Here is a 57,671-nt window from a genome sequence, read left to right on the forward strand (position 1 = left end):
GGTCCCGAGGTGATGTTTGGCAGCGCGCCCCTGACCCCCGGTGAGTATGGCTGGACCCCGATCGGCGCAGTAGAGACCTCAGCCGGCTATGAGCTGGCGCTGAAGGACGCGGCCACCGGCCAGTACACGGTGTGGAATACCGATGCCGGCGGCAACGTCATCGACAACGCGATCGGCAACGTATCCGCAAGCAGTCCGCTGCTGGAAGTCACCGAATTGAGCTTCGGTCAGGACCTGAACGGCGATGGCGTTATCGGCATTCCCGGTGCCATCGAGTCCTCAGGCGCGACCAGCCTCGTCCAGGTCGGAAATCATTATGTCCTCGACAGCAACAGCACCGGGACCGGTCCCGAGGTGATGTTTGGCGGCGCACCTCTGGCCCCTGGCGAGTTCGGCTGGACGCCGACAGCCGTCGCGCAGACATCGACCGGGTATGAGATCGCCTTGAAGGACACGAGCAACGGTGAATACACCGTGTGGAACACCGACACCAATGGCAACGTCACCTACGACCCGCTCGGCGGCAACGTGTCGGGTAACAGCGTCGCGCTGGAATCGCTGGAGCCGAGCTTCCATCATGATTTGAACGGCGACGGAGTGATCGGTGTTCTAGTCGGGACATCCGCGACGACCAATCTGGTCCAGTTCGGGGACAATTATTTTCTCGACGGCAAAAGCACCGGGACGGGTCCCGAGGTGATGTTTGGCAGCGCGCCCCTGACCCCCGGTGAGTATGGCTGGACCCCGATCGGCGCAGTAGAGACCTCAGCCGGCTATGAGCTGGCGCTGAAGGACGCGGCCACCGGCCAGTACACGGTGTGGAATACCGATGCCGGCGGCAACGTCATCGACAACGCGATCGGCAACGTATCCGCAAGCAGTCCGCTGCTGGAAGTCACCGAATTGAGCTTCGGTCAGGACCTGAACGGCGATGGCGTTATCGGCATTCCCGGTGCCATCGAGTCCTCAGGCGCGACCAGCCTCGTCCAGGTCGGAAATCATTATGTCCTCGACAGCAACAGCACCGGGACCGGTCCTGAGGTGACGTTTGGCGGCGCGCCGCTGACACCCGGCGAGTTCGGCTGGACAGTGATCGGCGCAGAGCAGACATCAACCGGCTACGAGATCGCCTTGAAATATGCGGCCACCGGTCAGTACACGGTCTGGTACACCGACAGCAGCGCGAACGTCACCTACGACCCGCTCGGCGGCGCCGTATCGGGCAACAGCGTCGCGCTGGAATTGTTCGAATCAAGCTTCCACCAGGACTTGAATGGCGACGGAGTGATCGGCCAGGCGGTCCCGGCGGGCGGAGCGCTCGTCGCGCCCGGCTTCGCCAGCCAGTCGGTCGCGGTCACGATCGCGGGCCCGGGCAATGATACGTTTGTGTTCCACCCGGGCATCGGCGCGGACACGATCGTCAGCGCCGGAGCCGCCGATGCATTCGAGCTGGATGGTTTCTCGGTCACAAGCAATTCGGAGCTGGCCACGCTGCTGCATGAGGCGCAAGCCGGCCAGCCGCAATCCTTGTTCCAGTCCGTGAATGGCGGGCACGACACATCGATCGATCTCGGCAATCACGACGTCATCACTCTGACGGACGTCCGATTGGCCGATTTGCACGCCAACGATTTCATCATCCGCTAGACTGTGGTGAAGTCACGCGAACTGCGCGACCAGCAGCCGCCTCACCTCGCCGACCAGCGCAGGCTCGCTCGGCTTCGGCGGCAGCAGGCTGAACTCGGCGTCGGGCATCTCGGGCAATTCATCTGATACGAACCGCCGCGCGCCTGCAGGCACGGCCGATGCGTTGAGGCAGGTGACGCCAAGGCCGGCGGCGACCGCCATGTGAAGGCCGGCGACGCCCGAGGCCGTCAGCACAACGTCGAACTTGACCCTGTGCCGGTTCAGCGTGCGAATGATCGCGCGCTGCAGCGAGCAGGTCTCGGGCAGGGTCACCAGCGGCCAGCGAGTCGCTCCGGCGAATTTGAAGCCGTCATGCGCGATCCACGACACCGGCTCGCGGGCAATCAGGATCCTGCCGTCGTCGGGCGCCTTGCGGCGCCTGGCGCCTTCGACCAGCCGCATCGAGATGCCGATGTCGAAATCGTCGGGGTCCTCCTCGATCAGCGCACTCTTGCGCACCGAGACCTGCAGGCGCAAACGCGGATAGCGCGCACGGATCCGCGCCAGGATGTCGATGATCTGAGCCGGGCGGAAATAGTCGGTCATGGCGAGCCGCAGCGTTCCTGCGATCTCGATGCCCTGGACGTCCTGATAGGCGAGTTCGGACATGCCGAGCAGCTGACGTGCATGCTGCAACAGCCGCTCGCCCGCCGGCGTCGGATGCGCGCCGCCCTTGCCGCGCACCAGCAGCGGACGGCCGCAAGCATCCTCAAGCTTCTGCATCTGCTCGCTCAGCGCAGATTGCGAGCGGTGCACCCGGCGCGCGGCCGCGGTCAGGCTGCCGGTGTCGCAGATGACGACGAAGGTGTGCAGCAGATCAAGATCGAGGCGCATGGTCGTGATCCATCGGAAGTTCCGATGGATTGTACCACATATTCCCGCTTTTCCGAATGATATAAGTGGCTAGCCTCGGCTCAGGTCAACACGACGAATGGAGAGAGCAATGCCCGGACTGAAGCTGACCGTGTCGGGAACGCCCGACGAAGCATTGAGCCGCCGCCTGGCCGCCGAACTCACCACCCTCACCTGCACGACGCTGAAGAAGAAGCCGGAGCGCACCATGGTGCAGGTCCGGTATCTGCCGCACGAGCACTGGTTCATCGCTTCGCGATCGCTCGTCGATCACGGCAAGAACTCGTTCCGGCTCGAGGTGACCATCACAGAGGGAACCAACACGCGGGACGAGAAGTCGGTCTATCAGAAGAAGGCCTTTGCGCTGCTGTCGGAACTGATCGGCAATCTGCACCCGCATTCGAACGTGCATATCATCGACTGCGGCGCGATCTCCTACGGCTATGGCGGCCTGACCCAGGAGTACCGCTATAACCACGAGGCGGCGTGACGCATGATCGTCGAGATCGTGCGCTTCGACCTGCCGCCGGGCACCACGCGCGACGACGCGATGGCGCTTTATGAGCAGAGTGCGCCGGGCTGGCTCGACAACCCGGACCTTGTCGAGAAGTACTACCTGTTCGACGCGCAGCGCTGCGAGGGCGGCGGTATCTACATCTGGCGGTCACGAGCCGCCATCGACCGCTGGCACGGCACCGACTACATCAGGATGGTCGCTGCGCGCTACGGCTCCGCACCCCGGATCGAGATCATGGAGGCCGTGATGCATCTCGACCCGGCGCGCCGGAGCGCGACCCGGCTCGAGATGTCGGGATAGCTCATCGTACAGGCCCGATCCCCGGTCCGCCGCTCCAAGGGCTTGCGGCCGGGATTTCCGGCCATTTGGGATGCCAAACTGCCCGCTTTGTTGCATTGCGGTATGGCGAATGCTGCTATGCAAACAAACGCATTGTTCGTGGTATCTGGTATACCTAAATACGTCCCAGACGTTGGGCGGGCACATTGCCGGCCCCAAGACCGAAAGGGACACAGATGTCCAAGACCACGACCATCGCACTCGCTCCATCAGCCACCCTGTTCGCCCGCCTGCTCGCGACGGTTGACCGCCTTCTGATGAAGAGCGCCGAGATCTCCAACCGCAATGGCGACCTGCCCCGCCCCGGCTTCTGAGCTCGCGACGCGACCGGCACCGATCGTCATCGCGTTGCCGACCCCTTGCCGCTGCGGCTTTGCGACGCACCGCCTGAAACTGTACTTTTGACCAATGGCCCCGATCTTCGGGGCCATCTTTATTGGTGGAGGATTTACTGGCGGCGATATCAAGGGCGTAGGCTCCGCCCTGCAACGCGGTGACAAAAAGCGCCCTGGCGCGTTCGTTTCCCACATCGCGAGAAACCGTGCCTTGGACGCCAGTTTTGCTGCGGCGCAGCGTCGGGACAGGCTTGCTTTCTGGGATATAGTATACCAACATCCGCACAGCGCTTGTGACGATAAGACAGAATAATAGCGACACACGGTCACAAGAAGAAACGCGCGCTCGGGAGGACTTGATGGTTTCCAGCAATAGTGCCGTCACGCAAGCTCAACCTTCGTCCAGCGGCTTCCGCTGGCTGCAACTCGCCATGGGCATCGTCTGCATGGCGATGATCGCCAACCTGCAATATGGCTGGACGCTGTTTGTCGATCCGATCGACGCCGCGCACCACTGGGGCCGCGCGGCGATCCAGCTCGCCTTCACCATCTTCGTGGTGACCGAGACCTGGCTGGTGCCGGTCGAAGCCTGGTTCGTCGACAAATACGGTCCGCGCATCGTCGTCATGTTCGGCGGCGTAATGATCGCACTGTCCTGGCTGCTCAACTCCTACGCCAACAGCCTCACGCTGCTCTACGCGGCCGCCGTGATCGGTGGCATGGGCGCAGGCGCGGTGTACGGCACCTGCGTCGGCAATGCGCTGAAATGGTTTCCCGACCGCCGCGGCCTCGCCGCCGGCGCCACCGCCGCCGGCTTCGGCGCCGGCGCCGCGATCACGGTCGTGCCGATCGCGAGCATGATCGCCTCGAGCGGCTATCAGGCTGCGTTTCTCAACTTCGGCATCGGCCAGGGCGTGATCGTATTCGCGCTCGCTTTCTTCATCCGTCCGCCCACGGTGGCGATGCCGCCGAAGAAGAAGCAGCTCAATCTGCCGCAGACCAGGATTGACTTCACGCCGCCGCAGGTGCTGCGCAGCCCGATCTTCTGGATCATGTATCTGGTGTTCGTGATGGTTGCCGCCGGCGGCCTGATGGCGGCGGCGCAGATCGCGCCGATCGCGCATGACTACAAGATCGCCAGCACGCCGGTCACCCTCGCCGGCTTCCAGATGGCGGCGCTGACGTTCGCGATCTCGCTCGACCGCATCTTCGACGGCTTCGGACGTCCGTTCTTCGGCTGGGTCTCCGACAATATCGGCCGCGAGCACACGATGTTCATCGCCTTTGGCACGGGCGCCCTGATGCTGCTGACGCTTTCGACCTGGGGCCATAATCCGCTGGTATTCGTGCTGGCGACCGCGGTCTATTTCGGCGTGTTCGGCGAAATCTACTCGCTGTTCCCGGCGACCTGCGGCGACACCTTCGGCTCGAAGTTCGCGACCACCAACAACGGGATGCTCTACACCGCGAAAGGCACGGCGTCGCTTCTGGTTCCGGCCGCCAGCATCGTTGCGACCACTTACGGCTGGCACGCGGTGTTCGTGATCGCGGTCGCACTCAATGCCACCGCGGCACTGATGGCGGTGTTCGTGATCAAGCCGCTGCGGCGCGCCTTCATACACGGCAACGAGGTTGCCGCGGAAACCGCTGCCACGACGAGCGCCGAGACAAATGCCAAGATAGCCTGATTCCTTTCCTCCTCTCCCTGACCTGGCTCGAGGCGCACTTCGGTGCGCCTCTTGCTTTGGTGTCGTCAAGGTATGCCAGATACAAGGAATGCCGCCTGCGCTCCATCAGTGTTTGCCATGGGCGTCGCCCGGCAAGGCCGAAAGCGTCAGAATTCCTGCCTTTTCGTGCGATTTTTTATCGTCGATGCTGGCCTCTATCGTGTTGACAATTGGTATTATGTATACCAGACTTCAGGCATCGATAACCCCCAAGGAGGTGGCCATGCAAGTCGGAGATATCCTGCGCAAGAAAACCGCCCGCGTCGCAACGGTCCGCATGAATGAGACGGTCGCGATCGCCGCCCAGCTGATGCGCTCCAGCAATATCAGCGCGCTCGTGGTCAAGGATGTCGTTCGCACCGAGGGCAATACCGCCGTCGGCATGTTCACCGAGCGCGACGTGGTGCGGGCGATCGCCCAGTACGGTGCGGCAGGCGCCGGCATGCAGGTGTCGCAATTCGTGTCCGTGCAGCAGCTGGTGTCCTGCAATTCGACCGACACGCTCGAGCACGTCCGGCACCTCATGAACAGGCACCACATCCGCCACGTGCCTGTGATCGACAATTACAGCCTGATCGGCGTCGTCAGCATGCGCGACATCTCGGCGGCGTTCGACGAAGAGGCAACTGCCGCCGCCACCGTGTTCGCCGCCTGATCCCTAACCGCGCCGGCATCTTCTGGAGCTGCATTTCCAGCGACGACGGCACCGCAACGCTCCATATCAACACCTGTCGCAAGGCAGGCGCTCGCAAACCTGCGCCGGAATCGTGCGCGCCAACATCATCTGGGAGGGCGCATGGCCCGCAACGTTCTGATCCTCGGCGCTTCGTATGGCTCGTTGCTGGCGACGAAGCTTCTGATGGCGGGCCACAACGCGACCCTGGTCTGCCGGAAACAGACGGCGGACCTCATCAATCGCGACGGCACCGAAGTTCGCATCAAGCTTCGTGACGAGGCGACCCACCGGTCGATCGTCTCGCGCGACCTTCCCGGAATCCTGGACGCGGCCGAACCCGCCGACGTCGATCTCTCCCGCTACGATCTGGTTGGCCTTGCGATGCAGGAACCGCAATACGCGAGCCCTGCGATTCAGCTTCTGATGAACAAGATCGCAGAGGCGAAGCTGCCTTGCCTTTCGATCATGAACATGCCGCCCCTCCCCTATCTCAAGCGGATCCCGGCGCTGGCGAAGATGGATCTGGAGCAGGCCTATGCCAATGCTGCGGTCTGGGAGCGGTTCGAGCCGGGCCTGGTGTCGCTCTGCTCCCCTGATCCGCAGGCCTTCCGTCCGCCGGACGAGGCGGCGAATGTTCTTCACGTCGGCCTGCCGACAAACTTCAAGGCTGCGCCATTCGCGGACGAGACCCACAATCTGCTGCTTCGGGAGCTGGAAGCCGACATCGATGCAGTGAGGCTGGATGGTCAGGACGTTCCGGTAAAGCTCAAGGTGTTCGATTCGATGTTCGTCCCGCTGGCCAAATGGTCGATGCTGTTGACGGGCAATTACCGCTGCATCACGCCGCAGGAGCCGCAGTCGATCCGCGACGCGGTGCACGGCGATATCGATCTCTCGCAATCGATCTATCGCCATGTCGATGCCATCGCCCAGCGCTTGGGCGCCGATCCCGCCGATCAGGTGCCGTTCGAGAAATACGCCAAGGCTGCGGAAAGCCTTCTCAAGCCCTCGTCGGCAGCAAGAGCGGTTGCGGGCGGTGCACCTGCCATCGAGCGCGTCGACCTGCTGGTGAAGCTGATCTCGCATCAGCTTGGCGTTCCCAATGCCGAGATCGACCGTACGGTGCAGATCGTCAATCAGAAACTGAAACAGGGCATCACGACAGGCGAAACCGGCGCGCCGCGAGCTGTTCCGGTTGCGGCGACGTAGAGCCTGTCGGCTCCGGATTTGCCCTCCTGCGTTTGCGCATGGGCCCGCCGCCCTTGCAGGATAGACTTTTGCCCGACAGGACGGCATCCTCCCGCTCGAAACTTCCATAACAACCGTGCGCGGCTGTCCGCGCCACGGAAAATTCGAGCGGAAACCGAGGGCAGGATGATCACAACACGTTTCACCGAGATGTTCGGCGTCGACCACCCGATCGTGCAGGGCGGCATGCAATGGGTCGGGCGCGCCGAGCTGGTGGCCGCCGTCGCCAATGCCGGCGCACTCGGCATGATCACCGCACTGACCCAGCCGACACCGGACGATCTGCGCAAGGAAATCGCGCGCTGCCGCGAGCTGACCGACAGGCCGTTCGGCGTCAACCTCACCATCCTGCCCGCGATCAAGCCGCCGCCCTATGCGGAATATCGCCAGGCCATCATCGAGAGCGGCATCAAGATCGTCGAAACCGCCGGCAACAAGCCGCAGGAGCATGTCGACGAATTCAAGAAGCACGGCGTCAAGGTTCTGCACAAATGCACCAGCGTCCGTCATGCACTCTCCGCCGAACGCATGGGGGCCGATGCGATCTCGATCGACGGCTTCGAATGCGCAGGACATCCCGGCGAGGATGACACGCCCGGCCTGATCCTGATCCCGGCCGCCGCCGACAAGGTGAAGATTCCGATGATCGCCTCGGGCGGCTTCGGCGACGCCCGCGGCCTCGTCGCCGCGCTCGCGCTCGGCGCCGAGGGCATCAACATGGGCACGCGCTTCATGTGCACCAAGGAGAGCCCGATCCATCAGCTGGTGAAGGAACGCATCGTCGCCAATGACGAGCGCGAGACCGAGCTGATCTTTCGCACGATGCGCAACACCTCGCGCGTCGCCAGGAACGCGATTTCGACCAAGGTCGTGCAGATGGAGAAGGAAGGCGCCAAGTTCGAGGACGTCCGCGAGCTCGTTGCCGGCGCCCGCGGCAAGATGGTCTACGCCACCGGCGATGCCGACGAGGGCATCTGGTCGGCCGGCCAGGTGCAGGGCCTGATCCACGACATCCCCTCATGCGCCGAGCTGATCTCGCGCATCATGCACGAGGCGGAGGCGATCATCCGCTCGCGGCTCGAGGGCATGATGTCCGGCGGCAAGCGCCAGGCTGCCGAGTAACGACGCGAAAATAGCTGCCCTCGTATTGCCATGGCAGCCGGCTTCATGAGGCCGGCTGTTTTCTGACGGGAGTTTGCATGCGCCTGTTCGCGTCGACCGTTGCGGTCGCCCTCTGCCTGTCGGCATCGCTGGCCAATGCGGCCGGCCTCCGACTGATCAAGGTGGAGACCGACGGCGCCCCGCCGATGCAGGTCGCCGTGTGGTCGCCCTGCGCCGCGCCCGCAGGCGAGGTGAAACTCCGCACCATCACGCTGCCGGGGACGACGGATTGCCCCATCGCTGGCGAGAAGTTGCCGCTGATCGTGGTGTCGCATGGCTATGGCGGCAGCTTTACCGGACACCATGACACCGCCGAGACGCTCGCGGATGCGGGCTTCGTCGTGGTCGCCGTCAATCATCCGGTCGATACCGGGGCCGGCGACAAGACCCGGGCCGACACGCTTGCCGTACTGACCGAGCGCCCCGCCGACATCAAGCGCGCGATCGACTACATGCTCGACACCTGGCCCGAGCGCGCCAGGATCGATCCCGGCGAGATCGGCTTCTTCGGCTTTTCGCGCGGCGGCTACACCGGCCTCGTGGTCGCCGGGGCCGATCCCGATATCCGCAAGGCCACGGCCTTCTGTACGACCGGAATTCTTTTGCCGAGCTGCGCCGAGTTGCAGCGGGGCGAAATCCCGACGCAGCCGCCCGTCCATGACCCGCGGGTCAGGGCCATGGTGGTGGCCGATCCTGCGTTCGGCCCGCTGTTCGATCGCGACGCGTTGAGAGACGTCAAGATACCGGTACAGCTCTGGGCCTCCGAGCTCAGCGGCGAGGACAGGATCACCGAGATCAACCCCGGCTACGTCGCTGCGATCGACGACGAGCTGCCGGTCAAGGCGGACTATCACGTCATCCGCAATGCCGGACATTTCGTCTTCCTGGCGCCCTGCTCTGCGGATCTCGCCGCCCGGCTGCCGAGGATCTGCACGGATCCGCCGGGCTTCGATCGCGTTGCCTTCCACAAGGAATGGAACGCTGACATCCTCGCCTTCTTCCGCAAGCATCTGGTGGAAGCCCGTCAGCCGTAACGAGCAATCGAGCACGCTCGGCCAATCACAGCCGGAGAGAACATCATGAAAGCGTATGTGTACGGGGCCAGCGGCCCGGAGATTACCGACGTTGCCAAGCCCGCGCCGAAGGGCACGCAGGTGCTGGTCAAGGTGCATGCCTGCGGGCTGAACCGCGCCGACCTCGGCATGACCAAGGGCCACGTCCACGGCTCGGCCGGCGGCGCCGGCACCGTGCTCGGCATGGAATGGGCCGGCGAAGTCGCAGAGCTCGGTCCCGATGCGAAGGGGGTGAAGGTCGGCGACAGGATCATGGGCTCGGGTGCCGCTGCGTTTGCCGAGTACACGCTCGCCGATCACGGCCGGCTGTTCCGCGCGCCCTCCAACATGAATTTCGACGAGGCCGCCACGCTCCCCGTCGCGCTGGCGACCATGCACAATGCGGTCGTCACCAACGGCGCGCTGCAACCAGGCGAGAGCGTGCTGATCCAGGGCGCCAGCTCCGGCGTCGGCCTGATGGCGATGCAGATCGCCAAGCTGAAAGGCGCAAGGCTCGTCGTGGGCTCGTCGACCGACGCGACGCGCCGCGGACGGCTGAAGGAGTTCGGCGCCGATCTTGCGATCGACTCCTCCAATCCGGCCTGGGTCGATCAGGTGCTGAAGGCGACCGGCGGCCAGGGCGTCGACCTGATCGTCGACCAGGTCTCGGGCAAGGTCGCCAACCAGAACCTGGCGGCAACCAGGGTCAAGGGCCGCATCGTCAATGTCGGCCGCCTCGGCGGCACCCATGCCGATTTCAACTTCGACCTGCACGCCGCGCGCCGCATCCACTATATCGGCGTCACCTTCCGTACCCGCACCATCGAGGAGATTCGCGAGATCTTCGACGAGGTCAGGAAGGACATCTGGCCCGCGGTCGAAGCGCGCAAGCTGCAGCTGCCGATCGACAAGGTCTACAAATTCGCCGACATCGGCGCGGCGTTTGCGCACATGGAAGCCAACAAGCACCTCGGCAAGATCGTGGTGACGCTGTAGCCGGCTTCCGACTTCGATGAGGATCGAGGCGCGGCGATGCAAACCGATCGCTATCGCACGCCATACCGCGCGAAGTCGTCGGCTATGCCGTCCCGGATCGTCTTTGCGGTTGCGATATCGGCAGTGCCGTGAGCTTCGTCGCCCCGCTTGAGCCTGGCGAGCCCGCGACCATAAAGCGCGCTCGCCAGCTTCGGATTCAACCGAAGCGCGGAATCGTAATCGTCGATCGCCGCTGGAATCCGGCCCATCTTCAGGTAGATCAGGCCGCGCGAGTCATACGCCGCAGCGTTTCGGGAATCCGACTGAAGCGCCTTGTTGCAATCCTCCAGCGCCCCCTGCAAAACGCCGAGCACGGCACGGGTCCAGCAACGCCCGTTCCACACACCTTCCAGGCTGGGCTCGAGACGAATTGCTTCATCATAATCCCGCGCCGCGCGAAAGTATTCGCCCTTCTTCAAGTAGGCCTCGGCGCGGTTGGCGAAGGCCTCGCCGTAACCGCGGTTGAGTCCGATCGCGCGGTCGAACGCCTCGATCGCGAGATCGTATTCGCCTTTCTTCAGGAAAGCTACGCCGCGATTGTTGAGCGGCTTGGTGTAGTTCGGATCGAGCTTGATCGAGCTGTCGAAATCCTGAATGGCGCGGTCATAGTCGCGCTCGGCGGCATAGGCGTTGCCACGGTTGTTATATGCAATCGCCAGGCCGGCCGCCGTCATGTCCTGGCGCGCGTCGATGAGGGCCGTGCAACCATTGATGCGAGCTTCGAACGGCGTGCGATTCACCCCGTTGCACAGCTCGACATTGTGGAGATTGCCGTCCCGTTGCCGATCTTGCGCCAGCGCCGGCGAAGCCAGCAGCAGCACGACCAGAACCGCCGCCAGGCCCTCGATCGCCCCCGTCACTGCGCGAATGTCCATATCCAGGCTTCCCGATGCCCCGCGCTCGACCTCAGCACCCGCGACAGATGTTGGGATTGAATGTGCGGTCGATCTTCTGCTCAGGCTGCTGCGTCGCCGGCGCCCTCGCCCTTTTTACGAGCTTGCTTTTGCCCTCTTCAATCAGCGTGGAAAATCGGACCGTTCCGTCGTCAGATATTTCGATATGCGGCGTGGTGCCGCGAATGCCCATCGTCGCAACGGGAGTGTCGATCTTCATGTCGCCGGTCTTCGCGATGTTGCCGGCAACGAAGGTGAACGTTCCCTTTGTCAGGCTGAGCAAGCTCGAGTTTGACTTTCCGTTGGGGTCGTAGACGAAATCGTTCATCACCATGCGGGCGTTGCTCGACAGGTTGAACGAAGTGCCATCGGCAAAGTTGATCCCGACCCGGCCGCCCGCTCCGGTCACGACCACGTCGTTCAAATAGACGAGATCGCCAACCTTGGTCGCTGCATCCTGACTCGAAGCATTCGCCTGAACGACGACTGCATTCTTGTGTTCGATCGTGACCGAACCGGAGACGGTCACGACCCTGCCGATCGGCTTTGCGGACGCATCCTGAACGGCGGGTTGAGCAGAATTGGTTTGCGCTCGCGCCGGGGGCAACAGACTTGCCATCGCCAGAACGAAGCTTGCCGCCAACGCGCTCATCCAGTGCATACGCATGATCCCCTCCCCCTTCGAGAAGATCTTGTCGTCTGGCTGCCCGATGCAGATTGAATCAGATGGCCATGACGGCAAAAAAAAGCATTGCAGCCAAGCTCGCGCCCGAGCCTCGCCGTTTAATTCACGAGTGGACATTTCGGTCGTTAACTATACTATAATTTTGACGGGATCGCACTCGCGACAGAACGACAGCAATGCTGTCGGATCGGCGAAGGCGGATTTCTATCGCTGCAATTTACGATCGAAATTGAATTCCATCGGGATGTTTCGGCGGGCAAGCGCAAGGCTGCCAGCGCCAAGATGAATGACCTCGTGGCGAGGGCAGGCCAAAGCAAGAAGACTGCGGTAGCGCGCCGAGCCTGAGTTACCTGGCAGGCGAGGTTGAAGCCAATGTTAGTTGTGTCCGGCGTTGAGTCCGGGGACGCGAGCACGGCCGCTTTGGGCCAGCTCCACCCGGCATTGGGCGATGTCATCGGCAACATTCTGACGGCGATCGGTCACGGTACCATCCGGCGTGCGAACGGCACTCCCGTTCAGGTCTTGGCTGGCGATCCTGTTTGCCCGGGCGACATGATCGAGACCGCGGCGGACGGACGGATCGAAATTCGCTTCATCGACGGCACCGCATTCAGCCTGTCCGGCGACACTAGCGTGGTGGTCGGCGGACCCGCGCGGAATTCCACCATTCCCCTGCGTTCGACCCTGATCGAGGTCACCAGGGGTGCCTTCGCTTTCGCCGGCGGCGAATTGGCGAACACCGACCCGCTGACAGTGGAAACGCCTTTTGGCAGCATCCGCAGCCGGACCCAGGCCAGCGGTTTCGCCATGCTGTCGCTCGCGGCACTGACCTTCTCATTCGTGAAGGAAGCCTTGGCCGCGGACCCGGACGTCACATTCCTTGATGACGACACCATCACATACAAGGAGCTGCATCACGGCGTATTCGAGCTCACGACCAAGGAGGCGAACCCGCGACACATCATTGTCGAGGACCCCGGAGAGACCGTCGTCCTGAGCAGAAGAGGGTCCTCGGTCAGCGTGGATACGGTCGCGAACACGCCTGCCCAGATGCAGGCGTTGCAGATGGCCCAACAGGCCGCGCTGGACAACTACGCGAAAGGATGGGGATCAGTCGGCTCGAGCACGCCTCCTTCCCTCAATCCGGGGGACCTGCTGCAGCCCATCAATTTTTTTCAGCCTGACCCCATCCACCCGCTGAATCTGCTTCCTCCGCTGCAAACGGCGATCTTCCAGCCCATCGAGGTGGGTCAACCGACGCTGGCAATCACGAGCATCGGGGGACAGATCGACGTCGCCGGCGACGACATCATCAATGCTGCCAAAGCTGACGCCGGGATCGAGATCGTCGGCGCAACGACCGGTGTGGCGAACGGGCTGATCGTCAAGGTCTTCATCATCGATGGTTCCGACAACATTGAATTCAGCGGCACGGCCATCGTGAGCAACGGCAGCTGGGCGATTGTACTCAGCCCGGAGGAAGCCAAGGCGCTGGTCGACGGCATCTACACGCTGAAAGCGGACGTGACAAACCAGTTCGGCAACACGGCGGAAGCCTCGCAGCCGATCAGGGTGGACGAAACCCCGCCGACCATCGCGATCGACCCCGTTGCGAGGAGCAACGTCGTCAACGCCGAAACTGCCAGCGCCGGGTTCACCATCGTCGGCACGGCGACGGATGCGGAGAACGGGCAGCCGGTAACGGTCAGGATCATTGATAGCTCCGGCAACGTCGTCGATACATTCGTCACCAAGCTGACCGACAACACCTGGTCAATCAACGTCACGTCAGCCGAAGCCAAATTGCTGCATGACGGCAGCTATACGGTGACGGCTGATGTCTCGGACTCGGCCGGCAATCCGGCGCCGGAAGCCACGCAAGTCATCAGGGTCGACGAGACGCTGCCGACGGTGACCTGGTTGCCGCAGGCGGAGAGCGGTGTCGAGGGTGCGGCGATCGCGCTGGGTACGATCGCTGCGAGCGCAAGCAGCCTGCCAGGCAACAGCGTGCAGTCGCTTGTCGTGAGCGGCATTCCCATTGGGGCGGTCCTGACCGACGGCACCAACAGCTTCGTGGCGACGAGTGACGACACTTCGGTCGATGTGAGGGGCTGGACGCTCTCGAATCTGAAGATCACCCCGCCGAACGACACCAATTTCACGCTGACCGTCACCGCGACCGACCAGGATGCCAACACGTCGAGCGCGAGCGAACTGGTGACTGTCACCCCCCTGGCGCCCACCCTCAATCCGGTCGCCGCGCAGGGCAACGAGAACACAGCGATTGCCCTGGACCTTGGCGCGACGGCACAGAGCCTGCTGGGCGACGCGTCGCCGAACCACCTCGCCGCGCTGCTCGTGAGCGACATCCCGGTGGGCGCCACGCTGACTGATGGCAGCGGCCACAGCTTTACGGCAACCGCAGGGAACACCGCGGAGGATGTGGCCGGCTGGAACCTGTCGAGCCTGACGATCACGCCTCCGGCAGAATTCGAGGGCAACTTCACGCTGGCGATTGCGGTGAACGAGCGCGACCCGGAAGGCGATCTCAGCGCCACGGTGACGGCAACCGTGCTTGTGAAAGTCAACCCCGTCGCCGAGCCGCCGACCATTAGCGCACCGCCGACGCTGACGCTCAACGAGAACGCCAATGGCGTGACGATTGCCGGGGTGAGCGTCGGCCCGCTGGCGGAAGACAGCGACGACACGGTGAGCGCGACGCTGGCGGTGTCGCATGGCATTCTGCATGTCGCCGGCCTGGACGGCGTGACCGTGACTGGCGATGACAGCGGGATGCTTACCCTGTCGGGGAGCGCCGCGCTCGTGAATGCGCTGCTGGCGCAACTGACCTATACGCCGACCACGGAGTACGAAGGCTCCGACGCGCTTCGGATCTCGGTGGCGTCGAGCGACGGCTCCAACACCTACCCGGGGCTGGCCACCGCCACGACCGTGATCACGGTGAACCCGGTTGCCGAGCCGCCGACGGCTTGCGCACCGCCGACGCTGACGCTCAACGAGAACGCCAATGGCGTGGCGATTGCCGGGGTGAGCGTCGGACCACTTGCGGAAGACAGCGACGACACGGTGAGCGCAACGCTGGCGGTGTCGCATGGCATTCTGCATGTCGCCGGCCTGGACGGCGTGACCGTGACCGGCGATGACAGCGGAATGCTGACGCTGTCGGGAAGCGCCGCGCTCGTGAACGCGCTGCTGGCGCAACTGACCTATACGCCGACCACGGAGTACGAAGGCTCCGACACGCTTCGGATCTCGGTGTCGTCGAGCGACGGCTCCAACACCTACCCTGCGCTGGCCACCGCCTCGACTGCGATCACGGTGAATCCGGTCGCCGAGCCGCCGACGGTAAGCGCGCCGGCGACGCTGACGCTGAACGAGAACTCAACCGGCGTGGCGATTGCCGGGGTGAGCGTCGGACCGCTGGCGGAAGACAGCGACGACACGGTGAGCGCGACGCTGGCGGTGTCGCATGGCATTCTGCATGTCGCAGGCCTGGACGGCGTGACCGTGACCGGCGATGACAGCGGGATGCTGACGCTGTCGGGAAGCGCCGCGCTCGTGAACGCGCTGCTGGCGCAACTGACCTATACGCCGACCGCGGAGTACGAAGGCTCCGACACGCTTCGGATGTCGGTGACGTCGAGCGACGGCTCCGACACCTACCCGGGGCTGGCCACCGCCTCGACTGCGATCACTGTGAATCCGGTCGCGGAGCCGCCGACGGCAAGCGCGCCGGCGACAATCACGGTCGTCGAGCACGATGACGGGGACTTCGACAATGACGACAAGGTGCGACCGATCCAGATCCAGGGTGTCGTTGCAGGTCCGGCCGCTGAAGATGCCGACGATACGATCAGGGTCCTGCTGACCGTGGCACACGGGACATTGGCGGTGATCGCCGTGGCGGGAGTCACGGAAATCGCGAATGGCTCCGGATATCTGACACTTTCGGGGACGGCGAGCGAAGTCAACGCCGCGCTGGCCAGCCTGGTCTACACGCCCACCGAGGGCTTCTTCGGAAGCGACACGCTGAATGTAACCGTGACGTCCATCGACGGCACAGATATCTACCCGACGCCGGCGACCGCGGTGACCGCAATAACCGTCACCACGGAGTCCGAGTCGTTGATCGTCGGCGGGCCTGCGCCAACGCTCGATTGGAGCGACGCGGCCAACTGGAGCGCTGGCGTCGTTCCTACCCTGACCATCAGCACGTTCATCGGTGCCTCCGCCCTGTACACGGTCATCATTGACGACATCGCTCAGGCGGCGTCGCTGACGATACCGCACGGCTCGGCGATGACGAATATCACCGCCAGTGGAACACTGCAGCTTGCCGGCAATCTCGATGTCAGCGACTCGGGAAAACTCGAGAACGACGGAAGACTGGAGGAAACCGCCAGCGGCACCTTCATCGGGCCTATCATCAACAACGGCACGATCATCGTCGATCAGGCCGTCAACCTCGACGTGACAGGCACCATCACCGGAAACGGGAAGTTCTCGATCGGCAGCGGGGGCACGCTCGAGTTCGCCGCCGGCAGCAAGGTTGCTCCGGGCACGACCGACAGCCAGACCATCTCCTTCGAGCAGGGCGCGGGCAAGCTGATCATCGATGACTGGGGGAAATTCGCAGGCGTCATCACCGGCACCGACATCGGTACACAGCTCACGTCGACCGATTTGATCGATCTTACACAGCTTCCCTTCGTCGGCGGAAGCATGTCCGTGTCGGTGTCGTACAATTCCGGCACCAACGTCAGCACGATGACCTTCAGCGACGGCAACGGTGCGAACGACGTGACGCTGCATTTGTCCGGGAACTACACCGGCACCGCCTGGACGTTCACGAGCATCAACGGAGGTGCCGGCACCGAGATCAGCGACCCGCCGCCGAATTCCGGCACCATCACCGGTCACATCGCGGTTGCCACCGCTGCCGTGACCGCGGCGAGCGCGCTGCCGGCTCCCCAGACCCTCGCGAGTCCGCTGGCCAGGCTCACGGGCGATGGCAGCCCCGCCGCGACGACGACGGCGACCGGTCTCTGGGTCCCCACGCCCGGCAGCGCCGGCACGGCAAGCACGCTCGGTACCGGCAACACCCTGGCCGGCATGATCATCGTCGGACTCGGTGCGAACCTGCCCACTGGCGGGAGCGACACTGTCTTTCATTCGCATGCGGCGAATTCCAGCGCGACCGGGTTCGACACGATCACGAATTTCGTATCGGGGTCCGACAAGATCGATCTGACCTCTTTCGGCTCATTTTCCTCCACTATCCTGACTTTGTCCCCCGGAAGCACGTCAGTGCCGGCGCACACCATCGCCTGGCTCTACGACGGCAATGCCAATCAGGCGCTCGTGTATGCCAATCCGACCGACCACGCCGTAGGCATCGGCGACTCCAGCCTGGTCGCCATCCACCTGCCGGGCGTGGCGAACCTGCACTCGTCGGATTTCGCGCTCGCCACGACGACGGCTGCGCCCGTGGTCGTATCTGGCGATCCGATCGATCACGCCGCCACGACCCACGACGATGCAGTGACCAGCGCAAATCATGCGTCCGGCACGACGAGTACAACCCAGGCTTCGCCCGATACGAAGGTCAGCTACGACGCGCCCCTCGCCGACGGGGATAACACGACGCAAGCAGCCAGCATCCCCACAAGCTTCGGTGCCATCGATGGCCCGGCAATGGCTCTGCCTGGCGGACTGACAGTTGAACTGACTCAGATTGCCATGACGGCGCTGATGCAGCCCGGCTTCACCTTTGATCCGAAGCCGGCGTTCGACAATGCCAATCCGACGCCGGTCGCGTTTACAGCCGTGAACAGCGACTGGTTCGCGCCGTCCTGGAGCGATTGGAATGACAATCCGGACACGAGCCCGAAGAACGGAGGTCATGACGCCTCGCACGCCGGGGACGTGGCGAATGCCGGCAACAGTCACGCCCATGATGCCGATGCAGACGCCGTGCCTGACGCAGCAGCGCCGAAAACGTCTACAAACAGCAACGGCAACGGCAAGAGCGAAGGCCATGGCAACAAGACGCCGGCAGATGACCATGGTGACGGCAATGGCAAAGACGGCAACCATCACGCGATGGCAAGCGACGCCAGCGGAAACACGACGCCGCAGCATCGCGGCGAGGCATCCCCTCCGTGGCAGCATAAGTCCGTGACCACGTCGAACCCCGAAGGGCCGGCGATCAACGACGCTGCAAAGCCCAACGAGCCGCCGACCTCGAAGGGCCACCACGGCGATGCTGCCGTCACTCACGGGTCCCAGGTAAATCCGGAAGGAGGCGAGGCCTCCGGTTCGCCTGACAAAGCCTTTATCTTCAAGGACGCGATTTCCAACTCGAAAGGTTCATCCGTCACCGACCTCGCACAGTTCGATGCAACTCCTGCGCCTTCCTTCGACTACAAAGGAAATGTTCCGATCCTGGCATCGCATACGGAGGATGCCATCGGACTGTCTCCGCACGATCAGCACTCGAACCATGGCGCAAGTGTCCACGTGCCGCACGATCTGATCATATGACCCGGCCGGCGCCGACGCTTCTCGCGGCGGTAGCGGGCATTGTGAGTTGGGCTACTCGTCCGCCGTAGCTCGAAGAGCGATGGCAGACCGCTGTCGCCCCCACCGCCAATCGCCGGCGGCACCGACGGTTACCAATCGTCGTAGAGCCACTCCCTTGGGATGCGAGGCGGCGCTCTCGCATATGGCGGCTGATATGTCCGCTGGGGCTTGCGCAGGATTGGAGAAGGCTGTGCCGGAGGCTGCTGCGTCGGAGGCAATACCGTCTTCTGCTCGGAAACCTTCGCGAGCGCCCGTTTTATCTCTTCCTGGCTCGCCTTGAGGTCCTGGATGGCTTTGGAGCTCTCGCGGGCCGATTGTTGCTGGTCTGCCTTGAGCTGTTCAATGTTTCGCTGCACGTTCGCGAGATCGCGCGCAATGGCTTGCAGCAGCTCGGTTTGATCGGGAAGCGCTGCATTGGCGGTCGGCGCGGCGTTCTGCGTTGCGGTCGGAGCCACGGGCGGCGCCTGCGCTGGTGCGACCTCCGCCGCGGCAACTTGAACGGGAGATGGCGCGGGCTGTGCAGGAAGCGGCGGATCAACTGGCGGCGACGATGGAGTTGAAACGAACTGCGGCACCCAGCGAGCGACAACCAGCTTGGCCCTCCCGCCATAAGACGACTGCGAGGCCAGCGCGGCGCCGACGATGAACGCTGCCAGCGACAGGCCGGCGAGCACTCGTAACATCGGCCTTCGAGACGGTGCGCGTGGTTGAGGTGCGAGGGAAGGAGGGCCGGATTCGACCGGGGGCGGGTCAGATCCGACCGAGGGCGGGCCGGATTCGACCGAGGCCGGGTTAGATCCGGCCGAGGGCGCGCCAGACCCGGTCGAGGCAAGGTTCGGTCCAGCCGAAGGCGGGCGCGCGGCATCGCGCTCCATTTTTGCAAGCTGCTCACTCAAACGCGTGAGCTCTTCATCAGCGCGCGCGATTTGCTTGTAGGCCTCCGCGAGTCGTTCATCGGCGCGCGCGGTCAGGGCATCGCTCGATTCAACCGCGTGCGGAGTGGGTGTGGAGTTCATTGGCCCTTCCCTGTTCCGTCCAATGTCATCCAAGACTGCCGCATCGGCTGTCCGTCACCCCAGCACCCCGTTCAGTCTTGTCCAGAGAAGAGGATGATAGCGCGCCTGATATCTCGTGATAAGCACGATCGTCCTCCCGCTTTGGCGCGGAAGACCGGCCCCCGGCGAGGCGGAGGTCAGGCCCGCAACTCCGCCGAAAGCGGACGTAGAGAGCGCTGGTGAGGCAATCGGCTTCGATGCTCCAACCGCGGTCACGAAATCGGCTCGCCGCTGCCGCCAATATCGTGACCGCAAACGGGGGGCTTACCGACGCACCCCAACGCGATTGACGCCGCCATTCATATTGCCGCCGGCGTTATGGCGGACCGCAGCGCGCGCCACCGGCCGCGGCCTGAGCACGACACCGGCCCGCGCGACGCATCCCGCCGGATAGCCAACATACGTGCAGTAAATCACGGCCTCTGCCGGTGCTGGACAGAGTGTTACGCCTGCAAGCCCAAGCATGAGGCTGGCTGCAATTCCCGCAACTGTCACTGAGCCGGTCGAAAGCTTCTTCGTCGGATGCATGTGGTCCTCCTCAACGTGCGCGAACCGGAAGGTGATGGGACGGCGCTCCAGGCGCGATCAGGTCAACTATCGTCAGCGGCACGGGGTGCGTGATCTTGACGCAGATCAATACAGGGTACGAAGTCCGGTCGGGATTCAAATCCGCGGAGCACTGGGGCTGACGACGAAAAACTGAACCTCGCCAACGCCGCGCGGCACAAACTGCATAGTCCGCACAACAGCGTGCACACGATTACTGAAAAACCAAAACTGTTGCATCCCTGGCACACGTCGTCGGCGCCAAATCGGCTAGGCTCCGTGCTGGAATGGGAATGCAAGCAAGACCTTTGCAACACAGTTAGCGGCCGTCGTCCGGGCAGTCATTGCAACGACGCCGGGAGGGGACAATGCGATGAAGAAACTGTTGATGGGTACTGCAGGTTTGATTGTGCTGGGGATGGCAACTCCCGCATCGGCTGCCGATATGGCCGTCAAGGCGCCGCCACCGGCCCCGCTTCCCGTGATCTACAACTGGAGCGGCTTTTACATTGGCGCCAATGGCGGTTGGGGTGAAAGCCACAACTGCTGGGACTTCATCACCGCAGCCGGAGCAGTGGTCGCTGACGGCTGTCGTGATCGGTCCGGGGGTGTCGCTGGCGGTCAGATCGGATATCGCTGGCAGACCGGCGCCTGGGTGATCGGCCTCGAAGCGCAGGGCGACTGGGCCGACCTCAGCAACATACGCCAAAGCGTGATTGCTCCGGCATTCCTGACCCGCGTCAAGACCGACGGGATCGGACTCTTCACCGGGCAGATCGGGTACGCGTGGGATGCGGCACTGCTCTACTTCAAGGGCGGCGCGGCGGTCACCAGCAACCACCTTGACATCATCTCCAACGTGACCGGAGCGGACGTGGCCTCGGCAAGCGCGACCCGCTGGGGCGGCACCGTCGGCGTCGGGCTGGAATATGGCTTCGCACCGAACTGGTCGATCGGCGGCGAATACGATCATCTCTTCATGGGCAACGCCAACAACTCGTTCTCCGTCGTCAATCCAATCGTCGCCGGAGCAGCCAATCGGATCAACCAGGACGTGGACATGGTCACGATACGCATCAACTACCGCTTTGGCGGATACGCAGCGCCGGTTGCAGCGCGGTACTGATCGACTGGTGACCTACAGCAAACCAGAAAGCCCCGGGGATCCCCCGGGGCTTTCTTTTATCCTGCGATCCGCAGACCGGCGCGCATGCGAAATCACCTGCTTCATCATGCGCCGTTGCGCCGACTTCACTGACAAACGTACTCGTGGCCGTCAGCCATCTTCGTCATCGTACCGGGTTCGCAGCTGATGCCGTTGATCGTCTTGTAGTCGGCCCAGCCGGCATAGCCGTAGTACGGACTGATCCCATGGTAGGCGCGTGCCGGATAGTAGGGCTGGCCGAAGTGCGGATCGGTCTGGGCAGCATAGGCATTGCCCCAACCGCCAGTGCCCCATCCGGTATAGGCGGGCGCGGTTGCGGCGACCGCGGTGGCCGCTGCCGCAGCGGCTACTCCCGCGCCATAGCCGTAGTGGTGATGATGCCCGTAGCCGTATCCGTAAACGGCGCGGCGGTTGTGGCGACGGGCAACGCCCGCGACGCTCATGGGCGTCAGCGGTCGGCCGACGCGTGCCTGGGCGCTTTCGACTGATGCCGAAATGCCGCCCTGCTCAGACCAGCTGATGGAGAGCAGTGCCGCACACGCGAACGTCGAGAGCGCAATCGCAGTATTCCTGACAATCCTCTGCGTCATGTCCAATCTCCAGCGTTAGGTAGTCCATGGGTCCACCCCAATTCAGTGATCCGATATCATGGCCAACGCCATGAGCGCGGCTGAAAGAAACCCGCTGCCCATCGCCATCGCTCTAAAGAAGGCTTCACGCTCCAGTGCGGCGACCAAGCGGCGCTTGGCTGTCGTCACCCAGAGCACAACCGGATGCCTTCGCAAAATTCCGCATGCCGACGTAGCTTTGCCGGAGACGTCAAGCTCCCGTTTAGGTGATGCGGGCTGCCTGCCGTGTTTCAATGCGACATTCTGCGTGCCGGATGCGGGCGGCACGCGGCCGCCAAACTGCGATTGTGCGCCGGCTGGAGGTACGAGGTCGCGCGTAGGGACGACCGGACTGATTCCGGAGGTCCCGTGCAACCGGCACCCAATGTTGGCCCCCGGCGTACGCATGACAATTTTCCTCGCAAGAAGTATGCACCCGCGACAATAATCCTGCCAGCAATTTTCAACTGCGACCCCAATTGGCACAGACTGCATGTCGTCGAGGCAATGGTCCCGACTGATTTGTCACTTGGCATTCAGCCCGCAGGCGGATTTCATAAAGTTGTCGTCGAATGGAGAGGGAGGCGACGATGTTGATACTGACATCTCGTGAAAAGCAGCACCGCGAGATCGCCATGCAAATCGGCGGCACGCTGCAGCACGTCAGTGCCCAGCGCGAAACGACCCCGCTCGTTCGCTTCGATCACGAGAACACTTGATCCATGTCAAAGGCGTTGAGGTTATCGAGTAAGACATTGGTGCTCGACCGTGCGCACCTCAGAGCGATCTTGCCGACTATAGCCGCTTGACGCGATGCCATGAGCCACGCTTCAGCGGGAATCCCCGCCCGAACCATGAAGCCCGGCAATGTGCACAATCGCCAATGGAGCGATCCATGCCAATGGCGCGATATTTCCTCTTTGTCGGCGGAGCGATGCTTGCGCTCCTGCTCCTCTTGGGCGCCTATCTGCCGAGTCCGTCGGTGACAGAGCGATCCAGTTCCGCTCACCCTTCCATCCGCATCCATTCGATGGAGAAGCTGCCCGACCTTGTCGTGTACGATACGAGCCGGCCGATCATGGTTCCCGAGCAAGTCGCGCAGGTTCCTGATCCAGCCGCTGCCCCTGCCCTTGCCCCCGCCGCAGCCCCAGTCGGGATTGCCGACGCGTCGCCGGGAAATCGGACGGCATTCGCCCAGATGCAGCAATCCGTTGCCGAACGGCCAAAGCTGTCGGCCCCCAAGCCGAAGGCGGCCAAGCCGCCCCACGAGCACGCGCATGCAAGGAGACACGCGCCGTCATATTACTGGCTCTATGCAGAGCGGCGACCGCGATTCGGGTGGTTTGACAGCTATGTCTGGTGACCAATTACCTGATGGCGATCGATGGCGGCGGTCTCGTCGCGCGGACCTCGACCGCAACAACAGCCGGGATTTTCCCGTGAATGAAATCGTTGATGCTTAGGACGAAAAAAAGGAGGAGCACCATGATCCGGCTAATCGCTGTTGCAAGTCTCGCCCTGTCCATTGGAGGAGCCGCACAAGCCATGACGCCCGCGCCGCCTCCTCAGATGGACGAAATGGTCACCCAGGTGGCTGTCGGCTGCGGTGCGGGTAGGACGCGCGTCAACGGTGTCTGTGTCGCAAGAACGACCATTCGACACACTCGCCGAGCCGCTCGCCGCTGCGTGCGCTGGCACGGAGGCGCTTGCGCTTTGTACGAATAAGCCGCTTCGGGTCCGAGACCCGGCGTCGGCGCGCGAAGAGCACGCGCAAAGGCAATGGCCCCAACGCCAATCAGACGTCGGGGCCATTCGAGACCGTCGGGCCGGTTACATCCGCCGACCTTCGGATCCAAGCACGCTGATTACAGCACTCGATCTTGAGCAAGATGTGGCGGTCGTGCGGCGTTGAGGTGATCACCTTGCCGGAAACGGCTGGCGGCGAGCTCACGCTTGCCAGCAAAGACGCCATGCAGAAATTCGAATCCATCGTCGCCCTAGGCCACGAAGCGCAGCGAACAGTTCGCTGCCAAGCGTGCGGCATCGACGACCGCCAACAAAAAAGCCTGCCTTAGCGGTCGCTCTCCCCGATGGCCCTCAAGATCAGTTCGCGATGCTCGCGCATGACCTGGAGGTTGGCCTCGTACACCCGCATGGTTTCCTCCGCGAGTTTCGTTTCGTGGCCATCGCGACGCAGGTCTTCAATGATGGCGGTTTGATCCCTGATGATGCGCTCGGCCCTCGCTACGTGTGTATCGGCAACAGACAGATGTTGCCGCTCGATGGATCGCCGCTCGCGGGCTGCCGTCGTTTTCCTCTCGATAGCCAATCGCATCCGGCTATCGTCGGGCTGCGGAGAGGACGGCTTGTTGGTCTCACGATGCGGAATTGTCGAAACATGGGGTTCAGGATTATCCGTGAGCACTTTGCGGCCCAGGGCGACGGCAGCCCGCGCCAGCGCCAAATGTCGAGCCTCCTGCATTTTATCGAGACGGAAAAAGCCGAAAGTTGGCGACAACATCTTGGCGCCCCTGTGTTGCGGGCGGGGCGCAACCCGGTCCCCCAGTGACCGGCGCTGCAGAACCCGGTACCGCCGGTTATGATGACATTTTACCGGGATTTGATCCGCCGAATAGCGGGAATCGGCTCGCAAAACCGGGCGGCCGCTGATTTGACGCGGCCTTCGGGAACCGCCGCCCGCTCACTCAGGTTATCCGAGATGGCGCAAGATCCGGAGACACTTTTCTCGCGTGCCCAAGCCGCTGTGCTGCGTGCCAGGCAGCTGTCGGAGACCATCACTGTATCGCTCAAGCGCGCGAAGCAGCAGCTATCCGCGATGCAGCTGAACCACTTCACGCCGGCGGACCGGAAGATAAGGTACCCTCAGGATTTTCCGGAAACGCGCCCCGTTTATCAGCCGTTTCCAGCGCAAGCTGACGATAGCATAGTTGACGGTTCCCCCTTAGTTGACGGGCCAACCTTTTGACTGCATCACGCATTGATCCCCTGTGATTGCGGAGCTTCTCTCCCTGGTCCGGATTGGGAGCATGTCACCGTCCGAGATGCGGCAACTTGCCGACAGCTATGAAGCGATGGCCGGTTGGGTTCCTGACCAATCCAGGCGGACCGACCTTCATGCGGCTGCCGATAAATGGAGACGGATCGCTCAACAGATCGAGGCGCTTGAAAAAACGCCCGCCTATCGGATCATCCGCCGGGCGTCCTCAACCGAGGCCTACTGTAGCTGGTTCAGAAGGCGCTTCACGTCGTGTTCGTGGATCGCTTGCGTATCTCTCATCGTGTTGAGAATCTTTTCCGCGTCTGCCGTCGGGTGGCCGTGCGCTTGAAGCTCGTCAATCAACTCTTCCTGCCGGGCGACGATCCGCCTTCCTTCGGCAGCGTGCCGTTCAGCGATAGCGAGATGCTCTTGAGCAAGGGTGCGGTCCATTGCGCATTCTCCTGAGCCCCCTTTTGAGTGGCAGTGAGGAAGCGCACCCCGCCCACTAAAGCTTCTGCATCCAGCTCACGACCGTAGCTCTCGTAGTAGCTGACGATCAACTAGCAGGGAGCTCGTGAGTTCCCTGTTCATTCATCTTCATCTCACTTGCGCGGAGCGAAGCCGTCCGGGCATTCGGGCGGCTTTGCCGTATGGCAATTGGGGGGGGGTGGGGCCACCATGCGGCCCTACATGAGCGCAGCAAATGCGACGATGGCGATTGGTGCCAGACCCAGAACGGCGATCATCGCGTCATAGAGCGCTTCCGAGCGCTCGAACATCGCCGCTGCATGGCGCCAGGCAATGATAAGGGTAACGCGCTTGCTGCGTTTGTGGCGCTCGCGGCCGTCCGCCCGAGAGAATTCCAAATGACCATAAGTCATGGAAGCACCCTGCTCGGCGCCTATCCTAGGCCCGGAACCCTCCCGCTCAAAGTGCAGTTTGTGCCTGAACAACCAACAAAAATGAAGCGGCCCGGCAACTGAGGCGGCCCTGTTACCTCAGCAAGCCGATTTCCCGGATCGTTATCTCGGACAGCGCCAGGGCGTTGGTGACGCCGCGCGTGAGCACTTGGGTCATCGTTTTGGCCACGAGGTCGCATAGCGGATCACTGCGATCGACCAGGTCGAGCTTGCGCAAAGCGGTGCTGAACGCCAGTTCGATGACGTGCTGCTGGTCAGGCGTGAGATTGATGTCCGAGAATTGACGCGCGACCGACATAGCCGTGCTCCCTTTCCTTGGCAGGCGGGAGCTCTATCGGTCTCTCAGCCACCGACGCCTACGGGCAGAGCCTTGGCCGGTGATGGAACTACAACACTCCAGACCATTGTTTGGTTCCCAAGGAACTCCGTTCACCCACGGAGAACGCCGGTAATACTTCTATCCTGTGGATGAAGAACAGTCGGCGGACCATAAGAATTGCTATGGGGAGAACTCCTGCGACGACTCAGTCGTCGTACAGAGAGCGCCGGTCTAACCAATTGGGGCCACTCCAAAAATCAAACCGGGCCGGTCCCCGACAGTGGGGTGCCGTCCAGGGCACCCGACAGAACAAATCAGGACACCGACTGAGTGATCCGTTCCTTAAGCCAGAGCTTCGCGCGCTGAGGCCGCTTCTCTTGAAGGACTGACACTCTACGAAACAATCGGGACACCTGAGAGGTAGCCCGGAAGCGCCATCTCCGTTGCAGCCATTTTGACGGTACCGTGAAATGCGCTCTGGGATGGATGGAGCGTGGTGTGGGGACGGCTCCGGCGCTGCACGCCGCCAGCCCCGGGAAGGTGCCGGAGTCGTTCAGCCCCGTGCGGGTGCCGCTTCTTTTGGAGCCGTCGCGACTGCATGACTTCGGACGCTGGACCTCCCGGACAACATCCTTGTCCAACCATCCCTCCTTGATCGCGCGCCGAATTCCATCCTCAATCAAACTCCTGGCGGGCTCGTGCCTTCGCATCGCTCGACCCATGCTGCATGGCCCGGGTGTTGCCAGTTCGACACGACGGGCAAATCAGCAAACCTCGTCAAGCCCGCGCGACACAAATATTTCGGTTTATCGTAATGATGGATCGGTGTACGATTGCTGCATCTCATCCGATCGAGGGGCGCTTCGCGATCGTCACGAACGTTGCGGTGGGATGCGGTGGCCGCCGGGCGTGTGACTGACGAGTGCACATCAGGCGGACGGTGAAGTCGTGTGGTCCCGACGCCCCAGTGGCAGGTGTCCTGTCGGCAGGAGACTGACGTCTCTTGCTGACGGCGGTGACAAGCAAGCCCGGTCTCGCCGGGGAGAGCACGTATAAGCCGTAAAGCCATCGCGCAGGGAATGCCGGAGTGCCTCCGCTGAACCTGTATGCTCGTGTGCGTTTCCTTCTCCATTTTTTGCACACGAGACCGCGGGTGCAGCGTGCACCCGGCATTCCCTGCGCCCTCTGCTTTCGAGGGCGGATGGTCCCTCTCGAAGCCCCGGGCGAAAACAGGCCGCGGGAACGCGGAGCCGTATCCGAAATGGGCTGGCAACTTGTGTAACGCAGCGTCTGAATTCGGAATAGTTCGCAACACGCCTGCTCCTGCAAGTGAGTAGCGATTGCGCAGGACCGACGACACTTGATGTTCATCATCGCCCTGCTAAACCGCCGCCCATGAACTCTTCCAAGACCAGCACATCCCATTCCAAGACATCGGTCGCCGCGATCTCCATCCTCGCGAGCGGCGGCATGGCTGCGGCGAAGTTCGTGGTCGGCATCGCGATCGGCTCGCTGGCGCTGATCTCCGAGGCGCTGCACTCCTCGATCGACCTGGTTGCGACCATCATCACCTGGGCGGTGGTGCGGGTGTCCGACCAGCCGGCGGATGCCGAACATCATTACGGCCACGGCAAGTTCGAGAGCGTCTCGGCGCTCGGCATCATTGCCATGCTCTACGTGCTCGCCGGCGGCATCCTGGTGCAGGCCTACAGCCATTTGCGCGAGGGCGCGCCGCCGCCCGCCATCTCGGCGATTCCGTTCGTCGTGCTGGTGCTCGACATCGCCGTCAACCTGTGGCGCGCCCGCGCGCTGCACCGGGCCGCGCGCGACACCAAGAGCCAGGCGCTCGCCGCCGACGCCCTGCATTTCGCCTCCGACGTGATGGGCTCGTGCGCGGTCATCGTCGGCCTCGTCCTCGCCGGGCTCGGCTTCTGGTGGGGCGACGCCGCCGCCGCGATCGCGGTCGCCGTGATGATCGCGCTGCTGGGCCTGCGGATGGCCCGGGAGACGGTCGAGACCCTGCTCGACCGCGCGCCCGAAGGCGCGCAGGCGAAGGCAAGCGCCGCGATCAAGGCGGTCGCAGGGGTGGTCGACGTCAACCGCCTGCGCGTCCGCATGGTCGGCGCCACTCATTTCATCGATGCGATCGTGACCGTGCCGCGCACCTATCCCATCGACCGTGTCGAGGAGATCAAGCGCAAGGCCCAGGATGCGGTGACCAAGGCCTTCGGCGACGCCGACCTGACCTTCACGGCGGTTCCGGTCGCCCGCGACAATGAGAGCGTACGTGAGCGCATCATGGTGATCGCGCGCAATTCCGGCCTCGCCATCCATCACGTCACCATCCACGATGTCGGCGGCAAGCTGGTCGTCAGCATCGACCTCGAGGTCGACGGCGAGATGGCGCTCGATGCGGCGCACGACATCGCCCATGAACTCGAGCGCTCGATCCGTGAGGATTTCGGCGAGGATGTCGAGGTCGATACCCATATCGAGCCGCTCGAGCCCGAACTGCCGTGGGGAACCGACGCCGATCCCGACCGGGTCGAGACCATCAGGGGCGCGCTGACCCGTATCGCAGCCGACGGCGGCGCTATCCACGACGTCCACAATGTGCGCGTTCGCGACACCGACGCCGGCGAGATCGTCAACTTCCATTGCCGCGCCGCGCCCGCGACGAGCGTGATCAAGGTGCACGAGGGCGTCGACGAGATCGAACGCGCGATGCGACGCACCTTTCCGACCATCAAGCGCGTGATCAGTCACGCCGAGCCGGCGCGCGCGTAGTTCTACGGAGTCGTTCCCGTTTCGGACTCGGTTTGCGCGTTCCGATTCTGCGTTGAGCAAGATTTATTTCGCATTAACGAATCGTTGACTCTCGACAGCTCGAAAAATCTGGATTCAAATCATCATGATTCGGATGCATCGCGGGGAGCGTCCGGACGCGTAAAAAGCAGCTTGAAAATGGGGGTCTAGGGCATGGCGCGTGCGCATGCGGCGAACGCGTGCGTCCAATCCGATTCGATCAAGGGATTGGCGCAGTCGATCGCGAAACCGGCCTATCACAGGCTTCTTACGGCCGAGCCTGCACTGCGCCGCGCTGTCCCGACACTGATCATCGCCTTCCTGATCACCATCTGCCTCGGCGCGTTCGTCCAGGTCATCGACCAGAACCGGCAGAAACGCGGCGCGGCCAAGCGCGACCTTGCAGCCCTCTCCGACATCCTCGCCGAGCGTCTCGATCGCCTGACCTCGGTGCGCCGTGATCGGTTGAACAACATCGAGCACATCCAGGAGCAGCTGCCCGACCTGATCCCGTCCTGGGGCATCGCCTATGGCCGCCACGTCATCATCACCGGCGCCGACCATCGCGTGCTGGCGCGCGTGCCGATCGACGGGATCGGCGAGAGCGATCGCCTCCTCGACGTCATCTCCACCGCGCAGCTGTTGGTGGCGCCCGGCCAGCAGGGCATGGTCAACGACATGACGCTGCCCGGCGGCGCCGATGCGCTCGCGATCTCGCGGCTGGTCAAGTCGCTGCCCGGGCAGGTCGTCGTGATCCAGGAGATGAACGAACCGATCTGGGGCTCGGACGCGGCGCTCTCGGTCACGCTGTCGGCGACCACGAGCTTCGTGGTTCTGATCCTCGGCTTCGCCTTCCACTGGCAGTCGACCCGCGCACGCGAGGGCGACCTGATCAACGACGCGGTGCGCGGCCGCATCGACACCGCGCTCAACCGCGGCCGCTGCGGTCTGTGGGACTGGGACCTGTCGCGCGGCCGGATCTTCTGGTCGCAGTCGATGTTCACCCTGCTCGGCCTCGATTCCCGCAACGACCTCCTCACATTCGGCGAGGTCAACGCGCTGGTGAAATCCGACGACATCAACCTGTTCGACATCGCAGATCAATTGATCGCGGGCAAGATCGATCACATCGACCAGAGCTTCCGCATGCAGCATGTCGGCGGCCACTGGATCTGGCTGCGGGTGCGCTGCGAGCTCAGCCACGCGGCCGCCGACGGTGGCCTGCACCTGATCGGCATCGCCGTCGACATCACGGAGCAGAAGAGCCTTGCCGAGAAGTCGGTCGAAGCCGACCTTCGCCTGCGCGACGCGATCGAGACCATTCCCGAGGCATTCGTGCTCTGGGACGCCGACGATCGCCTCGTGCTCTGCAATACGCACTTCCAGCGGCTGCACAAGCTGCCCGATACTGCCGTCCTTCCCGGCACCTCGTATGAGACCGTGATCGAGGTCGGCAGCATGCCGGAGGTCCGCACCCGCCTGCACGAAAGCGGCGTGCCGGCACCGGGCGCCCGCACCTTCGAGGCGCAGCTCGACGACGGCAGCTGGTTGCACATCAGCGAGCGACGCACCAAGGACGGCGGCTACGTCTCCGTCGGCACCGACATCACCCGCATCAAGGCGCATGAGCAGAAGCTGGTCGACAACGACCTGCGGCTGCGCGCCTCGGTGATCGACCTGAAGCGCTCGCAGGGCGAGCTGGAGCGGCAGACCGGCGAGCTCGCCGACCTCGCCGAAAAATATTCGCAGGAGAAGACCCGAGCCGAGGAAGCCAATGCGGCGAAGTCGAAATTCCTCGCCAATATGAGCCACGAGCTGCGCACGCCGCTCAACGCCATCATCGGCTTCTCGGAGATCATGGGCTCCGGCCTGTTCGGCGCGCTCGGCTCCGACAAGTACCAGGAATACTGCCACGACATCCTGACCTCGGGGAAATACCTGCTCGACGTCATCAACGACATCCTCGACATGTCGAGGATCGAGGCCGGCCGCATGAAATTCGACATGGAGCCGCTGGATCTCTCCGGCATCCTGGCGGAGTCGCTGCGCGTCGTCTCCGGCCGCGCCGAGCACAAGGGCCTGTCGCTGGAGTCGGAGATCGAGAGCACGATCTCAGTCGTCGCCGACCGCCGCGCGGTCAAGCAGATCATCGTCAACCTGCTCTCCAACGCCGTCAAGTTCACGCCCGACCACGGCCGGGTCCTGGTGCGCGGCCAGATGCTCGATGACTCGATCGTGCTGCTGATCGCCGACAGCGGCATCGGGATCGCGCCGGACTCGCTGCGCCGGCTCGGCAATCCGTTCGAGCAGGTCGAAAGCCAGCTCACCAAGACCTATCAGGGCTCGGGCCTGGGACTGGCGATCGCGCGCTCGCTGACCGGCCTGCACGGCGGCTCGATGAAGCTGCGCTCAAAGCTCGGCGTCGGCACCGTGGTCCGCGTCACGCTGCCGCGCGACCCGCGGGCGCAGCAGGCCAGGCTGCCGGAGGCGGCATAGTCAGCTACTGCGTCCCGAGCGTCGGCGCGACCTCGCGCGCGACCTGCACCAGGGCCGCGATCAGCGGCGTCATCGGATCGCGCTGCGGGATCACCATGCCGATGCTGTAATCCACCACGGGATCGATGATCGGGATGCTGCGGACGGCATCCGCAAGCCCCAGCGTCTCGGCGAGCTTGGCCGGCATCACGCTGGCCCAGCGGCCGGTCTTCACATGGGTGTAGAGCACCAGCAGCGAGTTCGAGGTCAGCGTCGGCGTCGCCTCCGCACCGACCGACAACAGCGCGCGATCGATGATGCGGCGGTTCTGCATGTCGGGTGTGAGCAGGCAGAGCGGCACGGTCCCGACCTCCCTCCACGTCACCTGCTTGCGATCGCCGAACATGCCGTCCGGCGCCGTCAGCAGGCGATAGCTCTCGTTGTAGAGCGGGATGGTGCGGACCTTGCCGATCGGCTCGTTCTCGATATAGGTCAGCCCGGCGTCGACCTCGAGATTTTCGAGCAGGCCGAGCACATCGGCCGACGTGCAGGACTGGATGCGGAAGCGCACGTCCGGATGCTTTGCCCGGAACGGCGTGGTCAGCGCAGCGACCATGCCGAGCACGGTGGGGATCGCCGCGATCCGGATCTCGCCCGACAGCTTGTCCTTGAGGCTGTTGATCTCCTGCTTCATCGCCCGCGCGTCGCCGACGATCCGCCGCGCCCAGTCGAGAGTCCGTTCGCCTTCCGGCGTGAACCCCTGGAAGCGCGATCCGCGCTGCACCAGCATGACGCCGAGGATTTCCTCGAGCTGCTTGAGGCTGGTCGACATGGTCGGCTGGGTGACGCCGCAGGCCTCGGCGGCCCTGCCGAAATGCCGCTCCTTGGCCAACGCCAGCAGAAGTTCCAACTTATCGATCAAGGATCAAACCTCATCGGAAAACGGTGTCCCAACACGGCCACAAGTATCACGACCGCGGCGCGATCCCCAACCCAACGCACGCCGGAATCCCGCGATTTCAACCCATTATTTCGAACCCAAATCGATCGATTGCGCAACGCTATTAATCGCGTTTCGCAATCGCCGCATGAGACAGCTTTATTGATGTTTCGAGGGATTCCAATGCACATGGCAAGAGTCGAAAAACTGATCTTGAGAGCGCGGATGACATCGCCATACGAACCATGGGACGAGGCGCGCGGCGCCGAAATCATCTCCGAGCACGCCGGGCTCGAGGGCGCCACGCTGGTGATCCTGCACGCGTTGCAGGAGGCGTTCGGCTACGTGCCGGAGCCGGCGATCCCGATGGTCGCGCAGGCGCTCAACCTCTCGCGCGCCGAGGTGCACGGCGTATTCACCTTCTACCATGACTTCCGCAAGCGGCCGGCCGGCCGGCATGTGCTGAAGCTCTGCCGCGCCGAGGCCTGCCAGGCCGCCGGCGGCGACGCGCTGGCGGCGCGCGCCGAGGCGAGGCTCGGCATTCCGCTCGGCAACACCACGGCGGACGAGCGTGTGACGCTGGAGCCGATCTACTGCCTCGGCCTGTGCGCCACCGCGCCGTCGGCAATGCTCGACGGCCGCCTGGTCGGCCGGCTCGACGAGGCGCGCATCGACGCGCTGGTTGCGGAGGCACAGCGATGACGATGCGGATCTTCATTCCCCGCGATGCCGGAGCGGTCGCAGTCGGTGCGGACGATGTCGCGCTGGCGTTCGAGCAGGCGGCCGCGGCAGCCGGCAAACCAATCGAGATCGTCAGGACCGGCTCGCGCGGGCTCTATTGGCTGGAGCCGATGGTCGAGCTGGCAACGCCGAACGGCCGTGTCGCGTTCGGTCCGGTGACGCCAGGCGACGCCCCTTCCCTGCTGGGCGTGATGACCAGCGACGGCCCGCACGCACTGCGGCTCGGCATCACGGACGAGATTGCCTGGCTGAAGCGTCAGACCCGCCTGACCTTCGCGCGCTGCGGCGTGGTCGATCCGCGCTCGGTCGACGACTACCGCGCCCATGGCGGCTACAGGGGCCTGGAGCGGGCGCTGGGCCTGACGCCGGATCAGATCCTCGTCGACGTCACCACGTCCGGCCTGCGCGGCCGCGGCGGCGCCGGCTTCCCCACCGGCATCAAGTGGAGGACCGTGGCGCAGGCCAGCGCCGACCGCAAATACATCGTCTGCAACGCCGACGAAGGCGATAGCGGCACGTTTGCCGACCGCATGATCATGGAAGGCGACCCCCTCGTCGTGATCGAGGGCATGACGATCGCGGGCATCACGGTCGGCGCCACCAAGGGCTACATCTACATCCGCTCGGAATATCCGCATGCCGTCACTGCGATGAACACGGCGATTGCCGCCGCGAAGCAGGCGGGCTTCCTCGGCAGCCGCATCGGTGGCTCCGCGCACTGCTTCGATCTCGAGGTGCGCGTCGGTGCCGGCGCCTATGTCTGCGGCGAAGAAACCTCGCTGCTCGAAAGCCTCGAGGGCCGCCGCGGCATCGTGCGCGCCAAGCCGCCGCTGCCGGCGCACAAGGGCCTGTTCGGCCGGCCATCCGTGATCAACAACGTGCTGTCGTTCGCGGCGATCCCCTTCATCCTCGACAACGGCGCCAAGGCCTATGCCGATTTCGGCATGGGCCGCTCGCGCGGCACGATGCCGATCCAGCTCGCCGGCAATATCAAATACGGCGGCCTGTTCGAGGCCGCATTCGGCGTCACCCTCGGCGAGCTCGTCGATGAGATCGGCGGCGGCACTCTCACCGGTCGTCCGGTACGCGCCGTGCAGGTCGGCGGCCCGCTAGGCGCCTACTTCCCCCGCGACCTGTTCGACACGCCGTTCGACTACGAGGCGTTCGCCGCGCGCGACGGCCTGATCGGCCACGGCGGCGTCGTGGTGTTCGACGACAGCGTCGACATGGCGAAGCAGGCGCGCTTCGCAATGGAGTTCTGCGCGGTCGAATCCTGCGGCAAATGCACGCCGTGCCGGATCGGCTCGACCCGCGGCGTCGAGACCATCGGCAAGATCATCAATGGCGAGCGCGTGGCCGAAAACCTCGCCGTGATCGAAGACCTCTGCAACACCATGAAATTCGGCTCGCTCTGCGCGCTCGGCGGCTTCACGCCCTACCCGGTGATGAGCGCCCTGAAACACTTCCGGGAAGATTTTGGCCCGGCGCCGGCCACGCTGCAGGCCGCGGAATAGAGGAGATCACGATGTCGCTGATCCAGGAAATCGATTTCGGCACACCCAAGTCCAAATCCGAGACGATGGTCACGCTGACCATCGACGGCAAGAGCGTCACGGTGCCCGAGGGCACCTCGATCATGCGCGCGGCCATGGAGTCCGGGACCCAGATCCCGAAGCTGTGCGCGACCGACATGGTCGATGCGTTCGGCTCCTGCCGGCTCTGCCTGGTCGAGATCGAGGGACGTGCCGGCACGCCCGCCTCCTGCACCACGCCTGTCACGCCGGGCCTCGTCGTGCACACCCAGAGCGAGCGGCTGAAGACGCTGCGCAAGGGCGTGATGGAGCTCTACATCTCCGACCATCCGCTGGACTGCCTGACCTGCGCTGCGAACGGCGACTGCGAACTGCAGGACATGGCGGGTGCGGTCGGTCTGCGCGATGTCCGCTACGGCTATCAGGGCGAGAACCATGTCTTCGCCAAGGCGAATGGTTGCGATAACGACAACTGGATGCCGAAGGACGAATCCAATCCCTATTTCACCTACGATCCCTCGAAGTGCATCGTCTGCTCGCGCTGCGTCCGCGCCTGCGAGGAGGTGCAAGGCACCTTCGCGCTGACCATCGCCGGCCGCGGCTTCGACAGCCGCGTTTCACCCGGCATGAGCGAAAGCTTCCTCGGCTCCGAATGCGTCTCCTGCGGCGCCTGCGTGCAGGCCTGCCCGACTGCGACGCTGACCGAGAAATCCGTCATCGAGATCGGCCAGCCCGAGCATTCGGTCGTCACCACCTGCGCCTATTGCGGCGTCGGCTGCGCCTTCAAGGCCGAGATGCGCGGCGAGGAAGTGGTGCGCATGGTGCCGTGGAAGGACGGCAAGGCCAATCGCGGCCATTCCTGCGTCAAGGGCCGCTTCGCCTGGGGCTACACCACCCACAAGGAACGCGTCCTGAAGCCGATGATCCGCGAGCGGATCGAGGATCCCTGGCGCGAAGTGTCGTGGGACGAGGCATTCGGCTTCGCCGCGGCGAAGTTCAAGGGCATCCAGCAGAAATACGGCCGCGACGCGGTCGGCGGCATCACCTCGTCCCGCTGCACCAACGAGGAGACCTACCTGGTGCAGAAGCTGATCCGCGGCGGCTTCGGCAACAACAATGTCGACACCTGTGCCCGCGTCTGCCATTCGCCGACCGGCTACGGTCTGTCGCAGACCTTCGGCACCTCCGCCGGCACGCAGGACTTCGATTCGGTCGAAGAGACCGATGTCGTGGTGATCATCGGCGCCAACCCGGCCTCGGCCCACCCGGTGTTCGCCTCGCGGCTGAAGAAGCGGCTGCGCCAGGGCGCCAGGCTGATCGTGATCGATCCGCGCCGCACCGAGATGGTGGAATCGGCGCATGTGAAGGCGCTGCACCTGCCGCTGATGCCTGGCACCAACGTCGCCGTGCTGACGGCGCTGGCGCACGTCATCGTCACCGAAGGCCTCGTCAACGAGACCTTCGTGCGCGAGCGCTGCGACTGGAACGAGTTCGAGGACTGGGCGACGTTCGTCGCCGATCCCGGGAACAGCCCGGAGGCAACCGCGCTTCAGACCGGCGTCGATCCGAAGGTGCTGCGCGAGGCGGCACGGATCTATGCCACCGGCGGCAACGGCGCGATCTATTACGGGCTCGGCGTCACCGAGCACAGCCAGGGCTCGACCACGGTGATCGCGATCGCCAACCTCGCGATGGCGACCGGCAATATCGGCCGCAACGGCGTCGGCGTGAACCCGCTGCGCGGCCAGAACAACGTTCAGGGTTCGTGCGACATGGGCTCGTTCCCGCACGAGCTGCCCGGCTATCGCCACATCGCGGGCGATGCGGTGCGCGAGCAGTTCGAGGCGATGTGGAACGTCAAGCTCAACAAGGAGCCGGGCCTGCGCATCCCCAACATGTTCGATGCCGCGATCGAGGGCACCTTCATGGGGCTCTACGTACAGGGCGAGGACATCCTGCAATCCGATCCGAACACCAAGCATGTGGTGGCGGCGCTGTCGGCGATGGAATGCGTCATCGTCCACGACCTCTTCCTGAACGAGACCGCGAACTACGCCCACGTCTTCCTGCCCGGCTCGACCTTCCTGGAGAAGGATGGTACGTTCACCAACGCCGAGCGCCGCATCCAGCTCGTTCGCAAGGTGATGTCGCCGCGCAACGGCTATGCCGACTGGGAAGTGACGATCCTGCTCGCCAAGGCGATGGGCTTCGAGATGCACTACAACCATCCGTCCGAAATCATGGACGAGATCGCGGCGCTGACGCCGACCTTCGCCGGCGTTTCCTATGCCAGGCTCGAGGAGCTCGGCTCGGTGCAGTGGCCGTGCAACGAGAAGGCCTCTGAGGGCACGCCGGTGATGCACATCGGAGGCTTCGTGCGCGGCAAGGGCAAGTTCATCATCACCGAATATGTCGCGACCGACGAGCGCACCGGCCCGCGCTACCCACTGCTGCTGACGACCGGGCGCATTCTCAGCCAGTACAATGTCGGTGCGCAGACCCGCCGCACCGAGAACGTGGTCTGGCACGCGGAGGACCGGCTGGAGATCCATCCGCATGATGCCGAGCAGCGCGGCGTGCGCGACGGCGACTGGGTGCGGCTGGCAAGCCGTGCCGGCGAGACGACGCTGCGTGCAGAGATCACCGACCGCGTCGCGCCGGGCGTCGTCTATACCACCTTCCACCACCCGGATACGCAGGCCAACGTCATCACCACCGACTTCTCCGACTGGGCCACCAATTGTCCGGAGTACAAGGTCACCGCCGTGCAGATCTCGCGATCGAACGGTCCGACCGACTGGCAGAAGGCCTATGACGAGCAGGCCCGCCACTCCCGCCGCATCCTGCCGGCGGAAGCTGCGGAGTGACGATGCGCGATCCCGTCCACAAGGCGAACCGGAAGATCTGGCGCGACGGCGCGTTCAGCGAAGGCACGCGCCTGATCCCGGAGGAGACCGCACTGGCGCTGACCTACAATGGCGGCACCTATGCCGTCATGATGGGCACGCCGGAGGACCTCAGCGATTTTGCCATCGGCTTCAGCCTGAACGAGGGCATCGTGCAATCGGCTGACGAGATCGAGACGCTCGACATCGTCGAGCTCGACGACGGCATCGAGCTCAGGATGTGGCTCAGGCCCGACAAGGCCGCGCTGATCGCCGAGCGGCGCCGACACATTGCCGGTCCAACCGGCTGCGGCATTTGCGGTATCGACTCGATCGCCGAAGCGGTGCGGCCGGCTGCGCTGGTGCCGGAGGGCCGCTCCTTTTCGCCACGCGAGATCATGACTGCGATCGCCGCCGTCGCGCCGCTGCAGGAGATCAATCACCAGACCCGCGCCGTGCATGCAGCTGCGTTCTGGACCAGGACAGCCGGCATCGTTGCCCTGCGCGAGGACGTCGGCCGCCACAACGCGCTCGACAAGCTCGCCGGCGCACTGGCGCGCGACAAGGTCGCAGCCGGCGACGGCATGGTGCTGCTGACCAGCCGCGTCTCGGTCGAGATGGTGCAGAAGACCGCCGCGATCGGTGCGCCGCTGATGGTTGCGGTATCGGCTCCGACCGCGCTCGCGATCAAGACGGCGGAGGCCGCCGGCATCACGCTCGCCGCGATCGCACGAGCAGATGGATTTGAAGTCTTCACGCATCCGGAACGCATCGCAGCCACCATGGTTGCCAGGGAGTCTGTCTATGTCGTCGTCGCCTGACAAGCTGGTGTATATGGCGAACCAGATCGGAAAATTCTTCCAGAGCCAGGGCCAAGACCGCGCCGTTCAGGGCATCTCCGAGCACATCTGGAAGTTCTGGGATCCCCGGATGCGAAAGCAGATCTTCGCCCATCTCGACGCCGGCGGCACCGGGCTCGACCCTTACGTTCTCGATGCGCTGCAGAAGCTGAAGCAGCAGGCGTAGAAATCTAGCTGCCACCCATGATCGCGTTGAAGACGCGACGCACCTCGCCTTGCGTCTCGCGCAGGCGGGCTTCCAGCGTCGAAAAATCCGGCGTGTCGGCTGCGCGCGCCATCACGCGCAGCAGGTCTTCGCCGGCATTGTCCGGATTGAACTTGCCGATCACGCAAAGCCGCAGCACCTGCGTCAGGTCGTGATAGAGCCGCGCGGCCGAGCGCAGGATCTCGGCCTCGGATTGGCCGAGCAGACCGAGCCTGGCCGCATTGTCGAGCACCTGCAGCGTCGAGACGCTGAGGATCTCGGGCTTCGCCGCCGCGTGCGCGAGCTGGAGATATTGTGCAATGAAGTCGATGTCGACCAGCCCGCCCGCGGCAAGCTTGAGGTTCCAGACGTCGTCCTCGCCCTTCTCCAGTGCGATTGCGCGTCGCATGTCGGCGACGTCGGCCGCCGTCCCCGCCGCATCGCGCGGCCGCGTCAGCACGGTTCGGATGATCTCCTCGACCCTGGCGCGGAACTCCGGTGACGCCGAAATCACGCGCGCGCGCGTCAGCGCCATGTGCTCCCACGTCCAGGCTTCGCGCTCCTGGTAATCGGCAAACGAGTCGATGCGCGAGGCGAGCGGCCCGGCGCGGCCCGACGGGCGCAGCCGCATGTCGACCTCATAGAGCACGCCGTAATTGGTGCGCGTCGTGAAGGCGCTGATCAGGCGCTGGGTGAAACGGGCAAAATATTGCGCGCCGTGCAGCGAGCGCTCGCCGTCGGAATCCGGCGCGTCCTGGTCGTAGTCGTAGAGCAGGATCAGGTCGAGGTCGGAGGACGCGGTCATTTCGCGGCTGCCGAGCCGGCCCATGGCGATGATCGCCGTCTCCTGCTGCCTGATGCGGCCATATTGCGCGGCGAACTGGTCAGTGACGAGGCCATGCACGGTGTGCACGATGCCCTCGGCGACGTCGGCAAAGGCCGTGCTCGCATGCTGCGCCGAGACGGTGCCGGAGAGGATCCGCGTGCCGATCAGGAACAGGCTCTCCTGCCCGAACAGCCGGAGGCGATCGAGGAAATCCTCGTAGGAGGAGGCATCCTGCAGCGTGGCGGCGAGCCGCTCGGACAGTTCCTTCTTGTCCGGCATCGCGCCGAAGAAGCGCGGGTCGATCAGGCCGTCCATGATCTGCGGCTGGCGCGCCAGCATATCGCCGAGCCGCGGCGCAGCGCCGAGGATCAGCGCTACCAGCGCAACGAGGTCGCGGTTCTGGCTGAGCAGCGAGATCAGCCGCCCGCCGCGCTGCACCGCGCCGAGGAAGCGGTCGAATGCCACCACCGCATCGTCGGGTTCCTCGGCATGCGCGAGGCCATCGATCAGGCCGGGAATGAACTCCAGGAACGCCGCGCGCGTCGCCTCGACACGGAGCGCGCGGTAGTCGCCATCGATCCACTGCCGAACAGCGGAGGCGACCGCGACCGGCTTCTTGAAACCGAGATTGGCGAGATGCTCGAGCAGGCGCTGATCCTCAGGGCCGGCGCCATAGTTGATCTCCGGCAGTCTTGCGGTCCCGGTCGGATCGTCGCCCTCGAACAGCTTGCCATAGTGGCTCTGCACGATCTTGAGATGGCCGAGCAGATCCGTGGCGAAAGCCTCGCGACTGGCGTAGCCGAAGAATTGCGCAAATCGCTCGACCGCCTCGGCCTCGTCGGGCAGCGAATGGGTCTGCTCGTCGGCGATCATCTGCAGGCGATGCTCGACGCGACGCAGGAACTCGTAGGCACGGGTCAGTTCGTCGCGCGCCTCGTAAGTGATCCAGTTGCTGTCGGCGAGCACATTCAATGCCTCCAGCGTCGGCCGCACGCGCAATTCCGGATGCCGGCCGCCGGCGATCAGTTGCTGGGTCTGGGCGAAGAATTCGATCTCGCGGATGCCGCCGCGCCCAACCTTGACGTTATGTCCCTCGACCGAGATCTCGCTCTGGCCGCGGTAGGTCTGCATCTGCCGCTTCATGTCGTGGACATCGGCCAGCGCCGCGAAATCCAGATGCTTGCGCCAGACGAATGGCGCGAGCTCGGCGACCAGCGCGTCGCCTGCCTTCGGGTCGCCGGCGCAGGGCCGCGCCTTGATCATCGCGGCGCGTTCCCAGGTGCGCCCCTCGCGTTCGTAGTAGTGGAGCGCGGCATCGGTGGAGATCGCGACCTGGGTCGATGCCGGGTCGGGCCGCAGCCGCAGGTCGACCCGGAACACGTAGCCCTCGCCCGAGCGCTGCTGCAGCGTCCGCGCCATCGCCTGCGTGAGGCGGACGAAAAACGGCTGCGGCTCGATGTCCTCGACCAGCGAGGTCGCCGCAGGGTCGAAAAACACGATCAGGTCGATGTCGCTGGAGTAGTTCAACTCACCAGCGCCCATCTTGCCCATCGCGAGCACGATCAGGCCCGAGCCATCCTCGGGATGTTCCGGCACGGCGGCGGTCATACGGCCGCGCGCCACCTCCTGCCGCAGCAGATAGCGCAGCGCAGACTGCACGGACGCGACGGCGACGTCGGTCAGCGCCGCCGTGACCCGCATCACCGGCCAGACGCCGCCGATGTCGCACAGCGCGATCATCAGCGCCGCCTCCGCCTTCATGCGGCGGAGCAGATGCATGACGTCGGCCTCGCTGCCGGCGGCGAATACCGCGCGCGAGGTGTCGTCGATCAAGGCGGCGAGATGCGACTCCGGGTCGCATGACAGGATCCGGATCAACCGCGCTGCGTCAGCGCGCGCCAGCTCGAGCAAATAGGGCGAGAACTCGGCAATGCCGCGCAGGATGTCCCTGGCGAACGGATGGGCCAGCAGCGCCTCGAGCGCGGCCGATTGTGCCGGCTCGAGCTCGGCGAACCAGTCTGTCAGGCACTTTTCTGCGGATGCGGAAGCGGCGACACACGGTCCGTCCGCGAACCGCGCGGCCAGACGATGTCGATCCGCGTTTCCCGGCGCGGCGGCGTTCATGCCGCCTTCTGTGGCACATCCTGCGTTTGGGCCGCAAGCCTGTCACTGCCGCCCGCGCGCGCCGGCAGCGCCAGCGTCGCGACCAGGCCCGGATGCGAATCGCCAAGCCGAAGCTCGCCGCCATGGAGCGTGGCGACCGCCGAGGCCAGGCTGAGGCCGAGACCGGAGCCGGGCAAGGTCCGGCTTGCCTCGAGCCGGACGAAGCGCTCAACGGCATGCTTGCGGTCGCCTTCGGGGATGCCGGGGCCGTGGTCGGTGACGCTGAGCAGGACTTGGCTGCCCTCGCGCCGCGCCTCGATCAGGATTTCTCGCGCGGCGGCATTCAAGGGCTGCAGGGTGGCGTTGGGCTTGCCGTATTTGATCGCATTCTCCACCAGGTTGGCGAGCGCCTGACTGATCAATTCGCGGTTGCCGTGGATCGGCGCCGGCGCCGCCTTGACCCGCAGCGTCATGTCATCGTCCTCGGCGAGCGGCTCATAGAGCTCGTGGATGCCGTTGGCGACGTCGGCGGCATCGAAATCGTCCATGTTGCCGCGCGCCTGTCCGGACTCGGCGCGCGCGATCATCAGCAGCGCGTTGAAGGTGCGGATCAGGCCGTCGGATTCCTCGATCGTCCGCTCCAGCGCCGCGCGATAGTCGGCCTCGCAACCGGACCTCGCCAACGCCTCCTCGGCGCGATTGCGCAAGCGTGTCAGCGGCGTCTTGAGGTCGTGGGCGATGTTGTCGGAAACCTCCTTCAGCCCCACCATCAGCGCCTCGATGCGCTCGAGCATGGCGTTGAGGTTTTCCGCGAGGCGGTCGAGCTCGTCGCCGCTGCGGCCGACCGGCAACCGGCCGGAGAGATCGCCGGCCATGATGCGCTTCGTGGTGCCGGTCATGGCGTCGATCCGGCGCAAGACGCGGCGCGCGACGAAGATGCCGCCGCCGATGCCGAGCACGACGACGACGAGGATCGACCATTGCGCGGCCTTGGCGACGATCCCGAACAGCCGGCGCCGCTCCTCGAGGTCGCGCCCGACCAGCAGGCGAAAGCCGTTGCTCATCTCGGTGACGCGTACCAGCGCGCGGTGGTCGGTATTGTCGTTGTCGTCGAGCCGCCGGTAAGCGGTCTCCGCCCAGCCCTGGATGCCCATGACGCCCGGAGCCAGCGAGCCGACATTGCCGGCAAGCGCCTGCCCGTTCGGCTCCGTCAGCAGATAGAGGTTGGCACCCGGCCGCAGCGCGCGGTTGCCCATGGTGCCCAACAGGCCGCGCAGGCCGCGACGGTCATAGATGCTGGTGATCTCGCCGATCTCGGCATTCACCGTCGTCGTGATCTGCTCGGTGATCAGCCGCCGCGTGTTCCAGGCGAAATAGGCCAGCAGCGAGGCCGCAAACAGGGCGAACAAAAACAGATACACCAGCGTCAGCCGGAACGCCGTGGTGCGGATCAGTTTGCCGAATGCCGTCACGGTCTACCTGATACCATCCCTGATCATGTACCCCGCGCCGCGGATCGTGTGCAGCAGGGGCCGCTCGAACCCCTTGTCGATCTTGGAGCGCAGCCGCGAGATGTGAACGTCGATGACATTGGTCTGCGGATCGAAATGATAGTCCCAGACGTTCTCCAGCAGCATGGTACGCGTCACCACCTGCCCGGCATGCTTCATGAGGTATTCGAGCAGGCGGAACTCGCGCGGCTGCAGAGTCAGCTCGTCCTTGCCGCGGGCGACGCGATGCGAGAGACGGTCGAGCTCGAGATCGCCGACCCGGTAGGTGGTCTCCTCGGCCGGGCCGACATTGCGGCGCGAAAGCACCTCGACGCGCGCGAGCAGCTCGGCAAACGAATACGGCTTCGGGAGATAATCGTCGCCGCCGGCCCGCAGGCCCTTGATGCGATCGTCGACCTGGCCGAGCGCTGAAAGGATCAGGACCGGCGTCCGGTTGCCCTTGTCGCGCAGGCTGCCGATCAGTGACAGGCCGTCGCGCTTCGGCAGCATGCGGTCTACGACCAGCACGTCGTAATCGCCGCTGTCCGCCAACGAGAGGCCTTCCTCGCCGTCGGATGCGAGATCGGCGACATATCCGACTTCCCGGAACGCCTTGACCAGATAGTCGGCGGATTCGCGGTCATCTTCGATGATCAGGATGCGCATTTGCGGGGCGGTTGCGGTCACGGAAATAGGCCTTCTCTCACCATGGCGCGGCCGGCCTGCACATGCAAGACGACCGCTCATAATCTCGGATGGGTGCTGCAGCAGGGTCAGTCCGGACCAGCTTCCACCGCACATCACGTGCGGTGGAAGCTTTGCCGGCATCACGCGGCGGTGAAAAAAGTGGGCGGTGAAGCTGGGGGACTTCACCGCCCTGAGCCCTTCCGACGGAGGGGGGCGTATTCCATCGAAAGGTACCAAAGGGAGCGAGCAAAGGGCCCGCCCCCAGGAAAGCGCCGTCGGCGGGGGCGACTGATGCCGGCGACACTTCCCAACTCATATAGTTAGCCCTTGGCCAGCGGCACTGCCACGAAGCGCGACGAACCGCCGCTCTTCACGCGCATGAGAACGCTGTTCTTGTTGTCGTTGCGCGCTGCGGTAATCGCATCGCGCACCTCTCCGGCGGTGCCGACGGTCTTGCCGGCGACCTCCAGGATCACGTCGCCTTCCTTGAAGCCCCGCTCAGCGGCAGCACTCTTCGGATCGACTTCGGTCACGACCACGCCTTCCTTGCCGGCGCCGGCCACGCTGTTGGCGGGAGCAACGGTCAGGCCGAGCTTCGGCACGTCGGTGCCGCGGCTCGAGTTGCCCTTGTCGCCATTGTCGCTGTCAGCCTTGGCTTCCAGGTTGTTCGGCAGCTGGCCGAGCGTGAGGTTGACGACCTTGTCCTGTCCCTTGTGCAGCACGTTCAGCTTCACGGCGTTGCCGGGAGGCAGGCCGCCGATGGTGCGGGCGAGCTCGCGCGCATCCTTCACCGGCTCGCCGTTGACGGCGGTGATGACGTCGCCCGACTCGATACCGGCCTTCGCCGCGGGGCCATTGGCCTGCGGTTCGGCAACCAGCGCGCCTTCCGCCTTCTTCATGCCGAGGCTGTCGGCGATGTCCGATGTCACCGGCTGGATCTGGACGCCGATCCAGCCGCGGCTGACCGAGCCCTTGTCCTTCAACTGGGCGACGACGTTCTTGACGGTCGCGGCGGGGATCGAGAATGCGATGCCGACGCTGCCGCCGGACGGCGAGTAGATCGCCGTGTTGACACCCATCACCTCGCCCGACATGTCGAACGCCGGGCCGCCCGAATTGCCCTTGTTCACCGGCGCATCGATCTGGATGAAGTCGTCATACGGACCGTTGCCGATGTCGCGGCCGGAGGCCGACACGATGCCGGCGGTCACGGTGCCGCCGAGACCGAACGGGTTGCCGACCGCCAGCACCCAGTCGCCGATCCGCGGCTTGCCGTCGGACAGCTTGGCATACTGGAAGTTGGAGCCGCCCTCGACCTTGATCAGCGCGACGTCGGTACGCGGATCGGTGCCGATCACCTTGGCGGAATAGGTCTTGCCGTCGTCGGTCGTGACTTCGACCTTGTCGGCGCCGTCGACGACATGGTTGTTGGTCACGGCGTAGCCGTCAGCCGAGATGAAGAAGCCGGACCCCTGGCCGGTCACCACGCCACCGCCACGCGGTCCGCCACGCAGGCCCGGAGGCAGGCCGTCCGGACCGCCGAAGCGACGGAAGAAGCGTTCCATCGGCGAGCCGGGCTGGAACGGCGTATCGTCATTGCTGTCGTCCTTGGAGAGCTTCTCGCGGATGTTGACCTTGACCGAGATCACCGACGGCTTCACGCGCTCAACGATGTCGGCAAAGCCGATCGGCTGCTGAACCTTCTTGACCTCATTGTTGACCTGCGCATGCGCCGGGGTCGTGAACAGATCGGCGGGGTCATGCGACGGGCTGAGGCCATAGCCGGCGATGCCGAGGCCGGCGACCACGGAGGCCATCAGCGCGAATTTGCGGGCCGAGAACAGCGAGCGCTTCGGCGCCTTGTAGGACGGGAAGGACGAGAGGTCGGGACGGTCGGTCATATGTTGAGATCTCCAAGGCCAGATTCGTCGGTGCGGGGGCCGCCACCTTATGCGCCTGAACATGGGGTCATCAGCCTTACGGCGCGCTGGCTGCGGAATTAAACTTTTGTAATCAACGGAAATAAAAGTGCGGCAGAATAGCGCAGGCAAATGAAGGGCTTACGCGAAGCTTAAGTCCGCCGGTCCGGTGTCGATTCCGCACTCAAGAGCCGTTCCAGCCGCGCTTCCTCCTCGGCCGTCAGCGAAAGGTCGGAATCGGCCCCGACTTTGGTCGGATTCGGCCGGCGACGGCTATAGCGCCAGAGCGCAAATCCGCCGCCGAACAGCGCCAGCGGGGGGACCAGCCAGAGCAGCAGCGTATGCGGATTGAAGCGGGGCTTGAGCAGCACGAACTCGCCGTAGCGTGCCACCAGGAAGTCGATCACCTGCCCGTCGCTGTCGCCGGCAGCGATACGCTCGCGCACCAGAAGCCGGAGGTCGCGCGCCAGCGGCGCCTCGGAATCGTCGATCGACTGGTTCTGGCAGACCATGCAGCGCAGTTCCTTGGAGAGCTCGCGCGCCCTCGCCTCCTTGACGGGATCGGCCATGATCTCGTCGGGCTGCACCGCGAAAGCCGGTGCCGCGCCGATCACCAGGATCGCCGCAAGCAGACCGACCGCAAGGCGCTGCGACGGCCGCATCATTCGGCCGCCTGCAACGCGCGTGCCGCCTGCGCGGGCTTCGGCGCTCCGACCCGCAGGCGGCGGTCGGAGAGCGACAGCAGGCCGCCGAAAGCCATCAGCACCGGACCCCACCAGATCAGGAGCACCAGGGGCTTGTGATAGATGCGCACGGCGATTGCGCCATCGGCCGCCGTATCACCCAGCGAAATGTAGAGCTGGCTCGCCCCGCGCGTCAGCAAGGCAGCTTCCGTCGTCGACGCGCCGCGGGTCGTGAAGTTGCGCTTCGACGGCGTCATCACGCTGATCCTCCGGCCGTCCAGGCTCACGGTGAATTGCGCGACCATCTCGCGGTAATTCGGTCCCTGCCGCGGCGTCATGCCGTCGAGGCGCAACTGGTAGCCGGCGACGCTCGCGACATCATCCGGCTTCATCGCGCCGATATATTCGCTGTTCCAGGTGGTCTCGCAGACGATCCCGATCAGCGCGACGCCGAGTCCGGCATGCGCGAACATTGTGCCCCAGGTCGCGCGCGGCAATCCGCGCGCGCGGCGCAGCGAGATCGATAGCGGAATGCGGAACAGTCCGACCCGCTCGGCGAGATCGCACAGCGCGCCCGCAATCACGAACACCGCCAGCCCGATCGCGATCGGCGCCAGCGTCGCACCGCCATAGGTCCACGCCCATGCCACCGCGATTGCCGCAAACGCTGCGATCCCGGCCGCCATCAGCCGCTGCGCCGCACCGAGCAGGTCACCGCGCTTCCAGGCGAGCAACGGCCCGAATGGCACCGCGATCAGTAGCGGCACGAACAGCGGCGCAAAGGTCAGATTGAAGAACGGCGCACCGACCGAGATCTTCTCGCCGGTGAGCACCTCCAGCGCCAGCGGATAGAGCGTGCCGATGAACACGGTCGCGCAGGCCGTGGTGAGGAAGAGGTTGTTGAGCACCAGCGCGCCTTCGCGCGAGATCGGCGCGAACAGGCCGCCCTGCTTCAGCGCCGAGGCGCGCCAGGCGTAGAGTGTGAGGCTGCCGCCGATGAAGACGCAGAGGATCAGCAGGATGAAGACGCCGCGCGTCGGATCGGTGGCGAAGGCGTGAACCGAGGTAAGGACGCCGGATCGCACCAGGAAGGTGCCGAGCAGCGACAGCGAGAAGGTCAGGATCGACAGCAGGATGGTCCAGACCTTCAGCGCGTTTCGCTTCTCCATCACCAGTGCCGAGTGCAACAGCGCGGTGCCGGCAAGCCACGGCATCAGGGAGGCATTCTCGACCGGATCCCAGAACCACCAGCCGCCCCAGCCGAGTTCGTAATAGGCCCAATAGGAGCCCATCGCGATGCCCAGCGTCAGGAAAATCCACGCCATCAGCGTCCATGGCCGCACCCAGCGCGCCCATGCCGCGTCGATGCGGCCTTCGAGCAGAGCCGCCACCGCAAAGGAGAACGAGATCGAGAAGCCGACGTAACCGAGATAGAGCATCGGCGGATGCACGGCGAGGCCGATGTCCTGCAACACCGGATTGAGGTCACGTCCCTCGATCGGCGGATTGGCGATGCGCAGGAACGGATTCGAGGTGATCAGGATGAAGAGATAGAAGGCGCTGGCGATCCAGGCCTGCACCGCCAGCACATGCGCGCGCAGCGACAGCGGCAGGTTGTTGCCGAAGGCCGCGACCAGCCCGCCGAACAGTGCCAGGATCGACACCCACAGCAGCATCGATCCCTCGTGATTGCCCCATACGCCGGTGATCTTGTAGATCAGCGGCTTCAGCGAATGCGAATTCTCGTAGACGTTGACGACCGAGAAGTCGGAGGTGACGTGCAGCGTCACCAGCGCGACGAACGAGGCCGCGACGAACAATAGCTGCGCAAGCGCAGTCGAGCGGGCCACATTCATCAGTGCGGCATCGCGCCAGCGCGCGCCGAGCAGCGGCACCGTGGACTGGATCAGCGCCAGGCCGAGCGCGAGCACCAGGGCATAATGGCCGCTCTCCGCGATCATCGCACGGCTCCCTGCGTCGGTGCCGGCGCTGCCTGTGCGGTCGGCTTGGTGCCATAGTCGTCCTTCCAGTGGCCCTGCTTCTTCAGGGCATCCGCGACGTCCTTCGGCATGTAGGTCTCGTCATGCTTGGCCAGCACGGTGTCGGCGCGAAAGACGCCGGATGCGTCAAGCGAACCTTCCGCGACCACGCCCTGCCCCTCGCGGAACAGGTCGGGCAGGATGCCCTTGTAGGCGACCGGAAGCGCCGCGCTGCCGTCGGCGACGGTGAAGGTCACGGCGAGATTGTCGCCGCGCTTGAGCGAACCGGTTTCGACCAGGCCGCCGAGACGGAAGCGGCGGCCCGGGCCGATATGCTTCTCGGCGACCATGGACGGCGTCGAGAAGAACACGATGGAATCGCGCAGCGCGTTGAGCACCAGCGCAGCCGCAATCCCGAGCACCATGAGCGCACCGCCGATCAAGGTCAGACGCCTTTGCTTTCTGGTCATCGTCCATCCTCGCGCATCACGCGCCTCCCGCAAACTGCTGCCCGGGTTCCCGCGTCATGCGTCATCCATCCAGCCCAAGATTCTTCAGTCCGTCATTGAGCTGACGCAACCGTTCCGCATTGCTGGCGACCGCCTGGCGGGCGTCGGCCACCGCACTCATCGCCTTGTCCCGCTCGCCCATCACGAGATAGGCGCGGACCAGGCGCAGCCAGCCTTCGACATCGTCGCCGTTCTGTTTCAGCCGGGTCGCCAGCCGATCGACCATGCCCCGGATCATCGTATTGCGATCCGCCTCGCTCATGTCCTTGGCTGCAGCGACGGCACCGTCGGGCAATGCCGGGGCGCTGACGCCGCCGACCCGCACCAGCGCCGCCTGCACCAATGGCCGCCACGGCGCGTCGCCCGGCCCCGTCGCCAGCATCTTTTGCCAGATCGCTGCCGCGTCGGCCTTGCGGCCGTCCTGCTCGGCGGCGAGACCGAGGAAGTAGTTGGCCTTGGCATCGTCGGCATCCTGCGCGATGGCGCGCTCGAACTCCGCCTTGGCTTCCGCGGTGACGACACCGCCGGCCGTCCCTATCAATGCCTCGCCCAGATCGGCACGGCGATCCGCGTTGTCGCCGGCATAGGTGATGGCATTGCGATAGGCGCGCACTGCATCATCATAACGCCCGAGGCGCGACAAGACCGGTGCCAGCACGCTCCAGCCACGGCCATCGGTCGGATTCTTCTCCAGGTGAGCCTCGACCTGCGCCACCAGATTGGTGAGCGGCTGATTGGCGTCGGCCGCCCGGCTGCGTGCCGCGAGCGGAAAGTCACCCAGCTGCGGCGAGCCGAGCGCCAGATAGAAGCCGGCCGCAACGACCGGCAGCCCGACCAGGCCCAGCGTCGCAGCCATCCGCCGCAGCTTGAGATTGCTCTGCACTGGAACTTCATGCTGTTCCTGGTCCGAGGCCGCGAGCAGCCGGCGGCTGATCTCGACCTTGGCGGCCCCCGCCTCCGCGGCGCTGATGATGCCGGCGGCCATGTCGCGGTCGATCTCGGCGAGTTGATCCCGGTAGACGACCGCCTCGCTGCCGTCAGTGCCGGCCGGCCGGCCACGGCTGAGCGGCCACAGCACGGCAAAGATCGCCGCGACCGTCATCAGCGCGAACACAAACCAGAGCGTCATCAAGCGGTTCCCGGGTGGAACGGCGGCTTCCGGCAAGCTGCCTCGGAATCGCTTTACACCACCGGCGGCGAGCCCGGCAATTGACAATTGCTAGACCGGGAGAGCTTGGAATCACGCGGTTTCCACCGGGTTGACGACGTACCCGACTGGTGCCGGGGGCATCAGCAACACCTGCAGCCTTATGGCAGGCAGCGCGCCTATTTCACCTGCGGCACACCGGTCTGCGGATTCTCGAGCCAGCCGAGCAGCACTGCGTGGAAGCGGGCCGGCGCCTGGATCTGCGGCGAATGGCCGAGGTCCGGGAATTCGACCAATTGCGCGTGTGGAATCCGCTTCGCCGCTTCCTTGCCGAGCACCGGGTAGTTGCCGAGTGTCTTGCGGATCTCGGGCGGAGCGGTGTCCTTGCCGATCGCAGTCGTGTCCTTGTCCCCGATCAGAAGCAGCGTCGGTGGTGCGATCTGTTCGAACTCGTAGAAAACCGGTTGGGTCGCGATCATGTCGTAGATCCGCGCCGAACTCGAAGAGACGGCGGCGCGGCCGGGACCGCGATACATCCCCGCCAGCATCTGCACCCAGGTCTCGTAGGACGGGTCCCAGGTGTCGGCGTAGTAGGTGGCGCGCTCATAGGCGCGGATGCCATCCGCGGTGACTCGTGCTTCACGTTGCATCCAGCCGTCCAGGCTGAGCCACGGCACGCCCTTGGCCTTCCAGTCTTCGAGGCCGATCGGGTCCACCAGCACCAGGCGGTCAACCGCATTCGGGTACATCAGCGCATAGCGCATCGCCAGCATGCCGCCGGTCGAATGACCGATCACGATCGAATGCTCGATCCCAAGCGAAGCGAGCAGCGCGCGGCTGTTGCCCGCGAGTTGCTGGAAGGTGAACTGGTATCCTTCAGGCTTTGAGGATTTGCAGAAACCGATCTGGTCGGGCGCGATGACCCTGTAGCCGGCGTCGCTCAGGGCCTTGATGCTGCCTTGCCAGGTGGCGGCACAGAAATTCTTGCCGTGGAGGAGCACAGCGGTCTGCCCGTTCGGCGCCTGCGGCTTCACGTCGAGATAGGCCATATCGAGCTCCTGGCCCTGGGAGGTGAAATGATAATGCGCCACCGGATAGGGATACTCGAAACCCTGCAACTCCGGTCCGTAAGCCGGTTGGTCGACCGGCTGCGCGTGGGCATCGGACCAGCCGAGCACGACAGCGGCAAGGGCGGCGAGGCAAAACAGCGGATTCAGGTGCATCTTTTGGAAATCCGGAAGGAGGCAGTCGAGCTCGGCCCGAACTAGCCGACCTCGCCACGGCCATCCAGCGGCCTGCCGATGATTTGTTCGTGATCGGAGCAAAGTGCGGCGGTGCGCTCCTGCCCGGCTTCCCTCCGAGGGCCCGAAAAGGTGAGCCTTTCGCCGTCCGGCGATAGCCGGAGATCGACGAGACAGGTAAGTTGAAGCGCACACCGGCGCTATCGACGCCATTACACCTGCCATCAAGCGAGCCATGCGATGACCGAGATCGAACTTGTCAACGTGTTCACGCACATGGGACGCGGTGGCAACCCCTGCCCCATCGTGATCGACGCATCGAAGCTTCCGAATACCGGGATGCAGTCGGTGGCCCGGCACTTTGGGCATGAGTCGGGCTTCGTCCTGCCGGCCCCGAGCCTCGACGCCGACTATGCCTTCCGGTTCTGGGTTCCACGTCATGAGATGGAGATGTGCGGGCACGCGACGATCGGCGCGCTCTGGGCGCTCGCGACCAGGGGCCATTTGCGCGCCGAACAGGTTCGCATCGTGACGCGCAGCGGACCAGTCACGGGCTATGTCGACCGTGCAAGGTCAGGCGACCCATCTGTCGAGATCAGCCAACCGGTCGGCAAGGTCGTCGACCTCTCGCACGCCGAGGAAGAGCAGGTGCTCTCGACGCTCAAGATATCGCGCCACGATCTGCTCGATCTTCCGGTGCAGAATGCCGTCACTTCGCGCGTGAAGACCCTCATCCCGATGAAGGGCGTCCGTCAGCTCAATGAGCTGGTGCCCGATGCGCCCCGGATTGAAACGTGCTGCGAGCGAATTGGGTCCACCGGACTCTACCCCTACGCAATCGAGCATCAGGGCGAGCGACGCTTCGAGGCGCGGCAGTTTCCGAAATCGTCGGGCTACCCGGAGGATGCCGCCACAGGCATCGCCGCTGCCGCACTCGCATTTGGACTGCTCAAGAACCGCCTCGTTGAACGCAACAGCGAACGGATCACCGTGATGCAGGGGCGTGCGATGGACGCCCTTTCCGAAATACGGGTGCGCCTCGGGTTCGCCGACGCCACGCCTGTGGGCTGCCTTCTCGGCGGCACCGTGACGCATGCGGAGTCCTGCACCTTGCAGCTCTGAGCGGGCCAAAGCGGGTTTTCCGAAAAGATCATGCTCAAGCAAACAGCCAAGGCGCGATGACGATGCAATCCAATATCATCGCGCTTCAGCCGGCGCGGGAGGATTTGCGCTCGCCGGTCACCGCGTTTTCGGCCGCCCGGCTCATCAGCGAGGCGTAATCCTGCCCGAACAGCACCTCGCAGAAGCGGATCGCGGCCTTGACCTGCTGCTGACGGAAGGTGCGCACCCGCGCGTCACCGCCGCGTAGTGACTGCACGAGCCCTTCGGTCGAATGCTCGACGTAGTGCTGCAGATCGGAATAGGTTCGCAGCGTCACCTCGTTGATGGCGAGTTCGCTGGCATAGGTGCGGCACACCGCGACGAAATCGATCAGCGCGGCGACGTCCTCGACCTCGGACATGTCGATCTTTGCGCCGGCCGAAATGTCCTTGTCGGCGCGCTGGCGCAGGATGCGGCGGACCCGGCCCGGCACGCTGTCGATCTCCGATTGCAGCGCGTTGGAGATCTCAGCGCGGATCGAGGTGAGCTGACGGCCCCATGCGGAATCGTTACGCAGATCGAGCTCGGTGCGCAGGCCGCGGACGCCATCGTGCAGGGTCTTGAGCAGTTCACCGACTTCGTCGAACTGGCCGCGCTTGATGTCGGTGCGCAAGCAGGCCGCAACAAAGGACAGGTCGTGCAGCGCGATCGCGACCGCGACACTGTAGGGTGTGGCCGCGACCCTCAACTCATCGTCGGAGGCCGCCATCTTGATGGCGAGCCGGATGATCTGCCACGGCGCGACCAGTCGTTGCGCGATCAATGACAGTGCGAACGGCAGCAATTGCGGCGATTGCAGCGACGGCACCTTGAGCGCCTCGGTCACGGAAGCGATCTGGGCATCGGCAAACACCCGGACCTGGCTCGGCAGGCGGCTTCCCAGCGTCTCCAGAGCCTCGCGGCCCCGCAGCACGAGGCCGATCGGCAGCAGATCCTCGATCACACCAGACGACCCGACGCGCGACAGAGCCCGCTGGCGGTCCTCGCCGGGCACGGGGGTTGCGAGCTTGACGATGGCTTCCGCGGCCGCAAGCTGGAATTTGCGGGCGGCCGCCTCCGCCGAGCTGCCATCCGATGCCGCGGCAAGGCTGGTCTCGAAGTCGCGAGCCGCCTCCGGAACACCGTCTCGCGCCAGCCACTGCCAGATCGGCAGCAGCGAACTGCGCCTGATCTGGCCCGGCCGGGTGGGGAAATTGGTCTCGGCAAGGAACGGCTCGAGCGGCCGGAACAAGAGCCGCGCCGGATCGTCAGTGCGCGGCTCAAAGTCGCCGTCCTCTTCGGCACGGACGATCTTGCGGAGCTGCTCGAGCACCAGATTGGCGACGGCGACGTCTTCTCCACGTTCGACGGCGCGCTCCAGCTCCCGCATCAGCAGCGCCTGTGATTGTGGCGGAAGCTGCGCGAGATAATCCCTCAGCTGCTCGGTCGATCTCTGGCCCATACGCCTGGTATTGAGTGATTGATGCCCCGCGGACGGCCGCCTTGCACCCGCTCCGGATCATAGGAGCGCGCGCGTTAAGAAGGCGTTTAGCAATAATGACGGTTCCGAGACCCGGCCAGGGCCTCGCGAGGCACGCCTAGACCGCTGCCAGCACCAGCTCGGCCCTCAGGCCGCCGATCGGCGCCTCGCCGAGGGCAAGATTGCCGCCATAGAGCCCGGCGAGATCGGTCACGATCGACAGACCGAGACCCGAGCCGGGCTTGGATTCGTCGAGCCGCTGGCCGCGCCGCGACACCTGGGCGCGCTCTGCCTCCGACAGGCCGCGGCCGTCGTCGTCGACCACGATGCGCAGCCTCGGCCCGGCGCCCGGCTCGTTCGGAGGCTGGATCGTCACCTCGATGAAAACCCGCGAGGCCGCCCATTTGCACGCATTGTCGACGAGATTGCCGACCATCTCCTCCAGATCCTGCCGCTCGCCGCGAAACCGTGCCGCCGGGTCCGCCTTGGTCTGGATCGAGATCGAGCGGTCGCGATGGATCTTCTCCATGGTCCGCCGCAGCCCCTCGATGACGGGTGCGACTTCGGTGATGGTGCTGACGATGGTGACGCGGGCGGCGATGCGGGCGCGCTCGAGGTGATGGGCGACCTGATCCCGCATCACGTCAGCCTGCTCCAGCACCTTGCTGGCGAACGGGTCGGCCGCATGCACGCTTGCTTCGTTGACGATCACGGACAGCGGCGTCTTGATCGCGTGGGCGAGATTGCCGACATGGGTGCGCGAGCGCTCGACGATCTCCCGGTTGGCGTCGATCAGCGCATTGGTCTCGCGCGCAAGCGGCGCGATCTCGACCGGAAACTGGCCCTCCAGCCGCTCGGCACGGCCCGAGCGGATGTCGGCGATCGCCTCGGATATGCGCTTCAGCGGCGCGAGGCCGTAGCGGACCTGGAAGATCGTGGTCAGCAACAGCACGATGCCGAGCGCCGCGAAGGTGCCGCCGAGATAATAGTCGAAGCTGCGCGTCTCGTCGAAAATCTCGGTGGCATCGCCGGCGACGCTCACCAGGAACTTACCGTCGGCGCCGAGATCGACCGGCCGCTCCACCATGCGCAGGTTCTGGCCTTCGGGGCCGTCGACATAGCCGAGCCGCACGCCGGCCGCAGTCAGCTCCGCGCCGTGCTCCTCGAGCTTCGGCAGCTTCTTGTCCCACAGCGAGCGCGAGGCACGGGTCTCGCCCTTCTCGGTGTCGGTGCGGGTGATCTGCCAGTACCAGCCGGACAGCGGCAGGTCGAACAGGGGCTCGCCGAGCGACTGGAACTGACGATCCGGTGGCTCGTCGGGCGTCGCGACTTCGGCGATCAGCGTGCGCAGATAGAGATTGAGCCGGCGATCGAAGGCGCGCTCGGTCGCGTCACGGTAGACCGAAGACAGGATGACGCCTGTTATCGCCAGGATCACCACCACCCAGGCGGTCGCCGAGACGAACAGGCGGGTGGCAAGCGAACTGCCGCGCATCAGTGCACGGTCTCGAACATCGTGTCAGCGGGCCTCGGCATGGCGAATCCAATCAACCTCCCGCGGATCATGCCAACGCCCGCGCGCGGATCAAGCGCCTGACGGCGGCTGCGCCAGCATGTAGCCCAGGCCCCGCACGGTCTGGATGATGTCGACCTCCAGCTTCTTGCGGATCCGGCCGACGAACACCTCGATCGTGTTCGAGTCCCGGTCGAAGTCCTGGTCGTAGAGATGCTCGACCAGCTCGGTGCGCGACACCACCCGTCCCGTGTGGTGCATGAGATAGTCGAGCAGATTGTATTCATGCGATGTCAGCTTGACCGGATTGCCGTTGACCGTGACGCGCTTGGTGCGCGTGTTCAGCGCCACCGGCCCGCAGACGAGTTCGACCTGCGCATGCCCGGACGCTCGGCGCAGCAGCGCGCGGATCCGCGCCAGCACCTCCTCGAGGTGGAACGGCTTTGCGACGTAGTCGTCGGCGCCGGCGTCGAAGCCCTGGACCTTGTCGCTCCAGCGATCGCGCGCGGTGAGAATCAGCACCGGCATCGCCCGCTTGTTCCGCCGCCACGCCTCGAGCACCGAGATGCCGTCCATCTTCGGCAGACCGATATCCAGCACGACCGCGTCATAGGGCTCGCTGTCGCCAAGGAAGTGCCCCTCCTCGCCGTCGAATGCGCGGTCGACCACATAGCCTGCATCCGTCAGCGCCGTGGTGAGCTGGCGGTTCAGATCGGGATCATCCTCAACGACAAGCAGACGCACCTTGGCCTCCGAAAGTGAGAATTGCGATATACGGCATCAAATGAGGCTTCCGGCGCTGAACGGGTTATGAACGGACCGATTAGTGGAATGTTACTTTTTTGTCATTTCCCGGCTTGATAGCAGATTTGGAACCGGCGGGCACGCTCGTTAACGCCTGCGGAATTAACGACGTTTGTCGGTCAGCCGCAGAAACGATCCTGATGGAGGCGCGCGGGTTGCAATCGGGCCGGCCGTCGCCTAACCCTCTTGATCATGATCCAGAAGATTTCCCGTATTGCGGGGTGGCTGGCGTTCGCCTTCATCGCCTTCGTGACGATCTCACCGATCGACGACCGGCCGTCGATCGCAGCCCCCCAGATTGAACACTTCGCGGCCTTTGCGCTGCTCGGCCTCCTGCTGGTGATGGGCTATCCGCGGCGCGCGCTGGCAGTCGTCGTGATGATCGCAGCCAGCGCCTACGCGCTCGAGGCGCTGCAACTCCTGACGCCCGATCGCCACGCCCGCCTGCTCGATGCGACGGTGAAGGCTGTCGGCGGACTCTGCGGCATCGGCGCTGGCCGGATCCTGCTGCCGCTGCTGCAGGATCAGATCGACCGCTTCAGGAAGCTGCCGCAACAATCTGCGGGTTAGTTGATCACGACCGCACAGCAAGTGCTCAAATCTGCACGAGGTTTTTGCATCGCGCGGATGCGATATCCGCGATCGCGACAAACAGCGCTTGGCCTCGAGAAAAGCGATGCTATGAATGCTGCGACAACTCGAACGACGCCGTCGCGTCGTCGTCGCAACGCAGGGACATCGCATGATCCTGGTCACCGGAGGCGCCGGCTATATCGGCTCACACGCATGCGTCGCACTGCTGTCGGCCGGTGAGGACGTTGTCGTCTTCGACAATTTCTCCAACAGCAGCCCGATAGCGCTCGAGCGGATACAGGCGATCTGCGGCAAGCCATTGACCGTCGTCGAAGGGGATGTGCGCGATCAATCCGCACTCGAGAAGGCACTGTCGCAGCATGGCTGCACCGCCGTGATGCATTTCGCCGGCTTGAAGTCCGTGCAGGATTCGGTTGCGGAGCCGCTCGAATATTACGACCAGAATGTGGTCGGGTCGCACCGGCTGTTGCGTGCGATGCGGGCCACCGGTGTGCGCAAGATCGTGTTCAGCTCATCGGCGACGGTATATGGCAAACCGCAGTTCCTGCCCTGCACCGAGCAGCACCCACTTCAGGCGGTCAACCCCTACGGCCGCACCAAGTTGATGATCGAGGAAATGTTGCGAGACCAACATGTCAGCGACAACAGCTGGGCGATCGCGATCCTGCGTTATTTCAACCCCGTCGGCGCGCATGAAAGCGGCCTGATCGGCGA

The 57,671-nt window shown here is 64.5% G+C and carries 47 protein-coding genes and 1 pseudogene (1 of these 48 running past the window's edge); 25 read left to right on the plus strand and 23 right to left on the minus strand.

Annotated features, from left to right (window positions below; translation table 11 throughout):
- Positions 1-1,647, plus strand: a pseudogene (locus JQ586_RS33465) (hypothetical protein); the annotation flags it as partial.
- Positions 1,648-1,659: 12 nt separating this feature from the next.
- Here JQ586_RS33465 and JQ586_RS33470 read toward each other — a convergent pair.
- On the minus strand, positions 1,660-2,520 hold the full coding sequence (locus tag JQ586_RS33470; RefSeq protein WP_212398904.1) for a LysR family transcriptional regulator: 861 nt from the start codon (positions 2,518-2,520) through the stop codon (positions 1,660-1,662).
- Positions 2,521-2,629: 109 nt separating this feature from the next.
- Here JQ586_RS33470 and JQ586_RS33475 point away from each other — a divergent pair, with 109 nt between their 5' ends.
- From JQ586_RS33475 to JQ586_RS33515, 9 genes are all read left to right on the plus strand, one after another.
- Positions 2,630-3,028 carry a tautomerase family protein gene (locus JQ586_RS33475; RefSeq protein ID WP_212398905.1) on the plus strand — a complete coding sequence of 133 codons (399 nt, stop codon included), beginning with the start codon at positions 2,630-2,632 and terminating at the stop codon, positions 3,026-3,028.
- Between the two features lie 3 nt (positions 3,029-3,031).
- Positions 3,032-3,355 carry a hypothetical protein gene (locus JQ586_RS33480; protein WP_212398906.1) on the plus strand — a complete coding sequence of 108 codons (324 nt, stop codon included), beginning with the start codon at positions 3,032-3,034 and terminating at the stop codon, positions 3,353-3,355.
- Positions 3,356-3,570: 215 nt separating this feature from the next.
- Positions 3,571-3,708: a hypothetical protein gene (locus JQ586_RS33485; protein ID WP_212398907.1), complete on the plus strand. Its 138-nt coding sequence runs from the start codon at positions 3,571-3,573 to the stop codon at positions 3,706-3,708.
- A gap of 380 nt (positions 3,709-4,088) precedes the next feature.
- Positions 4,089-5,417 carry an oxalate/formate MFS antiporter gene (gene oxlT / locus JQ586_RS33490; RefSeq protein ID WP_212398908.1) on the plus strand — a complete coding sequence of 443 codons (1,329 nt, stop codon included), beginning with the start codon at positions 4,089-4,091 and terminating at the stop codon, positions 5,415-5,417.
- Between the two features lie 262 nt (positions 5,418-5,679).
- Positions 5,680-6,111, plus strand: a complete 432-nt coding sequence (locus JQ586_RS33495; RefSeq protein ID WP_212398909.1) for a CBS domain-containing protein — start codon at positions 5,680-5,682, stop codon at positions 6,109-6,111.
- 141 nt (positions 6,112-6,252) lie between these two features.
- Positions 6,253-7,341 (plus strand): ketopantoate reductase family protein, encoded by a 1,089-nt coding sequence (locus tag JQ586_RS33500; RefSeq protein ID WP_212398910.1) that lies wholly within the window; start codon positions 6,253-6,255, stop codon positions 7,339-7,341.
- Between the two features lie 165 nt (positions 7,342-7,506).
- Positions 7,507-8,502 carry a nitronate monooxygenase family protein gene (locus JQ586_RS33505; RefSeq protein ID WP_212398911.1) on the plus strand — a complete coding sequence of 332 codons (996 nt, stop codon included), beginning with the start codon at positions 7,507-7,509 and terminating at the stop codon, positions 8,500-8,502.
- Positions 8,503-8,579: 77 nt separating this feature from the next.
- Positions 8,580-9,575, plus strand: coding sequence for a dienelactone hydrolase family protein (locus JQ586_RS33510; protein ID WP_212398912.1), 996 nt, complete (start codon positions 8,580-8,582; stop codon positions 9,573-9,575).
- A 45-nt stretch (positions 9,576-9,620) separates the two neighbouring features.
- The gene (locus tag JQ586_RS33515; protein WP_212398913.1) at positions 9,621-10,589 is read left to right on the plus strand and encodes a zinc-binding dehydrogenase; all 969 of its coding nucleotides are present in this window, start codon (positions 9,621-9,623) and stop codon (positions 10,587-10,589) included.
- A 50-nt stretch (positions 10,590-10,639) separates the two neighbouring features.
- On the opposite strand, the gene JQ586_RS33520 is transcribed toward JQ586_RS33515, so the two are convergent.
- Together JQ586_RS33520 and JQ586_RS33525 are read right to left on the minus strand one after the other, a co-directional pair.
- Positions 10,640-11,503: a tetratricopeptide repeat protein gene (locus JQ586_RS33520; protein WP_212398914.1), complete on the minus strand. Its 864-nt coding sequence runs from the start codon at positions 11,501-11,503 to the stop codon at positions 10,640-10,642.
- A gap of 31 nt (positions 11,504-11,534) precedes the next feature.
- Positions 11,535-12,182, minus strand: a complete 648-nt coding sequence (locus JQ586_RS33525; protein WP_312017051.1) for a FecR domain-containing protein — start codon at positions 12,180-12,182, stop codon at positions 11,535-11,537.
- A 396-nt stretch (positions 12,183-12,578) separates the two neighbouring features.
- Here JQ586_RS33525 and JQ586_RS33530 point away from each other — a divergent pair, with 396 nt between their 5' ends.
- Positions 12,579-18,770 (plus strand): Ig-like domain-containing protein, encoded by a 6,192-nt coding sequence (locus tag JQ586_RS33530; protein WP_212398915.1) that lies wholly within the window; start codon positions 12,579-12,581, stop codon positions 18,768-18,770.
- A 128-nt stretch (positions 18,771-18,898) separates the two neighbouring features.
- Here JQ586_RS33530 and JQ586_RS33535 read toward each other — a convergent pair whose 3' ends face one another.
- Both JQ586_RS33535 and JQ586_RS40810 read right to left on the minus strand, forming a co-directional pair.
- A complete protein-coding gene (locus JQ586_RS33535; protein WP_212398916.1) occupies positions 18,899-19,825 on the minus strand; it encodes a hypothetical protein in 927 nt (308 codons plus the stop codon).
- Between the two features lie 303 nt (positions 19,826-20,128).
- On the minus strand, positions 20,129-20,392 hold the full coding sequence (locus JQ586_RS40810) for a hypothetical protein (protein ID WP_249148512.1): 264 nt from the start codon (positions 20,390-20,392) through the stop codon (positions 20,129-20,131).
- A gap of 391 nt (positions 20,393-20,783) precedes the next feature.
- Here JQ586_RS40810 and JQ586_RS33540 point away from each other — a divergent pair, with 391 nt between their 5' ends.
- Positions 20,784-21,536 carry an outer membrane protein gene (locus JQ586_RS33540; RefSeq protein WP_212398917.1) on the plus strand — a complete coding sequence of 251 codons (753 nt, stop codon included), beginning with the start codon at positions 20,784-20,786 and terminating at the stop codon, positions 21,534-21,536.
- A gap of 125 nt (positions 21,537-21,661) precedes the next feature.
- Here JQ586_RS33540 and JQ586_RS40815 read toward each other — a convergent pair whose 3' ends face one another.
- Positions 21,662-22,165: a hypothetical protein gene (locus JQ586_RS40815; RefSeq protein ID WP_249148513.1), complete on the minus strand. Its 504-nt coding sequence runs from the start codon at positions 22,163-22,165 to the stop codon at positions 21,662-21,664.
- A gap of 608 nt (positions 22,166-22,773) precedes the next feature.
- On the opposite strand from JQ586_RS40815, the gene JQ586_RS41235 reads away from it, so the two are divergent.
- The 3 genes from JQ586_RS41235 to JQ586_RS33555 all read left to right on the plus strand — a co-directional run bounded on the left by JQ586_RS41235 (position 22,774) and on the right by JQ586_RS33555 (position 24,258).
- The gene (locus JQ586_RS41235; RefSeq protein ID WP_283815512.1) at positions 22,774-22,902 is read left to right on the plus strand and encodes a hypothetical protein; all 129 of its coding nucleotides are present in this window, start codon (positions 22,774-22,776) and stop codon (positions 22,900-22,902) included.
- Between the two features lie 164 nt (positions 22,903-23,066).
- Positions 23,067-23,546: a hypothetical protein gene (locus JQ586_RS33550; RefSeq protein WP_212398918.1), complete on the plus strand. Its 480-nt coding sequence runs from the start codon at positions 23,067-23,069 to the stop codon at positions 23,544-23,546.
- Positions 23,547-24,063: 517 nt separating this feature from the next.
- Positions 24,064-24,258: a hypothetical protein gene (locus JQ586_RS33555; RefSeq protein WP_212398919.1), complete on the plus strand. Its 195-nt coding sequence runs from the start codon at positions 24,064-24,066 to the stop codon at positions 24,256-24,258.
- Here the strand turns inward: JQ586_RS33555 and JQ586_RS33560 are convergent.
- The 4 genes from JQ586_RS33560 to JQ586_RS33575 form a co-directional block, all read right to left on the minus strand.
- Complete coding sequence (locus JQ586_RS33560) at positions 24,255-24,704, minus strand: hypothetical protein (RefSeq protein ID WP_212398920.1); 450 nt, start codon at positions 24,702-24,704, stop codon at positions 24,255-24,257. The two genes, JQ586_RS33555 and JQ586_RS33560, sit on opposite strands and share 4 nt — an antisense overlap.
- Positions 24,705-25,418: 714 nt before the next feature.
- Positions 25,419-25,631: a hypothetical protein gene (locus JQ586_RS33565; RefSeq protein ID WP_212398921.1), complete on the minus strand. Its 213-nt coding sequence runs from the start codon at positions 25,629-25,631 to the stop codon at positions 25,419-25,421.
- Between the two features lie 236 nt (positions 25,632-25,867).
- Complete coding sequence (locus tag JQ586_RS33570; RefSeq protein WP_212398922.1) at positions 25,868-26,062, minus strand: hypothetical protein; 195 nt, start codon at positions 26,060-26,062, stop codon at positions 25,868-25,870.
- Positions 26,063-26,174: 112 nt separating this feature from the next.
- Entirely contained in the window at positions 26,175-26,399 is a 225-nt protein-coding gene (locus tag JQ586_RS33575; protein WP_212398923.1) for a hypothetical protein, read from the minus strand.
- A 1,416-nt stretch (positions 26,400-27,815) separates the two neighbouring features.
- On the opposite strand from JQ586_RS33575, the gene JQ586_RS33580 reads away from it, so the two are divergent.
- Both JQ586_RS33580 and JQ586_RS33585 read left to right on the plus strand, forming a co-directional pair.
- Positions 27,816-29,207 carry a cation diffusion facilitator family transporter gene (locus tag JQ586_RS33580; protein WP_212398924.1) on the plus strand — a complete coding sequence of 464 codons (1,392 nt, stop codon included), beginning with the start codon at positions 27,816-27,818 and terminating at the stop codon, positions 29,205-29,207.
- A gap of 192 nt (positions 29,208-29,399) precedes the next feature.
- Positions 29,400-31,721: a PAS domain-containing sensor histidine kinase gene (locus JQ586_RS33585; protein WP_212398925.1), complete on the plus strand. Its 2,322-nt coding sequence runs from the start codon at positions 29,400-29,402 to the stop codon at positions 31,719-31,721.
- Between the two features lie 4 nt (positions 31,722-31,725).
- Here the strand turns inward: JQ586_RS33585 and JQ586_RS33590 are convergent, their stop codons facing one another.
- Entirely contained in the window at positions 31,726-32,622 is an 897-nt protein-coding gene (locus JQ586_RS33590; protein ID WP_212398926.1) for a LysR family transcriptional regulator, read from the minus strand.
- A 243-nt stretch (positions 32,623-32,865) separates the two neighbouring features.
- Between JQ586_RS33590 and JQ586_RS33595 the strand changes: the two genes are divergently transcribed.
- From JQ586_RS33595 to JQ586_RS33615, 5 genes are read left to right on the plus strand one after another with little or no spacing between them, the layout of a single operon-like run.
- Positions 32,866-33,342 (plus strand): formate dehydrogenase subunit gamma, encoded by a 477-nt coding sequence (locus JQ586_RS33595; RefSeq protein WP_212398927.1) that lies wholly within the window; start codon positions 32,866-32,868, stop codon positions 33,340-33,342.
- Entirely contained in the window at positions 33,339-34,895 is a 1,557-nt protein-coding gene (locus tag JQ586_RS33600) for an NADH-quinone oxidoreductase subunit NuoF (RefSeq protein ID WP_212398928.1), read from the plus strand. Before JQ586_RS33595 ends, JQ586_RS33600 begins: the two co-directional genes overlap by 4 nt.
- Positions 34,896-34,906: 11 nt before the next feature.
- Complete coding sequence (fdhF, locus tag JQ586_RS33605) at positions 34,907-37,780, plus strand: formate dehydrogenase subunit alpha (protein WP_212398929.1); 2,874 nt, start codon at positions 34,907-34,909, stop codon at positions 37,778-37,780.
- Positions 37,781-37,782: 2 nt separating this feature from the next.
- Positions 37,783-38,619, plus strand: a complete 837-nt coding sequence (gene fdhD / locus JQ586_RS33610; protein WP_212398930.1) for a formate dehydrogenase accessory sulfurtransferase FdhD — start codon at positions 37,783-37,785, stop codon at positions 38,617-38,619.
- Positions 38,603-38,824 carry a formate dehydrogenase subunit delta gene (locus JQ586_RS33615; protein WP_212398931.1) on the plus strand — a complete coding sequence of 74 codons (222 nt, stop codon included), beginning with the start codon at positions 38,603-38,605 and terminating at the stop codon, positions 38,822-38,824. The genes fdhD and JQ586_RS33615 overlap by 17 nt, the downstream gene beginning before the upstream one ends.
- A gap of 4 nt (positions 38,825-38,828) precedes the next feature.
- Here JQ586_RS33615 and JQ586_RS33620 read toward each other — a convergent pair whose 3' ends face one another.
- The 9 genes from JQ586_RS33620 to JQ586_RS33660 all read right to left on the minus strand — a co-directional run bounded on the left by JQ586_RS33620 (position 38,829) and on the right by JQ586_RS33660 (position 51,408).
- Positions 38,829-41,792 carry a bifunctional [glutamine synthetase] adenylyltransferase/[glutamine synthetase]-adenylyl-L-tyrosine phosphorylase gene (locus tag JQ586_RS33620; protein ID WP_212398932.1) on the minus strand — a complete coding sequence of 988 codons (2,964 nt, stop codon included), beginning with the start codon at positions 41,790-41,792 and terminating at the stop codon, positions 38,829-38,831.
- Positions 41,789-43,243: a HAMP domain-containing sensor histidine kinase gene (locus JQ586_RS33625; protein ID WP_212398933.1), complete on the minus strand. Its 1,455-nt coding sequence runs from the start codon at positions 43,241-43,243 to the stop codon at positions 41,789-41,791. The genes JQ586_RS33620 and JQ586_RS33625 overlap by 4 nt, the downstream gene beginning before the upstream one ends.
- Before the next feature lie 3 nt (positions 43,244-43,246).
- Positions 43,247-43,927, minus strand: a complete 681-nt coding sequence (locus JQ586_RS33630; RefSeq protein ID WP_212398947.1) for a response regulator transcription factor — start codon at positions 43,925-43,927, stop codon at positions 43,247-43,249.
- Between the two features lie 341 nt (positions 43,928-44,268).
- On the minus strand, positions 44,269-45,849 hold the full coding sequence (locus tag JQ586_RS33635; RefSeq protein WP_212398934.1) for a Do family serine endopeptidase: 1,581 nt from the start codon (positions 45,847-45,849) through the stop codon (positions 44,269-44,271).
- A 170-nt stretch (positions 45,850-46,019) separates the two neighbouring features.
- A complete protein-coding gene (locus JQ586_RS33640; RefSeq protein ID WP_212398935.1) occupies positions 46,020-46,532 on the minus strand; it encodes a cytochrome c-type biogenesis protein in 513 nt (170 codons plus the stop codon).
- Positions 46,529-48,511: a heme lyase CcmF/NrfE family subunit gene (locus JQ586_RS33645; RefSeq protein WP_212398936.1), complete on the minus strand. Its 1,983-nt coding sequence runs from the start codon at positions 48,509-48,511 to the stop codon at positions 46,529-46,531. The genes JQ586_RS33640 and JQ586_RS33645 overlap by 4 nt, the downstream gene beginning before the upstream one ends.
- On the minus strand, positions 48,508-48,999 hold the full coding sequence (gene ccmE, locus JQ586_RS33650; protein WP_212398937.1) for a cytochrome c maturation protein CcmE: 492 nt from the start codon (positions 48,997-48,999) through the stop codon (positions 48,508-48,510). Before ccmE ends, JQ586_RS33645 begins: the two co-directional genes overlap by 4 nt.
- Positions 49,000-49,060: 61 nt before the next feature.
- Positions 49,061-50,167, minus strand: coding sequence for a c-type cytochrome biogenesis protein CcmI (gene ccmI / locus JQ586_RS33655; protein ID WP_212398938.1), 1,107 nt, complete (start codon positions 50,165-50,167; stop codon positions 49,061-49,063).
- A gap of 197 nt (positions 50,168-50,364) precedes the next feature.
- Positions 50,365-51,408, minus strand: a complete 1,044-nt coding sequence (locus tag JQ586_RS33660) for an alpha/beta fold hydrolase (protein WP_212398939.1) — start codon at positions 51,406-51,408, stop codon at positions 50,365-50,367.
- Positions 51,409-51,666: 258 nt separating this feature from the next.
- Between JQ586_RS33660 and JQ586_RS33665 the strand changes: the two genes are divergently transcribed.
- Complete coding sequence (locus JQ586_RS33665; protein ID WP_212398940.1) at positions 51,667-52,548, plus strand: PhzF family phenazine biosynthesis protein; 882 nt, start codon at positions 51,667-51,669, stop codon at positions 52,546-52,548.
- Positions 52,549-52,633: 85 nt separating this feature from the next.
- Here the strand turns inward: JQ586_RS33665 and JQ586_RS33670 are convergent, their stop codons facing one another.
- From JQ586_RS33670 to JQ586_RS33680, 3 genes are all read right to left on the minus strand, one after another.
- Positions 52,634-54,028 (minus strand): hypothetical protein, encoded by a 1,395-nt coding sequence (locus JQ586_RS33670; RefSeq protein WP_212398941.1) that lies wholly within the window; start codon positions 54,026-54,028, stop codon positions 52,634-52,636.
- Positions 54,029-54,164: 136 nt separating this feature from the next.
- Positions 54,165-55,541, minus strand: coding sequence for a sensor histidine kinase (locus tag JQ586_RS33675; protein WP_212398942.1), 1,377 nt, complete (start codon positions 55,539-55,541; stop codon positions 54,165-54,167).
- A 90-nt stretch (positions 55,542-55,631) separates the two neighbouring features.
- Positions 55,632-56,303, minus strand: a complete 672-nt coding sequence (locus JQ586_RS33680; RefSeq protein WP_212398943.1) for a response regulator transcription factor — start codon at positions 56,301-56,303, stop codon at positions 55,632-55,634.
- A gap of 252 nt (positions 56,304-56,555) precedes the next feature.
- On the opposite strand from JQ586_RS33680, the gene JQ586_RS33685 reads away from it, so the two are divergent.
- Both JQ586_RS33685 and galE read left to right on the plus strand, forming a co-directional pair.
- Positions 56,556-56,933: a VanZ family protein gene (locus JQ586_RS33685; protein ID WP_212398944.1), complete on the plus strand. Its 378-nt coding sequence runs from the start codon at positions 56,556-56,558 to the stop codon at positions 56,931-56,933.
- Positions 56,934-57,105: 172 nt separating this feature from the next.
- Positions 57,106-57,671: the 5' portion of a UDP-glucose 4-epimerase GalE gene (galE, locus tag JQ586_RS33690; protein ID WP_212398948.1), read on the plus strand. 439 nt of this gene lie beyond the right edge of the window; only the first 566 of its 1,005 coding nucleotides appear in the window; it begins with the start codon at positions 57,106-57,108; its stop codon lies off the right edge, out of view.

Origin of the sequence: Bradyrhizobium jicamae (assembly GCF_018130215.1) — a bacterium.
Classification (GTDB): Bacteria; Pseudomonadota; Alphaproteobacteria; order Rhizobiales; family Xanthobacteraceae; genus Bradyrhizobium; species Bradyrhizobium jicamae_A.

What these genes read in the sequence shown, in the direction of transcription:
- JQ586_RS33615 (WP_212398931.1), top strand. Translation starts at nt 38,603, where the DNA reads ATGTCGTCGTCGCCTGACAAGCTGGTGTATATGGCGAACCAGATCGGA.
- JQ586_RS33675 (WP_212398942.1), bottom strand. Translation starts at nt 55,541, where the DNA reads ATGCGCGGCAGTTCGCTTGCCACCCGCCTGTTCGTCTCGGCGACCGCC.
- ccmE (WP_212398937.1), bottom strand. Translation starts at nt 48,999, where the DNA reads ATGACCAGAAAGCAAAGGCGTCTGACCTTGATCGGCGGTGCGCTCATG.
- JQ586_RS33540 (WP_212398917.1), top strand. Translation starts at nt 20,784, where the DNA reads ATGAAGAAACTGTTGATGGGTACTGCAGGTTTGATTGTGCTGGGGATG.
- JQ586_RS33600 (WP_212398928.1), top strand. Translation starts at nt 33,339, where the DNA reads ATGACGATGCGGATCTTCATTCCCCGCGATGCCGGAGCGGTCGCAGTC.
- JQ586_RS33665 (WP_212398940.1), top strand. Translation starts at nt 51,667, where the DNA reads ATGACCGAGATCGAACTTGTCAACGTGTTCACGCACATGGGACGCGGT.
- JQ586_RS33470 (WP_212398904.1), bottom strand. Translation starts at nt 2,520, where the DNA reads ATGCGCCTCGATCTTGATCTGCTGCACACCTTCGTCGTCATCTGCGAC.
- JQ586_RS33565 (WP_212398921.1), bottom strand. Translation starts at nt 25,631, where the DNA reads ATGGACCGCACCCTTGCTCAAGAGCATCTCGCTATCGCTGAACGGCAC.
- JQ586_RS33500 (WP_212398910.1), top strand. Translation starts at nt 6,253, where the DNA reads ATGGCCCGCAACGTTCTGATCCTCGGCGCTTCGTATGGCTCGTTGCTG.
- JQ586_RS33620 (WP_212398932.1), bottom strand. Translation starts at nt 41,792, where the DNA reads ATGAACGCCGCCGCGCCGGGAAACGCGGATCGACATCGTCTGGCCGCG.
- JQ586_RS33525 (WP_312017051.1), bottom strand. Translation starts at nt 12,182, where the DNA reads ATGCACTGGATGAGCGCGTTGGCGGCAAGCTTCGTTCTGGCGATGGCA.
- JQ586_RS33510 (WP_212398912.1), top strand. Translation starts at nt 8,580, where the DNA reads ATGCGCCTGTTCGCGTCGACCGTTGCGGTCGCCCTCTGCCTGTCGGCA.
- JQ586_RS33550 (WP_212398918.1), top strand. Translation starts at nt 23,067, where the DNA reads ATGGAGCGATCCATGCCAATGGCGCGATATTTCCTCTTTGTCGGCGGA.
- JQ586_RS33530 (WP_212398915.1), top strand. Translation starts at nt 12,579, where the DNA reads ATGTTAGTTGTGTCCGGCGTTGAGTCCGGGGACGCGAGCACGGCCGCT.
- JQ586_RS33495 (WP_212398909.1), top strand. Translation starts at nt 5,680, where the DNA reads ATGCAAGTCGGAGATATCCTGCGCAAGAAAACCGCCCGCGTCGCAACG.
- ccmI (WP_212398938.1), bottom strand. Translation starts at nt 50,167, where the DNA reads ATGACGCTCTGGTTTGTGTTCGCGCTGATGACGGTCGCGGCGATCTTT.
- JQ586_RS33595 (WP_212398927.1), top strand. Translation starts at nt 32,866, where the DNA reads ATGACATCGCCATACGAACCATGGGACGAGGCGCGCGGCGCCGAAATC.
- JQ586_RS33520 (WP_212398914.1), bottom strand. Translation starts at nt 11,503, where the DNA reads ATGGACATTCGCGCAGTGACGGGGGCGATCGAGGGCCTGGCGGCGGTT.
- fdhF (WP_212398929.1), top strand. Translation starts at nt 34,907, where the DNA reads ATGTCGCTGATCCAGGAAATCGATTTCGGCACACCCAAGTCCAAATCC.
- oxlT (WP_212398908.1), top strand. Translation starts at nt 4,089, where the DNA reads ATGGTTTCCAGCAATAGTGCCGTCACGCAAGCTCAACCTTCGTCCAGC.
- JQ586_RS33480 (WP_212398906.1), top strand. Translation starts at nt 3,032, where the DNA reads ATGATCGTCGAGATCGTGCGCTTCGACCTGCCGCCGGGCACCACGCGC.
- JQ586_RS33685 (WP_212398944.1), top strand. Translation starts at nt 56,556, where the DNA reads ATGATCCAGAAGATTTCCCGTATTGCGGGGTGGCTGGCGTTCGCCTTC.
- JQ586_RS33475 (WP_212398905.1), top strand. Translation starts at nt 2,630, where the DNA reads ATGCCCGGACTGAAGCTGACCGTGTCGGGAACGCCCGACGAAGCATTG.
- JQ586_RS33505 (WP_212398911.1), top strand. Translation starts at nt 7,507, where the DNA reads ATGATCACAACACGTTTCACCGAGATGTTCGGCGTCGACCACCCGATC.
- JQ586_RS33635 (WP_212398934.1), bottom strand. Translation starts at nt 45,849, where the DNA reads ATGACCGACCGTCCCGACCTCTCGTCCTTCCCGTCCTACAAGGCGCCG.
- JQ586_RS33575 (WP_212398923.1), bottom strand. Translation starts at nt 26,399, where the DNA reads ATGTCGGTCGCGCGTCAATTCTCGGACATCAATCTCACGCCTGACCAG.
- JQ586_RS33535 (WP_212398916.1), bottom strand. Translation starts at nt 19,825, where the DNA reads ATGAACTCCACACCCACTCCGCACGCGGTTGAATCGAGCGATGCCCTG.
- JQ586_RS33640 (WP_212398935.1), bottom strand. Translation starts at nt 46,532, where the DNA reads ATGATGCGGCCGTCGCAGCGCCTTGCGGTCGGTCTGCTTGCGGCGATC.
- JQ586_RS33485 (WP_212398907.1), top strand. Translation starts at nt 3,571, where the DNA reads ATGTCCAAGACCACGACCATCGCACTCGCTCCATCAGCCACCCTGTTC.
- fdhD (WP_212398930.1), top strand. Translation starts at nt 37,783, where the DNA reads ATGCGCGATCCCGTCCACAAGGCGAACCGGAAGATCTGGCGCGACGGC.
- JQ586_RS33585 (WP_212398925.1), top strand. Translation starts at nt 29,400, where the DNA reads ATGGCGCGTGCGCATGCGGCGAACGCGTGCGTCCAATCCGATTCGATC.
- JQ586_RS33645 (WP_212398936.1), bottom strand. Translation starts at nt 48,511, where the DNA reads ATGATCGCGGAGAGCGGCCATTATGCCCTGGTGCTCGCGCTCGGCCTG.
- JQ586_RS33515 (WP_212398913.1), top strand. Translation starts at nt 9,621, where the DNA reads ATGAAAGCGTATGTGTACGGGGCCAGCGGCCCGGAGATTACCGACGTT.
- JQ586_RS33660 (WP_212398939.1), bottom strand. Translation starts at nt 51,408, where the DNA reads ATGCACCTGAATCCGCTGTTTTGCCTCGCCGCCCTTGCCGCTGTCGTG.
- JQ586_RS41235 (WP_283815512.1), top strand. Translation starts at nt 22,774, where the DNA reads ATGTTGATACTGACATCTCGTGAAAAGCAGCACCGCGAGATCGCCATG.
- JQ586_RS33630 (WP_212398947.1), bottom strand. Translation starts at nt 43,927, where the DNA reads ATGCGCATCCTGATCATCGAAGATGACCGCGAATCCGCCGACTATCTG.
- JQ586_RS40810 (WP_249148512.1), bottom strand. Translation starts at nt 20,392, where the DNA reads ATGCATCCGACGAAGAAGCTTTCGACCGGCTCAGTGACAGTTGCGGGA.
- JQ586_RS33560 (WP_212398920.1), bottom strand. Translation starts at nt 24,704, where the DNA reads ATGTTGTCGCCAACTTTCGGCTTTTTCCGTCTCGATAAAATGCAGGAG.
- JQ586_RS33670 (WP_212398941.1), bottom strand. Translation starts at nt 54,028, where the DNA reads ATGGGCCAGAGATCGACCGAGCAGCTGAGGGATTATCTCGCGCAGCTT.
- JQ586_RS33570 (WP_212398922.1), bottom strand. Translation starts at nt 26,062, where the DNA reads ATGACTTATGGTCATTTGGAATTCTCTCGGGCGGACGGCCGCGAGCGC.
- JQ586_RS40815 (WP_249148513.1), bottom strand. Translation starts at nt 22,165, where the DNA reads ATGACGCAGAGGATTGTCAGGAATACTGCGATTGCGCTCTCGACGTTC.
- JQ586_RS33580 (WP_212398924.1), top strand. Translation starts at nt 27,816, where the DNA reads ATGAACTCTTCCAAGACCAGCACATCCCATTCCAAGACATCGGTCGCC.